This is a genomic window from Streptomyces sp. NPDC028907 (assembly GCF_055564995.1).
Map to the genome: position 1 here is coordinate 1 of NZ_JBVHVE010000004.1, position 55,280 is coordinate 55,280.

Consider the following 55,280-nt stretch of genomic DNA (forward strand, 5'->3'; position numbering starts at 1 on the left):
GCCAACGCCACCAAACGCCATTTCCCCTGGTCAGCGACGTAGCTTGACAGTCTCCGCAGACAATGCAAGTGAGGGCGGCACCCCCGCACAGGGTGCCGCCCTCTTTTCGTGCACCGGAGTCGCCGCCCATCGGTCTTGAGGGTCGGGGACAGGCGACGACTCCGGAGTTCATCGGCCGCCGGCCTACCGCGGCACCCCCAGCGGAGCGCTCAGCGGTGGTCGCTCCCCACCGACTGCGAAGCCGCCCGCCCCGCCTCCAGCCGCGCCACCGGGATCCGGAACGGCGAGCAGGAGACGTAATCGAGGCCGACCTCGTGGAAGAAGTGGACGGACTCGGGGTCACCGCCGTGCTCGCCGCAGACGCCGAGCTTCAGGTCGGGCCGGGTCTCGCGGCCCGCCTTCGCGGCGGCGGCGACCAGCGAGCCCACACCGTCCTTGTCGATGGTCTCGAAGGGGGAGACGCCGAAGATGCCCTTCTCCAGGTACGCGGTGAAGAACGAGGCCTCCACGTCGTCCCGGCTGAAGCCCCACACCGTCTGGGTGAGGTCGTTCGTGCCGAAGGAGAAGAACTCCGCCGCCTCGGCGATCTGACCGGCGGTCAGCGCGGCGCGCGGCAGCTCGATCATCGTGCCGATCGACAGCTTCAGGCGGACGCCCGTAGCGGCTTCGACCTCCGCGACGACCTGGTCGGCCTCCTCGCGGACGATCTCCAGCTCCTGGACGGTGCCGACGAGCGGGATCATGATCTCGGCGCGCGGGTCGCCCTTGGCGTTCTTGCGCTCGGCGGCGGCCTCCGCGATCGCGCGGACCTGCATCGTGAACAGGCCGGGGATGACGAGGCCCAGGCGTACGCCGCGCAGGCCCAGCATCGGGTTCTGCTCGTGCAGCCGGTGCACGGCCTGCAGCAGGCGCAGCTCGTTCTCGTGCGGCTCCTGACGGGACTCGGCGAGGGCCACGCGGACCGAGAGTTCCGTGATGTCGGGGAGGAACTCGTGCAGCGGCGGGTCGAGGAGACGGATCGTCACCGGCAGGCCGTCCATCGCCGAGAACAGCTCGACGAAGTCCTGCTTCTGGAGCGGGAGCAGTTCCTTCAGGGACTCCTCGCGCTCGGCCTCGGTGTCGGCCAGGATGAGGCGCTCGACCAGCTCACGGCGGTCACCGAGGAACATGTGCTCCGTGCGGCAAAGGCCGATGCCCTGGGCGCCGAAGCGGCGGGCGCGCAGCGCGTCCTCGGCGTTGTCGGCGTTGGCGCGGACGCGCAGTCGGCGCTTCCTGTCCGCGAAGGCCATGATGCGGTGCACCGCCTCCACCAGCTCGTCGGCGTCCTGCGCACCCGCGTGCATCCGGCCCTCGAAGTACTCCACGACGGGAGACGGGACCACCGGGACCTCGCCCAGGTAGACCTTGCCGGACGACCCGTCGATGGAGATGACGTCGCCCTCCTCCACCACGTGTCCGCCCGGCACCGTCATCCGGCGCCGCTTGGTGTCGACCTCCAGCTCCTCCGCGCCGCAGACACAGGTCTTGCCCATGCCGCGCGCGACGACGGCCGCGTGGGACGTCTTGCCGCCGCGGGAAGTGAGGATGCCTTCCGCCGCGATCATGCCGTCCAGGTCGTCGGGGTTGGTCTCCCGGCGGACCAGGATGACCTTCTCACCCGAACGCGACCACTTCACCGCGGTGTACGAGTCGAAGACCGCCTTGCCGACCGCCGCACCCGGCGACGCCGCGATGCCCCGGCCGACCTGCTCGACCTTCGCCTCCTCGTCGAACTTGGGGAACATCAGCTGCGCGAGCTGGGCGCCGTTGACGCGCTGGAGCGCCTCCGCCTCGTCGATCAGGCCCTGGTCGACGAGCTGCGTGGCGATACGGAAGGCCGCGCCCGCCGTGCGCTTGCCGACACGGGTCTGGAGCATCCACAGCTGACCGCGCTCGATGGTGAACTCGATGTCGCAGAGGTCCTTGTAGTGGTTCTCCAGCGTCTCCATGATCTGCATCAGCTGGTCGTACGACTTCTTGTCGATCGTCTCCAGCTCCGCGAGCGGGACGGTGTTGCGGATGCCCGCCACGACGTCCTCGCCCTGGGCGTTCTGGAGGTAGTCGCCGTAGACGCCCTGGTGGCCGGAGGCGGGGTCACGGGTGAAGGCGACGCCGGTGCCGGAGTCCGGGCCGAGGTTGCCGAAGACCATGGAGCAGACGTTGACGGCCGTGCCGAGGTCGCCGGGGATGCGCTCCTGGCGGCGGTAGAGCTTGGCGCGGTCGGTGTTCCAGGAGTTGAAGACCGCCTCGATGGCGAGGTCCATCTGCTCGCGCGGGTCCTGCGGGAAGTCCCGGCCGGCCTCCTTCTTCACGATCTTCTTGAAGGCGGTGACCAGCTTCTTCAGGTCGGCGGCCTCCAGGTCGGTGTCGACCGTGACCTTCTTGGCCTCCTTGGCCTTGTCGAGGGCCTCCTCGAAGAGGTCGCCGTCGACGCCGAGGACGGTCTTGCCGAACATCTGGATGAGGCGCCGGTAGGAGTCCCAGGCGAACCGCTCGTCGCCCGCCTGGTCGGCGAGGCCCTTCACGGACTTGTCGGAGAGCCCGATGTTGAGGACCGTGTCCATCATGCCCGGCATGGAGAACTTCGCGCCGGAACGGACCGAGACCAGCAGGGGGTTGTCGGCCTGGCCGAGCTTCTTGCCCATCTTGGCCTCAAGGGCGTCGAGGTGCGCACTCACCTCGTCACGCAGTGCCGCCGGCTCCTCGCCGCTGTCGAGGTAGACCTTGCAGGCTTCCGTCGTGATCGTGAACCCGGGGGGAACGGGAAGGCCCAGGTTGGTCATCTCGGCGAGGTTGGCACCCTTGCCACCCAGGAGGTCCTTGAGGTCCTTGTTTCCCTCGGTGAAGTCGTAAACGAACTTCGCTACGTGAGGATCTTTGTTTTCCGACACGGTCTCGACTCCCTCGAGGACGCGGTGGCTGCCCTGACGGCGAGGAACATACCCAGATCGAAGGCGTCTGGGTACGTCTACTCACGCGTCATACGCCTGTAACCACCCGTCCGCCAGTGGATCGAAAGTCAAGGCTTGGCAAGCGGTGACGGGCGGATGTTTTCACTTCTTGAACGCAGGAGAGCCCACAAGTGCAGTTTCCTGCTCATCTGAGCGCCTATCCCGCACGTCTGATTTCGATCGATGAACGATCAAGGGGTGGCACCCAGTGCCACCCCTTGGAGAAGTGCAGTCGCTCAAGATCCGCTCATCTGAGCGCAACCCTTATCAAGGGTGGCGAGAATCACGCTGCCACAGAGGACCGGATTTCACCATGCGGACGTGCTCCCGGGACGGAAACGCGCCCGTCACGACACCGTTGCGCACGACGTCGCACACGGACCCGCACTCCCCCTCACACACCCAGTGCGACCAGCCGTTCTTCCACTCGCTCCGGCGCGTACAGATGCTCCACGACCAGCGCCCCGGCCCCCACGAGACCGGCCCGCTCCCCCAGCCGTGACGTGACGACGTCCAGATGAGCGGTGGAACGCGGCAGCGCCCGCTGGTACAGCAACTCCCGCACACCTGTGAGGAAGGGCGTCCCGGCCAGGTCCCCGGCGATCATCAGCACCCCCGGGTTGAGCAGGGTCACGACGGTCGCCAGTACGTCCCCGACCTGTCGCCCGGCCTCCCGGGCCAGTGCGGCCGCTCCCGGGTCACCGGCCCCCAGCAGGTCCCGCACATCCGATCCGGAGGCCGCCGGCACCCCGCCCTCGGCCAGTCGCCGGGCCACGGCACCACCACTGGCGACGGCGGCGAGACAGCCGTACGAACCGCACCGGCACAGCGCGTCAGCGCCCACCCGGATGTGCCCGATGTCGCCCGCGCCGCCGTCGATGCCCCGGTAGATCGAGCCGTCGACCACCACCCCCGCACCGATACCGGTCGAGACCTTGACGAGAACGAACGCCGAGCAGTCGGGGTAGGCGGTGCGCTGTTCGCCGTACGCCATGAGGTTGGCGTCGTTGTCGACGAGGACCGGCACCGCCGCGGCCCCCGTGTGCTCGCCGAAGGCCCGGGCGAGCCGCTCCCTTATGTCGTAGCCGTCCCAGCCGGGCATGATCGGCGGCTGGACGACCCGGCCGGTCTCGCGGTCCACCGGCCCCGGCACCGCCAGCCCGATGCCGCCCACCTCGCCGGCCCGGCGCCCGGTCTTCTCCAGCAGTTCGGCGAACCAGTGCCCCAGCTCGCCCAACACCACGTCCGGCCCGTCCTCGACGACCAGCGCGCCGCTGTGCTCGGCGAGGATCTCGCCGGTCAGCGACAGCACGGCGGCACGCGCGTGCCGGGTGTCGAGGTCGGCGGCCAGGACGACGGCATGCTCGTCGTCGAACTCCAGCGTGATGGAGGGGCGGCCACCCAACGGCGAGTCCACCGGCCCTCCGGCACCCTCACGCAGCCAGCCCGCCCGGAACAGCCGGTCGAGGCGCTGGCCGACGGTGGCCCGGGACAGCCCGGTGACCTGTTGGAGCGCTCCGCGCGTGACGGCCCGGCCGCTGCGCACCAGTTGGAGCAGATCTCCGGCGCCGGTCTGACCCCGTCCAGCCACGCCCCGTGCAGTCATGCGCACCCCCTTGTGTTTCTCAAGCGTGCATTACATATTGAGTTTTGCGTGTTAAATAGACGTAACTCTACGGTCGCACTGGCCGAACCGGTCAGCCGCACGTCTCTCGGGGAGTGCCGAGTGGATCGCACCGCCCAACTCGTCACACCGCCTTCTGCACCCGCGTCGCCGCACGTCAGAGCCGCGGAGGTGCTGGCGGCCAACTGGACCGGCACGTCCACGGTCCCCTCCCGCAGCCTGTACCCGCACCAGTGGTCCTGGGACTCGGCGTTCGTCGCGATCGGCCTCAGGCACATCTCGCCGTTACGGGCGCAGACGGAGCTGGAGACGCTGCTCGCCGCCCAGTGGGACGACGGCCGTGTCCCGCACATCGTCTTCAACCCCTCGGTCCCCCTCGACGCCTACTTCCCGAGCCCCGACTTCTGGCGCTCCTCGACGGCGGGCCGCGCCGCGGGCGCCCCGCGCACCGTACAGACCTCCGGCATCGTGCAGCCACCGGTGCACGCGCTGGCCGCCTGGCTGGTGCACCGTGCCGACCCCGGACTGTCCCGGGCGCGCGGCTTCCTGACCCGGATGTATCCCCGCCTGGCCGCCTGGCACCGCTACCTCCTGCACCGCCGGGACCTGGGCGGCGCCGGCCTCGCGTCGGTCGTGCACCCCTGGGAACAGGGCATGGACAACAGCCCCTGCTGGGACGCCCCGCTGGCCCGCGTCGCCCCCGCCCCGGCCCGCTCCTTCCGCCGCGCCGACCTCGACCACGGGGCACCCGAGGACCGGCCGACGGACCTGGACTACGGCCGATACGTCCGACTGGCGACGGACTACCGGGACGGCGGCTACGCGGACGGCGCAGGAGACTTCGCCGTCGAGGACCCCTCCTTCAACGCCCTGCTCATCGCCTCCGAGCACGCGCTCGCCCGGATCGCCGAGGAGCTGGGCGCGACCGGCACGGCCCGGCAGGCCCGCGCGAGGCGGCTGACGGCGACGCTGATCGAACGCCTCTGGGACCCGGCGAGGAACATGTTCCTCTGCCGCGACGTCCGAGGCGGGGGACTCGTCCCCGAGCGAGCCGTCTCGGGCCTGATCCCCCTCCTCCTCCCCCACCTGCCCAGGAACATCGCCTCAACCCTCATCCGTACGACGGAGTCCGCCCACTTCGGCCTCGGCACCTCAACCCGTCTGGTGCCGAGCTACGACCTCCTCGGCGAGGCCTTCGACCCGCACCGCTACTGGCGCGGCCCGGCCTGGTTCAACACGAACTGGCTGCTGGAGCGGGGCCTGCGCACACACGGGGAGCGCCGCCGGGCCGACGCGCTGCGCCAGGCGGTCCTGGACATCGCGCACAGCTCCGACTTCGCCGAGTACGTGGACCCGTACACCGGCGAGGCCTGCGGGGCGACCGGCTTCAGCTGGACTGCGGCACTTTCGCTGGATCTGTTGCACCGCGACACCGAACCCACCGCGGTCAAGGAACTCAAGGGAGGGAACCGGGGATGACGGACCGGCATCATCTGCTCGTGTTCGGGGGGACGTTCGCCGCCGTGGGCGACGGCGGCGACATCAGCGGCGTACGGACCGCCGGCTCCCCGGAGGGGTTATTCGTACGCGACGCCCGCCACCTCAGCCGCTGGCAGCTCACCGTGGACGGCGCGGTGCCCGAGACCCTGACGCCGGTCGCCGACGGGGACCCGGCCCGATGCGTCCTGGTCCCCCGCGGCGGCCGCAACGAACCCCCCGCGTACACCCTCTTCCGCGAACAGGCCGTCGGCGACAACGCGTTCATCGAGTCCCTGCGCGTCACCAGCAACCGCCCCGTCCCCACGACGATCCGCCTCGCGATCACCGCCGACGCCGACTTCACCGACCAGTTCGAGCTGCGCTCGGACCACCGCACCTACGCCAAGTCCGGCGCCACCCGCTCTCGCCAAGTCCTGGACCACGGGGTGGAGTTCACGTACCAGCGAGCCGACTGGCGCTCCCTGACCACCGTCACGGCCGACCCACCCCCCGACACGGTGGAGGAAACCGGCACAGGCGCCCGCCGCCTCCTCTGGACCCTCGACCTGCCCCCACACGGCACCGAGGAACTGACCCTCCGGGTGATGGCCCGCCCCCACGGCGACAAACGAGCACTGCGAGTCCCCCGCTCCCCTTCCTCCCTCACCACCCAACTCCTCTCCCTGGAGGGCGAGTTCGTCGAGGGTGTGGCCTTCCCGACCGGCTGGCCCGAACTGGCCGCCGCCTGCGCCCGAGGCCTCGCCGACCTGGCCGCGCTCCAGGTCCCGGCGACGGGCCCCGACGGCGAGGAACTCCGCGTCCCCGCGGCCGGCGCCCCCTGGTTCCTGACCCTCCTCGGCCGCGACGCCCTCCTCACCTCCCTCTTCGCCCTCCCCTACCGCCCCCGCCTGGCCGCCGCGACCCTCCCCGCCCTCGCCGCGACCCAGGCGACGGAGACCGGCCTCGACACCGTCTCCCAGCCCGGCAAGATCGTGCACGAGGTACGGCACGGCGAGCTGGCGCACTTCGCCCAGGTCCCGTACGGCCGCTACTACGGCTCGGTGGACGCGACCCCGCTCTTCCTGATCCTGCTGGGCGCACACGCGGAGCAGACAGCCGACACGACCCTCGCCCGCCGCCTCGAACCCCACGCCCGCGCGGCGATCGGCTGGATGCTGGACCACGGCGGCCTGACCTCCCGCGGCTACCTGGTCTACCGGGCCGACCAGGGCGGCCTGGCCAACCAGAACTGGAAGGACTCCCCCGGCGCCATCTGCTCCGCCGACGGCACCCGCCCCGGCGGCCCCGTCATGGCGGCGGGCGCCCAGGGCTACGCGTACGACGCCCTGCGCCGCACGGCGTGGCTGGCCCGCGCGGTCTGGCAGGACGAGACCTACGCGGCCCTCCTGGAACAGGCGGCCGCCGACCTGCGTGACCGCTTCCAGCAGGACTTCTGGATGCCGGGACACTCGTTCCCCGCCCTCGCCCTCGACGGCGCCGGCCGCCAGGTCAACGCCCTCGCCTCGGACGCCGGCCACCTGCTCTGGTCCGGCCTGCTCGACAAGGAGTACGGCGAGGCGGTCGGCCGCCGCCTGCTCGAACCGGACTTCTTCTCCGGCTGGGGCGTCCGCACGTTGGCCTCCGGCCAGCCCGCCTACCACCCCCTCTCCTACCACCGAGGGTCCGTCTGGCCGCACGACAACGCCCTGATCACCCTGGGCCTGGCCCGCTACGGCCTGCACGACGAGGCCCGCACGGTCGCCCACGCCCTGGTGGACGCGGCCACCACAACCGGCCACCGCCTGCCCGAGGTCCTCGCAGGCTACGGCCGCGACACCCACCCCGAACCGGTCCCGTACCCCCACGCCTGCGTCCGCGAATCCCGCTCGGCAGCGGCCCCGTTGGCCCTGCTCACGGCGGTGGGCGGCGCGTAGGCAAGGCGTGGCGAGGAGCGGGCCGCGGACGTGTTGGCCCGGCGTTTGCCGGGTGTTTGCCGAGCGCTGGGGCGCAGTGGCTGAACACGGCCCGACGACGGCCCGTACGAGGGTGTGGCGGGCCCCCAGCCTCCCCAGCGAGGCCCGCCACACACTCCACCACCAGGGGACTCGCACGGAAGGACCTCCGGGTGCCCGTCTTCACACGCCTGCGCCGACCACCGGCCAACCCCGCCCCCACCTCCCCCAACGGCACCCCGACACCCCCCGAAACGAACAAGCCCCAGGCACCACCGCCGAGTGCGGCCGCCGGTGGGCTGAGTGAGGGGGCTACGGGGCCCGGCGACGGGACCGGAGGCCCGGATAACGGAACCGCTGACCCGGGCGACGGAACCGGAGGCCCGGATAACGGGACCGCTGACCCGGGCGACGGAACCGGAGGCCCGGGCGACGGGACCGGAGGCCCAGGCGACGGAACCGGAGGCCCAGGCGACGGAACCGGAGGCCCAGGCGACGGAACCGGAGGCCCAGGCGACGGAACCGGAGGCCCAGGCGACGGGACCGGAGGCCCAGGCGACGGAACCGGTCGGCTGAGTGAGAGGGCTGCGGGGCCGGGCGACGAGGCCGGTGGCCCGGGTGATGGAGTCGCGGAGCCGACCGACGGAGCAGCCTCCCTGCTGACCGAGGAGCCCCCGCCGCTGACCGCCGAGGCCGCGCCGTCCACTGCCGAGTCAGCGCAGCCCACCAGCGAGGCCGCAACGGCGGCCGCCACCCACGGACCCGCGGCCGCCGACGGCGAGGGCGCCGCACCGGGGCCACCCGCACCCGACGACGAAAGCCGCACGGGTGGTGCGGGTGGGAACGACTCGGCCGAAGGCGAAGCCGAGGCCGACGGGCCGCCCTGGCCCGCCCGCTACCTCCGCTGGACCCTCACGGCCCTCTCCGCCGCCCTCATCCACATCTGCCTGCAACTGCCGAACACCCTCGGCAACCTCAAGGCGACGGAGTTCCTGCGCCTCCCCGCAGAGGCCGTCATCGGAGCCGCCCTACTCCTCAGCCTCCCCCGCCGCCCCCGCCTCATCACCGCAGCGATCTCCGGCGCCGGCCTCGGCGCCCTCACCGCCCTGAACATCCTCGACATCGGCTACAACGAATACCTGGGCCGCCACTTCAACATCGTCCTGGACTGGGAACTCCTGGACGACGCCCAGTCCTACCTGAAGGACTCCCTCGGCGGCACGACCACCACCCTCCTCACCATCGGCGTGATCCTCCTCGCCGTACTCCTCATCACCCTCGTCGCCCTGGCCACCATCCGCATCGCCAACACCCTCGCCCGCCACAAGACCACCGCCTCCAAGGGCGCCCTGATCGCCGGCACCATCTGGATCACCTGCACGGCCTTCGGCCTCCAGATCGCCGGCGTACCACTCGCCGCGGACCACACCGCCGGCGTCATCAAGGTCCACGCCCGCCGCGCGATGGACACCCTCCGCGACGAGGCGGCGTTCGCGAAGGACGCCAGGTCGGACACCTTCGGCAACACGCCCCCCGCCCAACTGGTTCCGGACCTGCGCGGCAAGGACGTCCTGTTCACCTTCATAGAGAGCTACGGCCGCAGCGCCCTCGAAGACCCCCTGATCGCCCCCGGCGTCACCAGCACCCTCGACACCAGCACCAAGGCCCTCACGGACGCCGGCTTCCACGCCAAGAGCGGTTGGCTCACCTCGGCGACGTACGGCGGCAGCAGCTGGCTGGGCCACTCCTCCACCCTCTCCGGGCTATGGATCGACAACCAGCAGCGTTACCGCACCGTCATGGCCAGCGACCACCTCAGCCTCACCAAGGCCTTCCAGAAGACCGGCGCCTGGGACACGGTCGGCGTGATGCCCGGCGTACAGAAGGGCTGGCCGGAACAGGAGTACTACGGCCTCGACAGGGTCTACAACGCCTTCCAACTCGGCTACAAGGGGCCGAAGTTCAGCTGGTCCACGATGCCCGACCAGTACGCCCTTGAGGCTTTCCAGCGCCAGGTCCACAGCAAGAAACGCGACCAGCCCCTCATGGCGGAGATCATCCTGACCTCCAGCCACCAACCATGGGCCCCGATCCCCGAGATGGTCGACTGGAACGACCTCGGCGACGGTTCCCTCTTCAAGCCGATCCAGCGGTCCGGCACCGAACCGGCGGACATCATCTCCGACTCCACGCGCTCCAAGCAGGAGTACGGCAAGTCGATCTCGTACTCGGTCACGAGCCTCACCCAGTGGCTGGAGCGCTACGGCACCGACGACACCGTCCTCGTCTTCCTCGGCGACCACCAGCCGATCTCCCGCGTCAGCGGCACCAACGCCAGCCGAGACGTCCCGATCTCCATCGTCGCCAAGGACCCGAAGGTCCTGGACAAGATCACCGACTGGAACTGGACGGACGGCCTCCAGCCCGCCCCCAAGGCCCCCGTCTGGAAAATGAGCTCCTTCCGAGACCGCTTCCTGACGGCCTACGGCTCCACCCCCCACCCCTCCAACTAACCCCGACTCCTCGCCCCCGCCGCCCCTACCCATCTCATCCCCAGGGACTCCGCCCCTTCGACCCCACTGGGGCTGGCGCCCCAGACCCCGCCATCGGCCCTGAAGGGGCCTCGTCCTCCAACGCCGGACAGGCTGGAAGGGGGGCCTGGGCAGGGGCCGTATGCGCGGCTGGTCACTGAAGGGCGTACCCCCACGAACCCGCGGTCGCCCACGGCGGCAAGGGGACCTGTCGGGAGGGGGAGCCGCCCGCAGAGTCCGGTGTCAAGAAACAGGGTCTCTCGCGCAAGGCCCATCACCGGACCCGAGGACGGACACCCCCCGGCACGGCCCCGACCCACCAACCCACCGAACCGCGCTACGCGCACCCCCACCCAACACCAGCAGGCCGCCGCAGGCATCCCCGCTCAACCACCGGAGGTATCCAACTCGGCATCCTCCCCCACCCCCGCGCAGTCATACGGATCCCGCAACCACCCCTCCGGCAGGACCACCCGGTTGTTCCCGGACGTACGCCCACGCGGCCCATCGGCCCCCACCGGCCACGGCTGATCCAGGTCCAACTCGTCCAACCCGGCCCGGAGTTCCGCCAGCGACGACGTGATCGCAAGTCGCTTCCGCATCTCCGAACCGACCGCGAAGCCCTTCAGATACCAGGCCACATGCTTGCGGAAGTCGATGACGCCGCGCGCCTCGTCCCCGATCCACTCCCCGAGCAGCGTGGCATGCCGCACCATGACGTCGGCCACCTCACGCAACGCCGGCCGCGCGATGTCACCGTCCCGCCCCTCGAACGCCGCCACCAGATCCGAGAACAACCACGGCCGCCCCAGGCACCCCCGCCCGACGACCACCCCGTCGCACCCGGTCTCCCGCACCATCCGCACCGCGTCCCCGGCCGACCAGATGTCCCCGTTCCCGAGCACGGGAATCTCCGGCACATGCTCCTTCAGCCGCGCGATGGCATCCCAGTCCGCCGTACCCCCGTAGTGCTGAGCCGCGGTACGCCCGTGCAACGCGATCGCCGTCACCCCCTCCTCGACCGCGATCCGCCCGGCGTCCAGGAAAGTGATGTGATCTTCGTCGATGCCCTTGCGCATCTTCATCGTCACCGGCAGCTCGCCCGCCCCGCTCACCGCCTCCCGCAGAATCGCCCGCAGCAGATTCCGCTTGTACGGCAGCGCGGACCCCCCGCCCTTGCGCGTCACCTTCGGCACGGGGCACCCGAAGTTCAGGTCGATGTGATCGGCCAGCCCCTCCTCGGCGATCATGCGGACGGCCTTGCCGACGGTGGCGGGGTCGACCCCGTACAGCTGGATCGAACGAGGCTTCTCGCTCTCGTCGAAGTGGATCAGCTGCATGGTCTTCTCGTTGCGCTCGACCAGCGCCCGAGTCGTGATCATCTCGCTGACGAACAGCCCCTTGCCCCCACTGAACTCCCGGCACAGCGTACGGAAGGGCGCGTTGGTGATCCCGGCCATCGGGGCCAGGACGACGGGCGGCTGCACAGTGTGCGGCCCGATCCGCAGGGGCGAGACGGCGGGCGACGCGACGGACGAGACAGCGGGCGGGACGACGGGCGGGACGGTCATGGACATCCCCCCATTCTCGCGTACCGGACGGACAGCGGCGAAATTCATTAGTTAGGCGTACTATTCAAGAATGCCGGAGCTCAGCCCCCGCCGCCGCCTGCTGGTCCTCGCGATCTGCTGCATGAGCCTGCTCATCGTGAGCCTCGACACCACGGCCCTCAACGTCGCCCTCCCCGCGATGCAGCGCGACCTCGACGCCAGCACGTCGGGCCTCCAGTGGACGATCGACGCGTACACCCTCGTCCTGGCCTCCCTCCTGATGCTGGCCGGCTCCACGGCGGACCGCATCGGACGCAAACGCGTCTTCATGGCGGGCCTCGTCCTGTTCACCATCGGCTCGGCACTGTGCTCCCTCGCCCCGAACCTCGACTCCCTGATCGCGTTCCGGATGCTCCAGGCGGTCGGCGGCTCGATGCTCAACCCGGTGGCGATGTCGATCATCACCAACACCTTCGTGGACCCTCGTGAGCGCGCACGGGCGATAGGCGTGTGGGGCGCGGTCGTCGGCATCTCGATGGGCGCCGGCCCGCTGGTCGGCGGCCTGCTCGTGGACTCGGTGGGCTGGCGGGCGATCTTCTGGGTCAACCTGCCGGTGGGCCTGGCCGCCCTCCTCCTCACCCTCCTCCACGTCCCCGAGTCCCGCGCCCCCAGGGCCCGCCGCCTCGACCCGGTCGGCCAGCTCCTGGTGATCGCGCTGTTCGGCTCACTGACGTACGCGATCATCGAGGCCCCGAACGCCGGCCTCACAGCGGTCCTGCCTCTCGCGATCATCGCCTTCGCGGCCCTGCTCGGCCTCCTCTGGTACGAGCCGCGCCGCACCGAACCCCTCATCGACCTGCGGTTCTTCCGTTCGGCCCCGTTCAGCGGCGCCACGGTGATCGCGATCGGCGCGTTCGCGGCGCTGGGCGGCTTCCTCTTCCTGTCGACGCTGTACCTGCAGAACGTACGAGGGCTGGACGCCCTGCACGCAGGCCTGTGGATGCTCCCGATGGCGACCCCCATGTTCCTGTGCGCGCCGCTCGCCGGACGACTGGTCGGCACCCGGGGGCCCCGGCTGCCGTTGCTGATCGCCGGCACCGCGATGACGCTGAGCGCGGCGCTGTTCGCCCTGTTCGAGGCCGAGACGTCCAACGTCACGCTGGTCCTCGGGTACGCGGTGTTCGGGATCGGCTTCGGGTTCGTCAACGCGCCGATCACCAACACGGCGGTCTCCGGGATGCCCCGGGCACAGGCCGGCGTCGCGGCGGCCGTCGCCTCCACCAGCCGTCAGCTGGGGCAGACGCTGGGGGTGGCGGTGGTCGGGGCGGTGCTGGCCGCCGGGGTGGGGGCGTCGTCGTACAAGGACAGGTTCGTGTCGGCCGCCGGGCCGGGGTGGTGGATCCTCACCGGGTGCGGGCTTGTGGTGCTCGTGGCGGGGGTGCTGACCAGTGGGCCTTGGGCTCGGCGTACCGCTGAACGTACGGCTGAGAGGCTGGAGTCGGCTGAGATTCGCGGCTCGTCACGGGTCATCGCGTAGTTCGGCGACTGCGGCCCGTGGGGGCTGGCCGCGCAGTTCCCCGCACCCCTCAGGGCACTGCCCTCCCCAACGTCATGTCGTGCAGCTTCCTCAGCCTCTCCCCCGACTCCTCGTCCGCCGGCACATACGTCACCATCCGAGGCCCCACCTCCGGGCTCAGCCACAGATCCGTGTGGTCGACCACCACCCGCCCCACATGCCGATTGAGGAACTCCTTCCGCTTGCTCCGGTGCGCCACCACCTCATGCCGGTCCCAGGCCTCGCGGAACTCCGGGGACTCCGTGCGCAGCCTCTTCAGCAGCATCTTCCAGGCGGGCTCGGCGAGGTGACCGGCCATGGCGGCGCGGAAGCGGGCCGCCATGAGGCGCTGGGTCTCCTCCAGGTGCACGATCGACGAGCGCCACTCGTCGTGGGTGTACGAGAGCACCAGGCAGTTGCGGTCCTCGGGCGGCACCGCCTCCAGGTCGCAGAGCAGCAGCCCGTACGTCCGGTTGTAGGCGAGGATGTCGTACCGGCTGTTCTGCAGACAGGCCGGGTACGGCTCCAGCTGCTCCAGGACGGCCCGCATCGCGGGGGTCACCGACGGGCAGATGGTCGCCGGCGTCGGATCCACCGCCCCGGCCAGCTGGAAGAGATGGGACCGCTCGCTGGGGTCGAGCATCAGCGTGCGGGCGAGGGCGTCGAGGACCTGGACGGAGACCTGGATGTCCCGGGCCTGCTCCAGCCACGTGTACCAGGTGACGCCGACCGCAGAGAGCTGGGCGACCTCCTCGCGTCGCAGGCCCGGTGTCCGGCGCCGGCTGCCGCGGGGCAGGCCGACCTGCTCGGGAGTGATGTGCTCCCGGCGGTGGCGCAGGAAGGCGGCGAGTTCGTGGCGCCGGATCTCCGAAACAGCCGTACCGCCGGAGGCCCACGCCCCCGTCTGCTGAGCCATGGTCGTCATATCTCCACCCTGCCTCCGCCCGGACCCTGTTTCCAGGTGGTTCCGCTACCAGGATAAGGACACTCTGGTACCAGTCTCCGGACCGCCGCAGCCTGGTGAGCGTGACCGAAACCATCACTTCACGCACGGCCGGCCGAGCCACCGAGGCACCAGCCTCGCTCGGCGGCCTCGGCCTCTTCACGGTGCTGCTGGGCGCGGCACTCCCGCTCATCGACTTCTTCATCGTCAACGTCGCCCTGCCCACCATCGGCCACGACCTCGCGGCGAGCGAGGCCGTGCTCGAACTCGTCGTGGCGGGCTACGGGTTGGCGTACGCCGTGCTGCTCGTCCTCGGCGGGCGGCTCGGTGACCTGTTCGGCCGACGGCGGCTCTTCCTGGGCGGCATGGCGGCCTTCGGGCTGACCTCGCTGGCGTGCGGGCTGGCGCCCAGCGCGTGGACGCTGGTCGCGGCGCGGGTCGCGCAGGGCGCGGCGTCGGCGGCGATGCTGCCGCAGGTGCTCGCGACCATCCAGGCGGCCACCGGCGGTCAGCGCCGGGCGCGGGCCATGGGCCTCTACGGCGCCACGGCCGGGCTCTCCATGGTCGCCGGGCAGATCCTCGGCGGTGTACTCGTCGCGGCCGACATCGCGGGCACCGGCTGGCGCTCGGTGTTCCTGGTGAACGTGCCCGTCGTCCTCGTCGGTCTCTTCCTGGCCGCCCGCGCGGTCCCGGAGACCCGCTCCCAGCGCCCCGAACCGGTGGACGGCCCCGGCACGGTCCTGCTCGCCCTGACCCTCCTCACCCTCCTCGCCCCGCTCACCGAGGGCCGGGCGGCGGGCTGGCCGCTGTGGACGTGGCTGTCGCTGGCGGCGTTCCCGTTCGTGGCGGCGGCGTTCTACGCGGTGGAGCGCAGGGCGGATCGTCAGGGCCGTACGCCGCTCGTGCCGCCGAGTCTGTTCGAGCTCGTCTCGCTCCGGCGCGGTCTGGTGATGATCGTGCCGTTCTCGATCGGCTTCAGCGGCTTCATGTTCGTGATCGCGGTGGCACTGCAGCAGGGCGCGGGCCTCGGTCCGGTCGCGGCGGGGCTGGCCCTTGTCCCGATGGCGGTGGTGTTCTTCTTCGTGTCGCTGGCCGGGCCGCGGCTGGTGGCCCGCCACGGCACCCGGGTCGTGACCGCGGGTGCGGCGATCCAGGGCCTGGGCGTGGCGCTGATGGCGCTGGCCGCCTGGCGTTCCTGGCCGGCCTTCGGCTTCGTCGAGCTGCTGCCCGGGGCGGCGATCGCCGGTGCGGGCCAGGCGCTCCAACTCCCCGTCGTCTTCCGGATCGTGCTCTCCGAGGTGCCGACCGCGCGGGCGGGTGTGGGCAGCGGGGTGATGATCACGACCCAGCAGTCGTCGCTGGCCCTGGGTGTGGCGACGCTGGGCACGCTCTTCCTCTCCCTCGTCCCCGGGCTGGGCATGCGGGACGCCCTGGTCACCACGCTGCTCGTCCAGTTGGCCGGAGTGGCGCTGACCGGGCTGCTCGGCCTGCGGCTGCCGCGCACCATCGGTTGATCGTCCGGTGAGGGTGTGGCCACAGGTTGGTCAACTCGCCGGGCCGGAGTCCCTGTTGATGTTGGTTGTGCTGCACACTCCTTGCTGCGCGGCGCCAGCCGGTGCCGCGTACGGGAAGACTCGATGTCCTCGGACGCTGGAGGCGTCATGCTGGAGATCAACACGAGCAAGGTGAGCCGCTGGGACCACCATGGACGCGAGCACGTCGTACGAGTACGGCGCAAAGGCGCGCAACGCTCGATCAGATGCGACACCTGCGGCTGGCGCCAGAGCGCGCAGTTCCTGCCCTGGCTGAAGGCGGAGGAGCATCTCGCGGAGGCGCATCAGGCGACGGTGGACCCGACGGAGGCGCAGTCCGACCGATGACGACGCGCGTCCGCCGGTACCGCCCCGAGGACCGGGAGGCCGTCGAGGACATCTGCGTCCGCACGGCCCACGAGGGCGGCGACAGCCGACCCCACTACCAGGACCCCGGCATCTTCCCTACGACCTTCGCGATCCCGTACGTCGTCCTCGAACCGGACCTCGCCTTCGTCCTGGACGACGGGTCGGGCCGGGCGGTCGGCTACATCCTCGGCACCGCGGACACACCGCGCTTCGTCGAGGCCTTCCGCACCGATTGGCTTCCGCCGGCGGCCGAGCGCTACCCGGAGCCGGTCGGGCCGCCTGCCACCCCGGACGAGGCGATGATCCGGCTCCTGCACCACCCGGAGCGCATGCTCGTCCCGGAGGTCGCCGCCTACCCGGCCCATCTGCACATCGACCTGCTCCCGGCGTGGCAGGGCCAGGGCCACGGCCGCACGCTGATGCGCACCCTGCTGCGGGCCCTCCGGGACCAGGGCGCCCCGGCCGTGCACCTCTCGATGGTCACGGCCAACACCCCGGCCAGGGCCTTCTACGACCGCCTCGGCTTCCACGAGATAGCCGTCCCGGAGCCGGGCCCGGTCACCTACCTGGGGCGTACGACGCGGGAACTCGACAGCCTCTGACGGCCATTCGAAGCCCGTAACCCCTCAGCACACCTCAGTGCCCCTCAGTCGCGGGCCCGCAGCCCCCGCACCAGCAGATCCACGACGGCCTCCAACTCCCCCTCCACGCCGGGCTGTTCCCACTCCCGCGCGTGACCGGGATCGTGGAAGCGGCCCGTGGCCTGGAACAAGGCGCGGGCGGTGGTCGCGGGGTCGGCGGCCGTGAAGGTGCCCGCGTCGACGCCCGCCTGGACGATCCGGGTCAGCTGGCCGGTCAGGTCGGCGATGTGCTGGCCGACCGCCTCGCCGTTCTCGGTGGCTAGGACCGAGAAGGTGGCGAACAGTTCGGGTTCGTCGCCCGCCTTGCGGCGCTTGGCGGCGAACAGGCCGGTGAACCAGGCGCGCAGGCGTGCCTCCGGGTCGAGGTCGTCGGCGGTGACGACGTCGGCGAGGGACTCGAACGTCCGGTCCAGCCACCTCTTCGTGACAGCGTCCCGCAGCGCCGCCTTCGTACGGAAGTGCCGGTAGACGCTGCCGTGACTGACGCCGAGCGCGCGGGCCACGTCGACCACGGTGGCCTTGGCCGGTCCGTGGCGGCGCAGCACCTCCTCGGTGGCTTCGAGGATGCGCTCGGCGGTCAGGGTCTCGCTGGTCGGAGGCATGTCTAGACGGTACCCGGACCCGGCGGCGCGATCAGCGCTCGCTGTCGAGCATGGCCATCTGGGCGGGGGCGTACCGTCCACCGGCCGCGGCGTCCGCGGGTACGGCGGCCTCGATGGCGGCGAGGTCGGCCTCGTCCAGGGGCACGTCGAGGGCGCCGAGGGCCTCGTCGAGCCGTCCACGGGTACGGGCGCCGACCAGCGGCACGATGTCCTCGCCCCGGGAGAGCACCCAGGCGATGGCGATCTGGGCGACGGTGACGCCCTTCTCCTCGGCGATCTTGCGCAGGGACTCGACCAGGGTGAGGTTGTGCCGGAGATTGTCGCCCTGGAAGCGGGGTGAGTGGGCGCGGAAGTCGGTGGCCGCGTACTGCCGGCCGTTGGTGACATGGCCCGAGATCAGGCCGCGGGAGAGCACGCCGTACGCGGTGACGGCGATGCCCAGCTCGCGCAAGGTGGGCAGGACTTCCCGCTCCGGGCCGCGGGAGATGAGTGAGTACTCGATCTGGAGGTCGGCGATCGGAGCGGTGGCGGCGGCCCGGCGGATGGTGCCCGCGCCGACCTCGCTGAGCCCGATGTGGCGGACGTAGCCCTTCTCGACCAGTTCCGCCATCGCGCCGACGGTCTCCTCGATCGGCACGTCCGGGTCGAGCCGGGCGGGGCGGTAGACGTCGATGTGGTCGACGCCCAGGCGCTGGAGGGAGTACGCGGCGGAGGTCTTCACGGCGGCCGGGCTCCCGTCGAAGCCGTACCACTCGCCGTCCGGGCCGCGCTGGGCGCCGAACTTCACGCTGAGCAGCGCGTTCTCGCGCAGGGCGGCCGGAGCGGTGCGCAGGGCCTCGTTGATGAGCAGTTCGTTGTGGCCCATGCCGTAGAAGTCGCCGGTGTCGAGCAGGGTCACGCCGGCCTCCAGGGCGGCGTGGATGGTGGCGACGGACTCGGCGCGGTCCGCCTCACCGTACATGTCGGACATGCCCATGCAGCCGAGGCCGAGCGCGGAGACCTGGGGGCCGGCGGTTCCGAGGGTGCGGGTTCGTAGCGTCATGCCTCCACCCTCACATGACAGCTGACAGATTTCAATATCTGTCATTCCAACTTCGTCACTCGCCCCGTCACCCACTCCGCTTACTGGTCCAGACCTGCTGACGAGAGGTCTGGACCAGAGCACTGTCACGGCCGCTGGCGTCCGAGGCCCTCGATCGCCACGGTGGCCGCCTTGGCGATCAGGGCGTCGTGACGCTCGGCGTCCTGCTTGCCGCGGGTGGACAGGACCGCCATGACGATGGGATTGCCACCGTCGTCCGGCCACAGCACGGCGATGTTGTTGCGTCCCCCGTAGCCGGCGGTGCCGCTCTTGTCGGCCACCTCCCAGCCGTCGGGGACGCCCGCCTTGATGAGCGTGCCGCCGGTCACGTTCGTCGTCATCCAGCGCCGCAGAAGCTCGCGTTCGTCCCGCTCAAGGGCGTCGCCGAGCAGGAAGGCCCGCAGGCTTCCGGCCATCGCGCGCGGGGTGCTCGTGTCCCGGATGTCGCCCGGCTTGCCCTCGCTCATGTCCGTCTCGTACCGGTCCATCTCGGTGACGTCGTCGCCGAGGTCCTCCAGCACCCTCTCCAGGCCGTCGGGGCCGCCGAGTTCGTGGAGGAGGAGGTTGACCGCGGTGTTGTCGCTGTACCAGAGGGTCGCGGCGCACAGCCCGCGCAGGGTCATGCCGGTCTCGACGAAGTTCTCGGATACGGGCGAGTTCTCCACCAGGTCGTCGCGCGAGAACTTGACCACCTTGTCGATGCCGTCCGTCCCGAACTCTCGGAGGACGGCACCCGCCGCCAGCGCCTTGAACGTGGAGGCGTACGCGAACCGGTCGTCCGCCCGGTAGCCGACCGAGCGCCCGGTGCCGGTGTCCAGGGCGTGGACGCCGAGCCGTGCGTCGAACTCCCGCTCCAGCGCCCGGAACTCACCGGCCGTGGGCTTCGTGGCGGCCGTGGCCGACGCGGAGCGCGCCGCACCGGCAGGCGCGCCGGTACCGGCCCCGGAGACCGCCTCCTGGCCCCCGCACGCCGGAAGCGCGGCGAGAGCGAGCAGTGCGGCCACCGTCCAGGCGGCGCCCCGGCGTGTGCGCGGCGAATACGACATGGGTTGGACCTCCGAACCGTAGGGGACATACGGAACCCGCCGGCCCGAGGGGCAGGCCCGGGGCGGCGACCGTTCTCCCGCACTCTCGTGCCATCGGGGTGCCGAGGTCCAAGACGCGAACGCGCGCTTCCATGCTGTTTTGGCATAGTGGGGCGGGTGGATCTTGTCGCGGCATGCCGGGCGTTCGTCAGTGTGAGCGAGCACGGCAGTTTCACGGTGGGCGCGGCGGCGGCCCGGACGGCTCAGTCGGTGGTGAGCCGCCGTATCGCCGCGCTGGAGCAACACCTGGGCGACCGGCTGCTGGACCGGTCCTCGCGGACGGTGACGCTGACGCCCTTCGGCCGGGACCTGCTGCCGACGGCGAGGCAACTCGTGGCGCTCGCCGACCGGTTGGAGCACGAGGCGCAGGCCGCTCGGCACCGGCCGCTGCGGCTCGCCGTCCCCGCCGTCTGCCCGACCGCGGCCCTGGCCCGCCTCATCGCGGAAGCGCAGGAACAGGGAGTCCTCCTCGACCCGTTCCCCGCCGGACCGGCCGAGCGGGCCGACCTCGTGACGTCCCGGCAGGTGCGTGCGGCACTGCTCGCGGTGGCGCCCACCGAGGCGACCTGGACGGTCCCGCTGGGCCTGGCGGTCGCGCACGACCCGGGCGGCGGGCCGATCTACCTGGACACCCTGCGCCCCGGCCGGGCCGACCGCGACCGACGGCCCCGACGCGTGTGGCTCCAGCCGGAGGACGACGTACCGCACATCCGAGACCGTCTCGCCCGCTTGCGCGACGCGGTGGGCCTACGCCCGTCCCAGCTGACGGTCGCGCCGACCGTGGCCGCCGCGGCCGCGGACGTACTCGGCCACGGCGACGCCCTGCTCTGCTCGGCCCCCCAGGCTCACGAACTCCACCTCCACTGGCGCCCCCTCGGCGAACTGGGCCCCGCCTTCGCCCGCGGCTTCTCCCTGACCATCACGGATGAGGCGGACACCGACGCGGCCCGCATAGGCCACGCATGCGCACACAGCATCGCCCGCTGCCTCGACGCACCGGCCCTCTCGGAGCCGGCCGCATGACCACCGCCGAGCGACCACTCGCCGATCTGCGCCGAGACCAGCGGACGGGCCACGGGACCGGCCGACGCCCCATCGGCACACCGGACCCCGCCTTCGCCCACGCGCTCTCCCCGGCCGCCCTCGACGCGCCCAACCCCCCAGAGGCATCCCCATGACCCCCCACACCGAGCGACTCCTCGCCGACCTGCGCCGGGACCTGCGCGAGGGAGGGCTGTACGGGTCCTTCCTCGTCCGGGATCTGCAGACGGGTGACGAGATCGGGATCGACCCCGACGTCGAGCTGCCCGTCGCGTCCCTCGTGAAGATCCCGCTCGCCCTGGTGACGCTGGAGCGGATCCGGCGCGGCGAACTCGACGGCGCCCGGGTGATAGAGGTGCCGCCCGGCCGGATCACCACCCCCGGCCCGACCGGCGTGAGCCGCTTCCGTCACGCGGCCCACATCGCCGTCGAGGACCTGCTCTACCTCAGCACCTGCATCAGCGACAACAGCGCCGCCGACGCCCTCTTCGCCCTCACGCCGCCCGGCCAAGTCGGTTCGGTCCTCCACGAGTTGGGGCTGCGCGGCATCGCCGTACGGCACACCATGCGCGAGCTGATGGAGACGCCGGTGGAGCGTTTCGACCCGGCGGACGTGCACCTCGCGCACGCCCTCGCGATCGACGCGGGCACCCCGGGCCGCGGCCACCGGGTTCCCCAACTCGACATCTCACGCGCCAACACCGGCACGGCACGGGCGTTCGTCGACCTCCTCCAGGCCCTCTGGCGCCCCGGCGCCACCGGACCCTCGGCGGTCCACCCCGAAGTCGCGGCACAGGTACGCGGCTTCATGGCCAACAACCTCGTACGCAACCGCCTCGCCCCGGACTTCGACTCGGACGCCTCCACCTGGTCGTCCAAGACCGGCATGCTGCTCAACCTCCGCCACGAGGTCGGCGTCGTCGAACACGCCGACGGCCAGACCTACGCGATAGCCGTCCTGACCGAGTCCCGGGTCGCCGCCGGCCGCCAGCCGGGCGCCGACGCCCTCATGGGCCAGGTGGCCCGGCGCCTGCGCGACGAACTCCGTTCGAGGTGGATCCAGGACCAGAACGGCCCCTAGGCCGTGTCCGGATCGATCGCCGCCTCAGCCGCTGCCTTGATCCGGGCGCCGAAGTCGTCGGCGTCCTTGCGGGCGGCGGCGAGCGCCAGGCCGACCAGGAGCTTGCCGAGGCCGTGGCCCTCCAGAACGTTGAAGACATGGACCCGAGTGCCGCCGTCGGCCAGCGGCTCCAGGTCATAGCCGCCTTCGCGGGCCGTCACGCTGTTCTTCGACACCTCCGCCCACCGGATCCTCACCGGGGATTCAAGGTCGGTGATGCGGAACTCCCTGGCACTCTTGATCCCTGCGTCCTTGACCGTGCTGCGGAAGGCGGTACCCACGGTGGTCGGGGCGTCGGGAACCCGCTCGATCCTGAGCACGCGGGGGCTGAACTGCGGATCGTTGCGTCCGTCGGCGAGGTAGTCGAACACCGTCTCGACAGGTCGATCGACCTCGATCGTCGTTTCGAACTGGCCTGGCATGAGCACTCCTCAAGCGTTCGAGCCGCAGCGTGCACGCGAAGGGCCGTGCCGCCTGTCCTGACAGGGCGGCACAGCGACCCTATGGGAGCAGTCGGCATCTCGCGAGGCGAGTGGCTGACCAGGACCGGGCGTGGGGCCGCACGGATGCGATCACGGCTCGCAGGGGTGACGCTGTTCCTCGTGGCATTGCCGCGCCGCCTGCCCAGTGGCAGGGCGCATGGGCGCTCTCGCCGGGCCGTTCACGAGCCGTCGCGACTCTCCCAGCCACGTGCCCCTGCCCGAACCCCACACGGCATCACCCACGACTTCATGATGCTCAACCCACTCAGCGACACCCACGCCACCCGTGCGGCCGTCGCCCAGGCCGTCGCGGTGCTGCGCGAGGCGCTGAGCAGTGGTGCCGCATCTCCTTGATCTGTGTCCGCCCACTTCGGGAGGCTCGGCATGACATCCGATTCCATCTGGCGGTCCGCAGCGCGGCAGTTGCCGGTCAGGCTCTGCGTCGGCACGTTCTTCCTCAACTCCGCGCTGTCGAAACGCGGCGCGGACCAGGCCACCGCTGAGGGACTGCATCAGTTCGCCACCACCACCTATCCCTTCTTGGGCAAGCTCGACGCCCAGCGGTTCGTCCGGTTGCTCTCCGCCGGGGAGGCCGCCGTCGCCGCCGCGTTGCTCCTGCCGGTGGTCCCTGCCGCTGTTGCCGGAGCCGCCCTGACCGCGTTCTCCGTCGGCACGCTCGGGCTGTACCTGCGCGCGCCGGGCATGCGCGAGGAGGGCAGCCTGCGCCCCACTGAGCAGGGAGTCGTGGTGGCCAAGGACGTCTGGATGCTGGGCATCGGCGTCTCCCTCATCATCGAGGGCGTCAGCGATCACCGGTGAGGACGAGACGGACACGGCCTGCGCACCCGGTCCTAGCGGGCCGTCACCGCCAGCTTCGCCCCCAGCGCCACGAACGACCCGGCGAAGCCCCGCCGCAGCCAGGTCATCACCCGGGGCCGGGAGGTGACATGGCTGCGGACGGATGCCGCGAGGATGCCGTACGCCGCGAAGACCACGAACGTCACCAGCATGAACACGCCGCCGAGCGCGAGCATGCGCGGCAGGGCGTTCGCCTCGCCGGGGTTCACGAACTGGGGCAGGAACGCGAAGAAGAAGATCGTCAGCTTCGGGTTGAGAACGTTGATCAGAACGCCCCGCACGACCACACGCCCGGCCGAGACCGGCGCGGCCCCCTCGTCCTCGTCCACGCCGAGCGCCTCCTTGTCCTTGAGCGTGGCCCAGGCCATGTACAGGAGGTAGGCGACACCGGCGTACTTGAGGATCTGGAAGGCCGTGGCGCTCGCGTGCAGCACGGCGGCGACTCCGGTGACGGTGGCCAGCATGTGCGGAACGATCCCGAGCGTGCAGCCGAGGGCCGCGACGACACTCGCCCGCCGGCCGCGGGAGAGTCCGGCGGCGAGGGTGTAGACGACGCCGGTACCGGGAGTGGCGACGACAACGAGGGTGGTCAGGAGGAAGGCGATACTCATGCGCCCCAGCCTGGGCGCGCGGCGGTCCCTGATACAGGGCCAAAGCGGCGCCTGTATCCGGGGCCAATGACGTGCGAGCGCTCCGGTCAGACGGACGCGGACAGCGCGTCCCGCTCGGACTCGGCCAGCAGCACGCAGAACTCGTTGCCTTCCGGATCGGCGAGAACGACCCAGCCCCAGCCGTCGGGTTTACGGCGATCATCGACCACCGAGGCGCCGAGCCCCAGCAACCGCTGGACCTCCTCGTCCCGCGTGGTGTCGGGGCTCAGGCACAGATGGAGCCTGTTCTTGGCCGACTTGGGCTCCGGAACCTGGTTGAAGTACAGGACCGGCCCACCGGGCAGCGTGACCGCGGTCTCCTCGTCGCCGGGCGCGTCCTCGGCGTCGACCGGGTGCCCGGTCACCTGCGCCCAGAACCGCGCCAGTTGGTAGGCGTTCGCACAGTCGATCGCTACGTTCTTCACCGTTGAGGCCATGCACGCGATCTTTCCCGGACGATGCCCCGCCCGCCACGCAAAAAGCTGACGGGAGACGCGACGTCCCCCGTCAGCTTCAGCTCACGAACAGGCCTTGGCTAGGCGCCGATCAGCCGGCTGGCCAGGTACCCCTCGATCTGGTCCAGCGAAATCCGCTCCTGCTTCATCGAGTCCCGCTCACGCACCGTCACCGCGTTGTCGTCCAGCGTGTCGAAGTCGACCGTGACGCAGAACGGCGTACCGATCTCGTCCTGGCGGCGGTAGCGGCGGCCGATCGCACCCGCGTCGTCGAACTCGATGTTCCAGTTCTGGCGGAGCGCCTGCGCGAGGCCCTTGGCCTTCGGGGAGAGCTCGGGGTTACGGGACAGCGGGAGCACCGCGACCTTCACCGGCGCCAGGCGGTGGTCGAGGCGCAGAACGGTCCGCTTCTCCATCTTGCCCTTGGCGTTCGGCGCCTCGTCCTCGACGTAGGCGTCGAGCAGGAAGGCGAGCATCGCGCGGCCGACACCGGCCGCGGGCTCGATGACGTACGGCGTCCAGCGCTCGCCGGCCTCCTGGTCGAAGTAGGAGAGGTCCTGGCCGGAGGCCTTGGAGTGCGCGCCGAGGTCGTAGTCGGTGCGGTTGGCGACACCCTCCAGCTCGCCCCACTCGTTGCCGCCGAACTGGAAGCGGTACTCGATGTCAGCGGTGCGCTTGGAGTAGTGGGAGAGCTTCTCCTTCGGGTGCTCGTACCACCGCATGTTCTCCTCGCGCAGGCCCAGGCCGGTGTACCAGTTCCAGCGCTGCTCCATCCAGTACTCCTGCCACTTCTCGTCCTCGCCCGGCTTGACGAAGAACTCCATCTCCATCTGCTCGAACTCGCGGGTGCGGAAGATGAAGTTGCCGGGCGTGATCTCGTTGCGGAAGGACTTGCCCATCTGCGCGATGCCGAACGGCGGCTTGCGGCGCGAAGTGGTCTGCACCTGTGCGAAGTTGGTGAAGATGCCCTGGGCGGTCTCGGGGCGGAGGTAAGCGATGGAGCCGCTGTCCTGCGTCGGGCCCAGGTGCGTGGAGAGGAGCCCCGAGAACTGCTTCGGCTCGGTGAACTGGCCCTTGTTGCCGCAGTTGGGGCAGTTGACGTCGGCGAGGCCGTTCTCCGGGAGGTGGCCCTTCTTCGCCTCGTACGCCTCCTCCAGGTGGTCGGCGCGGAAGCGCTTGTGGCAGGAGGTGCACTCGGTGAGCGGGTCCGTGAAGGTGGCGACGTGACCGGAGGCGACCCAGACCTCGGGGGCCAGGATGACGGACGAGTCGATACCGACCACGTCCTCGCGCGACGTCACCATGTAGCGCCACCACTGGCGCTTCAGGTTCTCCTTGAGCTCGACACCCAGCGGCCCGTAGTCCCAGGCGGCGCGCTGGCCGCCGTAGATCTCACTGCAGGGGAATACGAAGCCACGGCGCTTGCTCAGGCTGACGATGGTGTCGATCTTGTCGGCGGCCACGGTGCTCTCTTCATTACGACGACGGGCGACGAAGCGAGGCGCTTCACAGCGAATGCTTCAGGGTACCGGCGGGGGATCCCCCTCAACCAAATCGGTTGCCCTCTGTGGGCCGCTCATCACGCTTGTTGACAATCGTTTCCAATTTTGCTGAAAATGACTGTCATGAACGTACGACGACATCACATATCCGGCCTCGCCCTGGCGGCCGTCACCGCTCTCGGCGCCGGCACCCTCTCCGCCTGCTCCTCCGACAGCGCGGCCGCGGGCAACACGGACAAGTTCGACGTCGTCGCGTCGTTCTACCCCATGGCCTTCCTCGCCGAGCAGATCGGCGGCGACCACGTGAAGGTCTCCAGTCTGACCGAACCCGGCCAGGAGCCGCACGACCTGGAGATCAGCGCCCAGCAGCGGGCGCAGCTTGAGGACTCCGACGCGGCGCTCTACCTCAAGGGTCTCCAGCCGTCGGTCGACGAGGCCATCGGCCAGTCCGGCGTCAAGACCAAGATCGACGCCGCCACGCTGACCAAGCTGGAGGACCACGGCGAGGTCGAGGACAGCCACGGGCACGAGGGCGAGGAGGCGCACTCCGAGGAGGAGGAGCACGCCCGCGACCCGCACATCTGGCTCGACCCGGTGAAGTACGCCGAGGTCGCCAAGGGGGTCGGCGCGGCCTTCGAGAAGGCCGACCCTGACCACGCGGCCGACTACAAGAAGAACACCGAGGCCCTGGTCAAGAAGCTCGACGGGCTCGACACCGAGTTCGCGGACGGCCTGAAGAACACCAAGAGCAAGGTCTTCTTCACCAACCACGCCGCCTTCACCTACCTCGCCGAGCGCTACGGCCTGACCCAGGAGGCCATCTCCGGCCTCGACCCGGAGAGCGAGCCCAGCCCGGCCCGGATCAAGGAGCTCCAGCAGGAGGCCAAGGCCGACGGCGTCACCACCGTCTTCTACGAGACACTGGTGTCCGACAAGACCGCGAAGACCCTCGCCGACGACGCGGGCCTCAAGACGGACGTCCTCGACCCGCTCGAGGGCATCACCGGCAAGTCCAAGGGCGACGACTACTTCGAGGTCATGCAGGCCAACCTCACGGCCCTGAAGACGGCCCTGGGAGCCAAGTGACCAACGTACGGAGGACGGCATGACCGAGCCCGTGATATCGCTGCGCGGCGTCCGCGCCGAGCTGGGCTCGCGCCCCGTCCTGCGCGGCATCGACCTCACCGTGGACCGCGGTGAGGTCGTCGCGCTGCTCGGCGCCAACGGCTCGGGCAAGTCGACCGCCGTGCGCAGCGTCATCGGCCAGGTGCCGGTCAGCGCCGGCGAGATCGAGCTGTTCGGCACGGTCCGGCGCCGGTTCCGCGACTGGGCGCGCGTGGGCTACGTCCCGCAGCGCACGACGGCCGCGGGCGGGGTGCCCGCCACCGTCGGTGAGGTCGTCTCCTCGGGCCGCCTGTCCCGCACCCGCTTCGGCGTCTTCCGCAAGGCCGACCACGCGGCCGTACGGCACGCCCTGGAGCTGGTCGGCATGGCGGACCGCGTGAAGGACTCGGTGAGCGCCCTGTCCGGCGGCCAGCACCAGCGCGTACTGATCGCCCGCGCGCTCGCCTCCCAGCCCGAGCTGCTGATCATGGACGAGCCGATGGCGGGCGTGGACCTGGCCAGCCAGGAGGTGCTCGCGCAGACGCTGCGGGAGCAGGTCGCGGCCGGCGCGACGGTCCTGCTGGTGCTCCACGAGCTCGGCCCGCTGGAGCCCTTGATCGACCGGGCGGTCGTCCTGCGCGACGGCTGCGTGCTGCACGACGGCCCGCCCCCGAAGGCCGTGGGCCAGCACGCGCTGCCCGGCCACGACCACGTACACCCGCACGCGGCTCACGACGCCGAACCGATCCGGACGGGGCTGCTGAGCTGATGGACTTCCTGAACTACGACTTCATGCAGCGGGCGCTGCTCGCCGCGGTGCTGGTCGGCATCACGGCCCCCGCCGTGGGCATCTACCTGGTCCAGCGCCGCCAGGCCCTGATGGGCGACGGCATCGGCCACGTCGCGATGACCGGCGTGGGCCTCGGCTTCCTCCTCTCCTGGTCCCCGGTGTGGATGGCGACCCTGGTGTCGGTCCTCGGCGCGATCGCCATGGAACTGATCCGCTGGTACGGCAAGATGCGCGGCGACCTCGCGCTCGCGATGCTCTTCTACGGCGGCATGGCCGGCGGCGTGATGCTGATCAACCTCGCGCCGAACGGCTCGAACGCCAACCTGACGTCGTACCTCTTCGGCTCCCTCTCCACGGTCAGCGAGTCGGACGTCACGGCGATCGTCCTGCTGGCGGCTTTCGTGGTCCTGGTCACTCTCGGCCTGCGCCGCCAGTTGTTCGCGGTGAGCCAGGACGAGGAGTTCGCGAGGGTCACGGGCCTCCCGGTCCGCGCCCTGAACCTGCTGACGGCGATCACGGCGGCGGTGACGGTCACGGTCGCGATGCGCGTGGTCGGCCTGCTCCTGGTGAGCGCGCTGATGGTGGTGCCGGTGGCGGCGGCCCAGCAGCTGACGCGCAGTTTCGCGGCGACGTTCGCCATCGCGGTGGCGATCGGCATCACGGTGACGATCGGCGGCACGGTGACCTCGTACTACCAGGACGTCCCGCCCGGCGCGACGATCGTCCTGCTGACCATCGGCGCGTTCATCGCGCTGACCGCGCTGGCGGCCCCGCTGGCCCGGCGCAGGGCCCGGGCCCTGGCCGCCGCACAGCCCTCCGGCGACCCGGCGGAGTGTGCGATTCCGGCCAGCCGGGAGGCCGCGGGCAAGGTCGGCGTCTGACCGCTGACAGTCCGGGCTGGCACAATGGCCCGGCAAGTGCAGACGTGAGGAGGCAACCGGTGACAGTCGCTGGACCGCCCGTGAAGGGCCGCGCGACCCGGCAGCGGGCCGCCGTGGCGGCGGCCCTTGACGAGGTCGACGAGTTCCGCAGTGCGCAGGATCTCCACGACATGCTCAAGCACAAGGGCGACTCGGTCGGGCTCACCACGGTCTACCGCACCCTGCAGTCCCTCGCCGACGCCGGTGAGGTCGACGTCCTGCGCACCGCCGACGGCGAGTCCGTCTACCGGCGGTGCTCGACCGGCGAGCACCACCACCATCTCGTCTGCCGCGTCTGTGGCAAGGCGGTCGAGGTGGAGGGGCCGGCGGTGGAGAAGTGGGCGGACGCGATCGCGGCGGAGCACGGCTTCGTGAACGTGGCCCACACGGTGGAAATCTTCGGCACGTGTGCGGAGTGCTCCGCCGGTTGAGCCGGATCCTGTGCGGGTGAGTGGGGGTTCCGGGGGGGGCATCCCTGTAATTCAGCCCGGATGTCACACGCGGCGCAGGTGGTGGTCGAGCGTCGCGCGCAGCCGGTCGATGTCGGCCGGTTGGGCCGCCCCGCGCTTGACGAGCACCATCGCGCACCGTCCTCCCCGGTCGGGGCTGCGCAGGACGAAGACGCGATCGGACTCGGCGTAGCTGCCGAAGTTCCCCCAGCTCTGGTTCACATCGGCGTGAGCGCCGGTGGCCCGTATTCCCTCGGCGTCCACCGTCACGCGGACCAGGCCCTGGTGCTGCTGCGCCTTCAGCGTCGTACGGGCGGTCAAGTGCGGCGCGAAGTACAGGAGCACCGCGCACCCCAGGAACATCAGCGCGGGCACGAGGAAGTCCCCAGGGTGGCTCGCGTCCAGGACCAGCAGGGCCAGGCCCAGAAGTCCGAAGACGGCGAGAAAGGCCGGTCGGTAGACAAGAGCGGCCACCCCTCGCGTGCGCACGAGGGTCCTGATGCCGTCCACCAGGTCGGCGTGCTGGTGCTCGTACTCCAGCACGACCTGGTCCTCCCGCGGCTCAACGGTCTGCTCCTCGATCACGACCCCTCCTCGGTCCTTCGGTGACGAGCCGTGATCGTAGCCGCAGGATCCGACAGCGGGCCCGGGGCCCTACTCCTGCCTACCCTCCATGGCCAGCAGTTCCTCGTTCGGAATGGCCCCACCGAACCGCCGGTCACGCGAGGCGAACTCGACGCACGCACGCCACAGGTCACGGCGGTCGAAGTCCGGCCAGAGCACGTCCTGGAAGACCATCTCGGCGTACGCGCTCTGCCACAGCAGATAGTTGGACGTGCGCTGCTCGCCGCTCGGCCGCAGGAACAGGTCCACGTCCGGCATGTCGGGGTAGTAGAGGTACTTCGCGAAGGTCTTCTCGTTGACCTTGGACGGGTCCAGCCGCCCGGCCCGCACATCCTCCGCGAGCGCCTGCGCCGCGTCCGCGATCTCGGCCCGGCCGCCGTAGTTCATGCAGAAGTACAGCGTCAGCTTGTCGTTGCCCTTGGTCTGCTCCTGGGAGATCTCCAGCTCCTTGGCGACCGACTTCCACAGCTTCGGCATCCGCCCGACCCACCGCACCCGAACCCCCAGCTCGTCCAGCTGATCCCGGGTCTTGCGGATGAAGTCACGGTTGAAGTTCATCAGGAAGCGCACCTCGTCCGGCGACCGCTTCCAGTTCTCGGTGGAGAAGGCGTACAGCGAGATCGCGCCCACACCCATCTCGATCGCGCCCTGGAGCACGTCCAGCACCCGCTCGGCACCGACCTTGTGCCCCTCGGTACGCGGCAGCCCCCGCTCCTTGGCCCAGCGCCCGTTCCCGTCCATGACGATCGCCACATGCTTCGGGATCAGCTCACCGGGAAGCTTCGGCGCGCGGGCACCGGACGGGTGCGGCTCCGGCGCCCTGTACTCGCGCCGCCGACGCCCCAGGAACCCACTCACGGCCATGTGCTTCTCGTCTCCTCTTACCGCTTACTTTTCCACGTACCGAAGCGAGCGCAGCCCGCGCTCCAGATGCCAGTGCAGATAGGCGGACACCAGCCCGCTGCCCTCCCGGACATGCCGCGCCTCGCACGCGTCGGCCGTCTCCCAGTCTCCCGTGAGCAGCGCGCCGAGCAGTTCGAGGGTCTGCGGCGACGGTACGACGCTACCGGGCACCCGGCAGTCCACGCAGACCGAGCCCCCGGAGGCCACCGAGAAGAAGCGGTTCGGTCCGGGCATCCCGCACTTCGCACAGTCGCTGAAGGTCGGGGCGTAACCGTTGACGGCGAGGGAGCGCAGCAGGAACGCGTCGAGCACGAGATGCGGCGCGTGCTCACCGCGGGAGAGGGTGCGCAGGGCGCCGACCAGCAGCAGATACTGCTGCACCGCCGGCTCGCCCTCATGATCGGTGAACCGCTCGGCCGTCTCCAGCATGGCCGTCCCGGCGGTGTAGCGGGCGTAGTCGCTGACGATCCCGCCGCCGTACGGAGCGATGGTCTCGCTCTGCGTGCACAACGGAAGCCCGCGCCCGATCAGCTCGCTCCCCCGCGCGAAGAACTGCACGTCGACGTGGGAGAAGGGTTCGAGCCGCGCCCCGAACTTCGACTTGGTCCGCCGCACCCCACGGGCCACGGCCCGCACGCGCCCGTGCCCGCGCGTGAGCAGCGTGATGATCCGGTCCGCTTCGCCCAGCTTCTGGGTGCGCAGGACGATGCCGTCGTCGCGGAACAGACTCATGGGTTCATTCTCGCGTACGCCCGGAGTCAGCGGGTGCGGTCGGGGTGGCTGATGGTGTTCCAGGGGGCCAGGTTCCACGGGCTGGAACGATTCTCCCGGTCCAGCAGCGCCCGCAGGTGCGCGTCGGCGGTCGCCTGCGGCGCCGGGAAACCGGCGTCGGCCGTCCCCCGCAGCCCGTCCCGCCACACCTGCCGGCCGAGCAGGTAGTGAGCGGCGTACTCCTCCCAGGAGGCGTACGTCCCCACTACCGCCGGCACGATGTTCTTCAGTGCGGTCCAGGCGTCGGCCTCGTCGATCAGCCCGCACGCGAAGCCACGGCGGGCGATGTCGACGTACAGCGCGGCGTCCCAGGCGAGCGGCGAGACGCCGGTGACCCGGTACGCCCGCGCCCGGTACCCGCTGCGCGACAGCTCGTCGAGCCGGCCGACCAGCTGCGCACGCGAGGTGATCTCCCACTGCTCGGCCAGCCAGCGCCGGGCCCCGTCGTCGTCGATCCGCGTGAACGGGTACAACGTGGTCCGTGAGGCACTCCGGTCCCTGCTCACCGGCGCGCTCAGCGACACCATCCACAGCTGGTGCGTGGTGAGCGGCACGGGGTAGCGGCGGGTGGCCTTCGGCCCTCGTCTCCTCCATCTCCAGAAACCCATGCCGCCGCACCATACGGGACCGCCCCGGCCAGGGGGTCCTGGGTCAAGGAACCTCACCCCGACTTCGCGCGTTCGCGTACGCGGTCGCCGCGCGCAGCCGCTCGGCGGGGCTGGCCGTACGCACGACCCCGGGCTCGGCGTCCCACTCCTTGCCGCCGCCGTACGGTCTGAGTTGGACGTACGGTCCCTCGTGTCCCATGACGATGCCGATTCTTCCGTTGCGTGTGTCGACCACGTACGACCCGATGGGTGGCTTCATCGCAGTACCGCCGCGAGGCGCTGCGCGGTCTCGACCGAACACCGGCCCAATTCGACGAGCGGGCAAGGGGCTTCACGCGCAAGACTCGCCGGGTCGATCCGGAGTGTCGGGAGCGTAATTCCTGCCTTCTGCAGCACCGCCCGCAATTCCTTCACTGCTTCCTCCGCTTCTTCGACGCAGTGCGCCGAGTGTCGTGCCGTCACGTCACTCCCCCTCTATTTGGGTTTCACTCATTTCATCTCCATCCTGACCTGCGACGCCTACACTCGGCAGGAGTCTGTGCCCTACAAGTGCGGGGAAGTGCAAGGGGGTTGGCCATGGCCAATGCTTCACGTCAGGCGGCGTGGGAGTTCTTCGGCGCGGAACTGAAGCGGCGGAGGGAGGATGCGGGGCTCATTCAGGTGGAACTGGGGGCTCGGGTATTTGTCTCCGGCGGATACATCGGCCAGTTCGAACAGGCGATCCGGAAACCCCAATTGGACGTGGCGCAGAGGATTGACGAGGCGCTACAAACCGACGGTATTTTCGAGCGGATGTGGCGCCGGCTCATCAATGACCAGCGGTACGCGGATTACTTCGCAGAGGTGGTGGAGCTGGAGCGGCTTGCCACGAAGATCTGCGAGTTCGCGCCCACAGTGGTGCCTGGCCTGTTGCAGACATCGGCGTACGCCGAGGCGGTCACGCTCGCGGCCAACCCGTTCGTCACCGACGAGTACGTCGAGGAGACGGTTGCGGCCCGCCTGGAGCGCCAGCACATCCTCAAGGACGCTACAAGGCCCGAGTATTGGGTGATCATGCACGAGAACGTGCTGCGCACCCCGGTGGGCGGCCCGCCGGCCATGGCCGAGCAGTTGGAGCGAATCGCCAGGCTCGGGCGCGAGCGCGACGTCTGGGTGACGGTGCTCCCGTACGCGGCTGGGGCGCACGCGTCGATGGGCGGATCCCTGAAGCTCATGGACTTCGAGGACGCGCCGCCGGTCGCCTATACAGAGACGGAGTATTCGGGGACGCTCATCGACGATCCGGCCATGGTGAAGCGCACGCAGCGCACATACGATCTGCTCAGGGGCACCGCACTGTCGCCGTCGGCGTCCCTGGCCCTGATCGAATCGGCGGCTGAGGACTTCAGACGATGCGCGAGTACGACCTGAGCAACGCCCGCTGGCGCAAGAGCAGCTACAGCAACGGACAAGGCGGCGACTGCATCGAGGTAGCCGACGGAGTCCCCGCCACCGTGCCCGTCCGAGACTCCAAACTCGCCTCGGACAGCCCCGTACTCCTCATCCCCGCCCCCGCCTGGGACAGGTTCGTCACGTCTCTGCGGTGACCCGGGGAGCCCTGTGTGAGGCCGTCTGCTGACGCTCCGCCTCCGCCCACAGCTCGGCGAACAGGGTGACGTGGTCGTCGACATGGTCCGGCTCGGCGGTCAGCAACGTGCTGTCCGGGTTGTTCTCCTGGTCCGGCTTGATCTCGTGGCAGAGTTCGCCGTCGAAGACGATGAAGTCGCTCACCCTGGGGTTGGACTCCATCAGCGACCGCACCGCGATACGCGCGTCGATACCCCGCCTGCGCTGGTTGTCGCACAGCGCTCTGAGTTCCGGCGTGGCCTCGTCCTCGGTGCGCACGATGAACAGGCGCCGGATCTCCACGCCCCGCCGCTTGATCGCCTTCTCCTGTGCGGCGAGGTACCGGTCGGCGGGCCCGCTGCTCCAGAACTCCCGGTCCACCGACGTACTCGTGGCATCGAGGGTCATCTTGACGCAGTCGGTGATGTCGATCAGCCACTCGTGGTTCTCGCCGGGGCAGTCCGCGCTGCCGCTGCCGAGGCCCTCCATCATCTTGGCCAGGCGGCCCAGCTCCTTCTCGGCGAAGGCCTGCACGATGTCGCCGCCCTGCTCCCGGACCTTGGTGTAGCCGAGGACCAGCCGGGTCACCTCGTCGGAGCGCAGCACCGAACCGTCGACCTGGCTGAACAGCGTCGTCGCGGCGAGGATCTCGTTGAAGCGCGTGTCGACCTTCTCGAACCGCTCGCCGAAGTCGATCAGGAACTGCACGATCAGTGCCGCGCTGCCGATGACGATGGACGCGACCCACTGCCAGATGTTGCCGTCGTCCTGGTCAAGGATGCTGGTCAGCAAGAAGGCGCCGCCCGCCGCGCCGGCGGTGATCACGATCCGCCAGAACATCTTGGGCATGCGCGGCTCCTGACCCGGTGCCCCTTGCCCGTTGCCACCTGCTCCTAACGATGACGCTCCGCTCATTTCTCATCCCCCGTCGGGTAACTGGTTCGGGCCCCGTCCCTCAACTCGTGCTGAGCGCCTGCTGCGGCATCGCCACGGCCTGGAGGGCCAGTCGGTCTCTGATACGCCGGCTCAGGTTCTCCCACTGGCGGGAGAACCCGGGTTTGTCCTCCAACACGTCCCACAGGTGGGACAGCGCCGGGTCCACGTGTGCGCGCGGCATCCACAGATGCAGCAGATGGACCACGACCGGATGGAACGCCTCGACCACCGAGGGTCCGTCTATGGCTCCGATCCGGCTGTTGTCCAGCATGTGCTGAACGGTCGTCAAAAGCCAGTCGTGCAGGGCGAGATCCTCGCACAGGCCCGCTGCCGAGGCGGCCGCCACGTCCTCCGGCAGGCGTAGCTCCATGGTCCGCAGTCCGCCCTCGGCCACTGTGAAGTTCGCGAGCGACGCCCGCTCCCCCGCCGGCACCCGGCGTGCCACCCAACGCAGGCGCGTCGGGCTCGACTTGAACGGCACCCTGCGGTCGAGCAGCGCATGGCGCCGGAGCTGGGCCAGCAGGCCCTCGGAGATCATGCCGAGGTCGAGTTCGCCTCGCCCTGCTCCTCTCAACACGCCCTCGGCAGTGGCCTGTTGGGGCAGCTTGCCGAAGGGTTCCACCAGGCCGGGACGGACGAGGTACTGGCCCCAGGGGCGTCGGATGTCCGGGCCCGCCGCGGGAAGGCTGAAGTACGCCGTCGACTGGAGCAGCCGGCCCTCGGTCAGGACGGCGCGCGCCGCCACCGTACCGACGCCCCTGACCTTCGTGCCGTTGGAGGCGGGCAGTCGGCAGTCCACCCCGGTGAGGATCTCGGGGGAAAGGACGTACATGCTGGGCCGTTCGGAGACCCGGACGTGTTCGTCGGCGCGCAGCCTGAGCAGCTGGGCGGCGGCCCGGGCGTCCAGGGCCTGGACGGACGGCAGCAGACAGGTGCGCACCTCACCGCAGGCGAGGACCGAACGCGCCGGTTGGCCGGGGGCCGCCGTCATCTCAGGTCTCCTCGGCCTCGGAGGAGTCGCCGGGCTCCTCGTAGAAGACGTACGTGGCGCGCTGGGCGACCGCAGCCGGGACCGGCATCCCCTCGGCCGCCGACCGCTCGGCGACCTGTCGGAGCGCCCCGGCGTCGACGTCCGTCTGGTCGAGGATGAGCCGTACGGCGTCCTCGACGGCGAGGAAGCGGTTCGGCATCAGGGTGCAGGTGCGGTAGGCGCTGAAGGCCGCCTTGGTGTCGGTGAGCCTGGTCAGCGGGGGCAGCCGGTCCCAGTCGTGCGGGAAGTCCTCGCCCTCCCAGTCCGTCGGGACCAGCACGGGCTCGCCCAGGTGCCGTAACAGGCCGAGCCGGGCCAGTTGCCATACGGCCGCCAGGAAAGGGCAGGACCACAGCCGGCGTCCGTCCTTCTCGGACCACAGCTCGACGTCCATGAAGACCGAGTGGTTGCGGGCCGCGGTCTCCTGGGGCGGTTCCCAGCCCTTGACCGCGCCGAGGGCGCTGCGGGACGTCGAGGGGGTGCGCTGGCCGTTGGGGAGCCAGCCGGTCTGGCTGACGGGTGGGCGGGAGCCGTAGCTGCCGGGGGGCGGTGACTCGACGAGGCGGTGCATGACCGATTCCGCCAGTTCTATGCGGTCGGCGACCGCGCAGCTCGACTCGCGGGCCAGGTAGTCGATGACCAGGCCGGCCTTCTCAGCCTCCTTGAGGATCATCGGGATCAGCTCGGCCGGGGTGGAGAAGCGGGTGAAGTAGTCGTCGATCAAGAAGCAGGTGCTGATGCGTGGGCGCTTGCTGCGGCGGGCGGCCGAGGCGCGTACCGCGTCCGCCCAGACCCGTACCTCGGCGAAGTGCTCGCCCAGCCGCTTGGGGCCCGCCTCGAAGTCCTCCATGTAGAGGTGGCCGAGCTCCAGGGAGAGGTGGGCGAGCGGCACGGACTTGGTGACGGGCTCGGCGGTGGTCTCCCGGAAGGCGGTGTCGGTCATACCTCCTCCCAGTACTTGTCGTCGGTCAGCCGTACGGCGAGCCGGCTCAGCGCCTGCCAGGTCGCCTCGTTGGCGATCTGGCTGTCGAGCACGTCCTCGTCGGTGATGAGCTGCTCCCGCCACTGGAGGACCGGTTCGAGGGGGACTGAGCCGAGGACCTGGCTGTAGCCGATGCCGTGGGTGGAGGCGAGCTGCTTGAGGTCGCCGTCGGCCTTGCGCATCCACGCCGACTGGGTGGGCGAGACCTGGGACCAGAGGGGGGATTCGGGGTCGGGTACGGCGGCCCGCACGAAGCGGATGGAGTTGCGCAGCGCCTCTTCGTCGTGGCCTCGGTCGGCGCCGCCGGCGACGATGCCGCGCTTGCCGAAGACCAGGCTGGCGGCGGCCGCCACATGCTGGCGGGTCCAGCGGTGGAAGACCAGCCAGCGGGCCGTGACGTCGCGCATCTCGGGCTGTGCGGTGGCTTCCAGGGCCATGTCGACGGCGTAGGAGCGGCCGGCGCTGAGGTCGACGACGACCAGGTCGAACTCGTAGTACAGCGTCATCAGCAGGTCGACGCAGCGGCGCAGGTTGTCGTCGCTGGTGGCGAACTCGCCGCCGCTGACGTCGCCGGGCATCAGCACCAGCCGGCCGCAGCCGGGCGGCGGGAAGCGCAGCACCTGGTGCTCGGTGTCGGCCCAGACGTCGATCCGGGCCGGTTCGCTGACCTCGCCGGTCAGATAGGCGTGCAGGCCGCGGTCCTCGGTGGCCTGGCGGGCGTCGGCCACGTCGAAGACGGCCGCCGCGGTGGGCGAGCCGAAGTCGAAGTCGAGGTAGCAGACGTCGTCCCCGGCCAGCGCCCGGTGGTAGGCGAGGTTGGCACTGGTCACGGAGCGGCCCGTGCCTCCCTTGTCGGAGGCGGCGAAGATCAGCACGGTTCACACTCCCCGGTCCGCGGCCTCGCGGGCGCGGGCGAGCGAGTCGAGCTGTCCCAGCACGTCGAGCGTCAACGCGTAGGCCGTACCCGGCTGTTCGTCCACGAGGCTGCGGGCGCGGCGCAACTTGACCTCGATGTTCCTGATCTCCATCCCGTGCCGGCCGGAGTCCGTCGGCGCGGGTTCCATCTGTTCGTTGCCCAGCAGGTGGGCGGACTCGCTGAGCAACGCCCTTGCCAGTTCGGTGAGTTCGAGGCTGCGGATCGGGGGCTGCCGGTACATCTCGTGCGCCTGGACCATCACCTCGGTCACCCGTTCGGTGATGCTCCACGACACCGGCACGCGCCGCTTGAGGATCTCCGCCTCGGGATAGGCGGCGTGGACGTTGTCCCACAGGCCGACGCCCTCGCCGTCCCGGATGCGGCGCCGCCACATGTGGTCGAAGATGTCCTCGGCGAGTCTGAGCAGCCGGTCGTGCGAGGAGAGGTTGCGCGACAGCGTGCACAGCTGGACGGTCCGCTTCAGCAGCTGCGCCGAGAAGTCGGTCATGGACCACGTCAACGGCGGGCCGAGCCGCTCGCTGCCCTGCAACGGCAGGGCGACGCCCACGTTGTGCAGCTCGTGGACCATGGGGTCGTCGCGCGTCATCCGGCTGGTGATGCGGCCGCGCTCGGCGAGGCGTTCCATGATGCCGACGGTCCGGGACAGGTCGTCGTCGGTGGCGCGGCGCCGCATCAGGTCGTGCACGAGGATGGCGGCGACGGAGAGGGAGAAGTACGCGGACTCCAGCTTCTGTCCCGTCGTACGCCAGGGAATGTCCTCCAGGGGCCAGCGGTCGTCCTCGAAGCGGGCGATGCCGGACCAGTACTGCTGGGTCAGCTCCCACCGCAGCCGGAGCGCCTCGGCGAGCTTCTGCTGCTCGGTGTTGAGCAGGCCGAGGGTGAGGGTGCGGTCGGAGAACAGGTCCTGGATACCGTCGAGGGCGACCACGGTGAAGTACAGGTACGGCACGGCGCCCGCGACGCCCTCGGGCTGCGGCCCGATGGGTTCGCTGGTCTCGATCTCGGGGGCGCCCTTGACCATGCTCCACGCCCAGCCGCACTCGAAGAGCTGGCTCTCGTCCTTGAGTCCTTCCTGGACGTCGATCCCGAGGAAGACACTTTCGTTGAGCGCCGCGCGCAGCCAGCGGAAACGGTTCTGGAACTTGCTCAGCACCTGCCGCTGCGACAGCCGTCCCTGGCCGAGGAGTTCACAGAGCGTACGGCCCTGGGGGGCGTCGGTGTCGAAGACATTGACGGTGAAGGAGCGCAGCAGGCTCACCATGGCGGCGGTGAGCCGGTTGCTGGTGGCCTGGCGCAGGTCGGAGATGGTCTCCTTGATGTCGCTGCGCCGGGTCCTGGTCTCGTAGACCTTGAGGAAGCCGAGCGTGGCCAGGCACAGGGTGATCGACATGGAGAACGAGTCGGTCACGCCGAGCTGGCGTTGTTCCTCGGTGACTTCCTTGGTCTTGTCGGCGGATCCGAAGTAGTAACCCCCGGCGAACGTCGGCCTCTTGTCGTCACCGGTGTGCGTCCGCATGAAGTCGGCGGCGGCCGTGACGAGGTTGGCCGGGACCTCCAGCCGTCCGCCGGCTCTCTTGAGGACCTGCTGGACGTCCTCCTGTGTGGTGTCCGGGTCGTCCAGCCGGAAGGCGGGGATCTCGGTGGCCGGGTACAGCAGGCAGAGCAGCCGCTCGGCGTCGGCCACACTGCTCTGTCCGCCCCAGTCGCCCCACGCCCACTCTCCCCCGTCGAAAGAGTGGCGGGCCACCGCCTGCCAGATGTCCAGCAGATGCTGGCGTGGCTTGATCTGCATCCCATGCCCCTCACACAGGCCGCACTGCCATCATTTGAGGAATATCGCTGTGCTGTTGTGAAGTTTCACCGCCCGGCCGAACGCGTCAGCCGAGCGGAATGAGCGCATCCGAATTCCGCCAACCGCAGGCGACGATCATTCCCGAATATCCGTCGCGCAACTCTGCCGCGGATTCCAGTCGTTGCACCTTAAAGTCACCCGCGAATGCCTCAAGACTCGCGCGCACCTCGGATTCTCCCACGTCACACGCCGGGAAGAAATGGTCACCCGTGTGATACCCCTTCGAATGTTCCATGAAGGCGGCAGCGAAGGGGGCGCCGGGGGCCAGCGCGCGCATGAAGCGCTCGACGCCGAGTGAGAACTCCTGGTGGGAGGTGGTCATCGACTCGGCGACGAAGAACATGGTCCCCATGGACCACTGGCGCTTGTACCCCGCCAGCTGGAAGAGGTCACCCTGCTCGACCGAGACGACCTTGTGGAATCTCTCACGCGGGTCCACACCAAGGGAGTTGTACGCCTCGGACTCGCACAGGACGTCCCAGAACTGGTCCCAGTTCGGGTCGTAGGAGTCGACCTGGCGGGTGAGGTAGGCGACGTTCGCGGGTGAGCGCTCGAAGAGGGTGATCTCGTCGCACCACGGCAGCATCGCGAGTGCGGGATAGAGATTGGCACCGGCGCCTACGTCGATACCGGAAACCGGGCCGACGCCCTGCTTCCGGAAATGATCGCCGAAATGATCCCGGATCATGTTCAGGATCTCCGCGTCCTCTGCCTGTAAGTCGCGGTAGTTGTGATCAACGTAGGCGATCGGGTCGAACGCCGCCCAGCGCACATCTTTGTTCTTCAACTGGACGTCCCCCGACGATCTCTGGGTCATTCACTCACGGTACCAAAAGAAGGCGCACTGGGAGCGCGTCGAGGCATAACACCCTCGCGCTCTTGTTCCGCGGAATCGCCCTGCTCAACCATGGGCTGATCTCGAACCGAGCGCCTGAAACGGCAGGCAACGGGTGCTCACCCGCACGAGTGACTCCAATCCATCACATAGGGGGCAGTTGATGGCTATGCCGGAGGAACGTTTCCCTGCGCTGAGTCGCCGCTCCGACCAGGCGTTCTTCGCCGACAGCAGTGATCGGCCGTTGACCATGAGGGGCGTCACCGAGGCGGATCTGCCCGAGCTCCTGCGCGTGGACAGGGAGGTCTTTCCGGAGGACCCGTACCCCTACTTCGTACTGCGCCAGCACCTGGACGTCCACGGCGACCGCGTCCTCGTCCTGGACGACGGGGAGTGCCTGCACGGGTACGTCCTCTTCGTCACCACCTCGGACGGCTATGTGACATGGGTGCTGAGCCTGGCCGTCAGCGCGGACCAGCGGGGGCGGGGGCTGGGCAAGCGGCTGATGCTGGAGGTGCTGCGGCAGCTGCGCAGGGAGCGGGTGCACGAGGTGCGGCTGACGGTGGAGCCGACGAACGCGGCGGCGATCATGCTGTACCGGTCGCTGGGGTTCGCCGCCGAGGGCGGGGTGCGCAGGGACTATCTGGGGCCCGGGGAGGACCGGCTCATCATGAGACTGGGGTTGGGGTCAGGGATGGGACAGGGCCGGGGGTAGGTGAGGACCGGGGCAGGAGAGAGTCGGGGGTAATCCCCCGCCCTCATACGGGAGTTACCGGGATGTGACGTTCCGTCAATCTCGGCCAGGCTGCTGTGCATGAAGCAGATCACGAAGAGTGCCGCCCTGATCGCCGCCGCCTCCGGAGTCGTCTTCGGGCTCGTCACCCCGCTCACCGCGTCCGCGACCGGCGCGCCCGCGCCCCTGAAGTGGGGCGAGTGCGAGGGCGAGGGGCTCGATCCGCGCCAGCGGTGCGCGACCGTGTCCGTACCGATGGACTACTCCGATCCGGGTGGCGAGCGGATCGACATCGCCGTCTCCCGCATCCCCAGCGAGAAGCCGTCCGCCCGTCGGGGCGCGCTGCTGATCATCCCCGGTGGGCCCGGCGGGGACAGCCTCGCGGAACCCTCGGACAAGGGGCAGCGGTTGCCGAAGGATGTGCGGGAGGCCTACGACCTGATCGGGTTCGCCCCGCGCGGCAACGCGCCCTCCACGCCGGTCAGTTGTGACGTCGAGCAGCGTGACCTCGCACGCACGGCCCTGCGCCCCTGGCCCGCCCCGGACGGCTCCGTCACCGAGAACATGGCCACCGCCCGGCGCATCTCGGACGCCTGCGCCCGCAACGGCGGTGAGCTGATGAAGCACATCAGCACCAAGAACAACGCCCGCGACGTCGACAGCATCCGAGCCGCGCTCGGCGAGCGCAAGCTGTCCGCCTGGGGGGACTCGTACGGCACCTACATCGGCGCCACCTTCGCCACGCTGTTCCCGCACCGCACCGACCGGATCGTGCTGGACAGCAACGACAACCCCGACCCCGTGCGGGCGGAGCGCGCCTGGCTGGAGTCGTTCGAGGCGGGCGTCGAGGACAACTTCCCCGAGTTCGCCAAGTGGGCCTCCAGGCCCGGCAACCCCGACCGCGTCGCCGGCACCCCGGCCGGGGTCCGCTCGCGCTTCCTCGCCCTCGCCGCCCGCCTGGACCGCGAGCCCCTCCCCTGGCCCGGCGGCAACCCGGCGCAGCTGGACGGCAACGGGCTGCGCCAGACGATGCTGGACAGCCTGTACGACCCCGAGGACTACCCGGTGCTGGCGAAGCAGATGCTGGCCGCCGAGGCCGGCGAGCTGCCACCGGCACCGGCGAACCCGCCGGAGGCGCTGCTGCAGAACTACGTGGCGGTCGGCGCCGCGACCATCTGCAACGACGCCGCCTGGCCGAGGTCGGCCGCGGTGTACGAGAAGGGTGTCGCAGAGAGCCGGGCGAAGTACCCGCTGACCGCCGGCATGCCGAGGAACGCCATGGTCTGCGCCGCCTGGCAGTGGCAGCCGAGCGAGGCGCCGCCCCGGGTGACCGACCACGGACCCTCCAACGTCCTGATGGTGCAGAACGAGCGGGACGTGGCCACTCCGCTGAGCGGCGCCCTGAAGATGCGCGAGGCCCTCGGCCGACGGGCCGTCATGGTCACCGTGAACTCCACCGGCCATGGCGCCTACCTGGAGAACGGCAACGCGTGCGGCGACGCGACCGTCTCCCGCTTCCTGGCGACGGGCCAGCGACCTGCCGAGGACCACTACTGCAAGTAGCGGCACCGGGCCGGGCACGCCCGACGAGACCCCGGCACGGACCGGCGACGGCAGGCGGCCATGGCGAGGTGCCGCCTGCCGTCGCCGGCCTCACGCGGTGGCGCACCGCGACCGGTCAGCGTTCGGCCAGTGAGGCCGGGGCCTCCTGGACTGCCCAGCCGTTGCCGTCGGGGTCCTGGAAGAAGAGGAAGCAGTTCCAGCCGGCCTCGCCCCGGCCCTCCGCCCATCCGGACGCGCTCACATGCATCACGGGGGTCACCTCGACGCCGCGTCCGGTCAGCTCGGCCCTGGCGCCCTCGATGTCGGTGACACAGAGCTGGAGCCCCCTCATCGAGCCGGGGGCCATCCGTGGCTGTCCGGGCGATGGGGGCATGCCGGACTCCAGCACGACGGAGCAGCGGGAGCCGGGCGGAGTGAGCTGGACGAAGCGGCCGACGCCCTCGAAGAAGGGCGCGTCGATCTCCGCGCGGAAACCGCACTGGTCGACGTAGAAGGCCTTGGCGCGGTCCAGGTCCGTGACCGGCACGACGATCACTTCCAGGGTCCAGTCCATGAGCGCACCTCCCAGGGACATGGTCCTCCCGGGCGGGGGGCTACGCCCGTCGGCCGTAGCGGCGGGCCACCGCGTGGAAGGCCTCCTTCGGCTCCCAGTGCCAGCCGGAGGCCGGGTCGTCGGGGCGGTCCTTGATCGGCTTGGTGATGGCGTAGCTCGCCAGGTCCAGGTCGTGGCGCGGGCTGTCGGGGCGGTGCGGGGCGTCCGGGGTGACGAACTCGAAGGCCATCGCCGCGTACAGCCCCATCGACTCGAAGACGTCCAGCAGATCGCCCAGGTAGGCGGCCTGGGTGCGCTCGCTGCGGACGACGTGGCCCTTGATCTCGTTCGGCTCCTTCGTGTAGTCGACGATGTTCCAGCCCATGCCGCCCGCCTCCGGCGCTCCGACGTACGCGCACGTGCCGAACTCGGTGATGGCCAGGGGTTTGCCCCAGCGCAGGTAGCGGCGCAACTCCCGTACGTAGTCCGCGTGTTGGGGGAAGTAGGAGTAGTAGTCGATGCCGATGACGTCGAAGAGGTGCCAGTCGACCGGTTCGAACTCCTCGTCCTGGGCGGCTGCGTAGCTGAGGCGGCCGTGGAAGACGGAGCGGCCGACCTTCGCCGCCTTCGCGGTGAAACGGGCCAGACGGCGCTGCATCCTCGCCATGTCGACCGTGCCCTTCTGGAGGTTCTCGACACGCTCCAGAACCGTCTCACCGGGGATGATCCCCGGCACGAACAGCCAGAACTCGCAGCCCACACTGAAGTCGACGCTCGCGCCCTGCCGCCGCAGCCGTTCCGCGAACCGCCCGCACTCGGCGATGCTCTCCAGGATCTCCCGCTCGGGCACGTCCCCGAGGGTCGGCTGGAGCCAGACGTGCAGCCCGCGCTCGGCGGCCTCGGATGCGGTGGCGACGAGGCGGTCGACGCCGTCGCCGGTGACGTCGAGGGTGTCGGCGTGCAGGTCGTCGCGGATGGCCCGGACGTCCTCGCGCATCCGGGCGGCGCTCCACGCGGTGCCGGGCGTCTCGCCCGCGCCGACGGTGTAGACGACGCCCCTGCGCTTCAGCCCCTTGCCCCCGCGCTCCGGCTCGCGCGCCGTCGCCGCGGACTGCCCCGCTGCCTGCCCCGCGGGCAGCACCGCCCCCGCCAGTCCGGCGGCCGCCGCCCCCGCCAGAAACCCCGCCCTGCTGATCCCCGTGGTGTTCTCCATACGGTCCATACGGCCACTGTCGCGAGCGCGGACCCGGACCGCCGTCGGCCGATGGTCTACGGCGCCGCAACCAAGGAATGACATACGGCGTCGATCACTGAAGAGATCGTCACCACCCGTCAGCCGAAATCCGAACGAAGGAGACCGAGATCTTAGGCCGCCGCACCCTGCTGACCGCAGGTACCGCCACCGCCGCCGCGCTCCTCGCCGGCGCCCCGGCCCACGCCACCACCGACCGCCTCCGCGAGCTGGAGGTCCGGCACGGCGCCCGTCTGGGCGTGTTCGCCCACAACCTCGCCACCAGGCGGACCGTCCAGCACCGTGCCGACGAGCGCTTCCCGGTCTGCTCCCTGTTCAAGACCCTCGCCGCCGCTGCCGTACTGCGCGACCTCGACCAGGACGGCGAGGTGCTCGGCAAGCGGATCCACTACACGGCGGACGACGTGGTGGAGAACTCCGACATCACCGAGGACCACATCGCCACCGGGATGACCGTCGCCGAACTCGCCGACGCGGCCATCCGCTTCAGCGACAACACGGCCGGCAACCTCCTTCTGCGCGAACTCGGCGGCCCCCGCGCGATCACCCGTTTCGCCCGCTCCCTCGGCGACCCGGTGACCCGCCTCGACCGCTGGGAGCCGGACCTCAACTCGGCCGAGCCGTGGCGTCGCACGGACACCACGACCCCGCGTGCGATCGGGCGGACGTACGCGCGTCTGGTCCTCGGCGACGCCCTGAACCGGCCCGACCGCGACCGCCTCACCCAGTGGCTGCTGAACAACACCACCAGCGTCAACCGCTTCCGCGCCGCCCTGCCCGAGTCCTGGGCGCTCGCCGACAAGACGGGCGGTGGTTCCTACGGCACCAACAACGACGCCGGGATCGCCTGGACCGACGACGGCACCCCGCTCGTCCTGGTCGTCCAGACGACGAAGCCGGAGCAGGACGCCGCACCGGACCACGCCCTGATCGTCGAGACGGCCGAACTCCTGGCGGAAACCCTCACCTGAGGCACCACCGCACATACCGGCCTTCCTTCGCCCCCCGGTCCTCGTCCTCGAACGCCGGACGGGCTGAAGTACTCAGCCCCTCCGGCGTTCGAGGAGCGGGGTCTGGGGCGGCGCCCCAGAAGGATGGGACGGGTAGGGGCGGCGGGGGAGAGGAACGAGTCACCGTGTCTACGGCTCGCCGACCGGCATCGCTCCGTTGACCGCGGCCGCCAGGCTGAACGGGGCCTCCCGCTTCCGCAAGGGCCTGGTCACCTGCTTCGCCACGCACGCCGGGATCCCGGCCGTCGCGTCCGCAGTGGCGTCGGCCGCCTGCCGCCGGTAGGCACTCGGCGACATCCCGACCAGCTCGGTGAACCGCGTACTGAAGGTGCCCAGCGACGAGCAGCCGACCTCGAAGCACACCTCGGTGACGCTGAGGTCGCCGCGGCGCAGCAGCGCCGTCGCGCGCTCGATGCGCCGCGTCATCAGATAGCCGTACGGGGACTCGCCGTAGGCGGCCTTGAACTCGCGGCTGAGGTGCCCGGCCGACATGTGCACGCCCCGCGCGAGGGCCTCGACGTCCAGCGGCTGCGCGTACTCCCGGTCCATCCGGTCACGGACGCGGCGCAGCGCGACGAGGGTGCGCAGACGCTGTTCCTCCGACGTCGAGGTCGAGGACGGGTGGCTGGATCGCACACCCGTATCTTCCCGGGCCGTCTCCCACCTCGTCCACTCCCGCGTCCGGCTCTCGCGGGCGCGGGAGGAGAGGAGGGCCATCACCGGTGTCGTGGTGAGACACATCGCGGTCAGCCGCCGACGTAGGCCGCGAGGTGCTCACCGGTGAGGGTGGAGCGCTCGGCGACGAGGTCGGCGGGGGTGCCCTCGAAGACGACCCTGCCGCCGTCGTGGCCGGCGCCGGGGCCGAGGTCGATGATCCAGTCGGCGTGCGCCATGACGGCCTGGTGGTGCTCGATGACGATGACCGACTTGCCGGAGTCGACGAGCCGGTCGAGGAGACCGAGCAACTGCTCGACGTCGGCGAGGTGGAGGCCGGTCGTCGGCTCGTCGAGTACGAAGACCTGTCGGCCGCCGCCCTTGTCGGCCATGTGCGTGGCCAGTTTCAGCCGCTGGCGCTCACCGCCGGACAGGGTGGTCAACGGCTGGCCGAGGGTGAGGTAGCCGAGGCCGACGTCCGCCATCCGCTCCAGGATCTTGTGGGCGGCCGGGGTGCGGGCCTCGCCGGCGCGGAAGAACTCCTCGGCCTCGGTCACCGGCATCGCGAGCACCTCGCTGATGTCCCGGCCGCCGAGACGGTACTCCAGCACCGACGCCTCGAACCGCTTGCCCTCGCAGTCCTCGCAGGTGGTGGCGACACTCTGCATGATCGCCAGGTCGGTGTAGATGACACCGGCGCCGTTGCAGGTGGGGCAGGCGCCCTCGGAGTTGGCGCTGAACAGGGCCGGCTTCACGCCGTTGGCCTTGGCGAAGGCCTTGCGGATCGGGTCGGCCAGCCCGGTGTACGTGGCCGGGTTGCTGCGCCGGGAGCCGCGGATCGGGGTCTGGTCGACCGAGACCACGCCCTCCTCGGCGGGGATCGAGCCGTGCACGAGGGAGCTCTTCCCGGAGCCGGCGACACCGGTGACGACGGTGAGCACGCCGAGCGGGACGTCGACGTCGACGTGTCGGAGGTTGTTCGCCGTCGCGCCGCGGATCGGGAGCGTGCCGGTGGCCTTGCGGACGGTCTCCTTCACCGCGGCCCGGTCACCGAGATGACGCCCGGTGACGGTGTCGCTCTTCCGCAGTCCCTCCAGAGTGCCCTCGAAGCAGACGGTGCCGCCCGCCGTTCCGGCGCCGGGACCGAGGTCCACGACATGGTCGGCGATGGCGATCGTCTCCGGCTTGTGCTCGACGACCAGCACGGTGTTGCCCTTGTCGCGCAGGCGCAGCAGCAGGTTGTTCATGCGCTGGATGTCGTGCGGGTGCAGTCCGATGGTCGGCTCGTCGAAGACGTACGTCACGTCGGTGAGCGAGGACCCGAGGTGGCGGATCATCTTGGTGCGCTGCGCCTCGCCGCCGGAGAGCGTGCCGGAGGCCCGGTCCAGCGAGAGATAGCCGAGGCCGATCTCCACGAACGAGTCGAGGGTGTGCTGAAGCTTGGCGAGCAGCGGCGCCACGGAGGGCTCCTTCAGCTTCCGGACCCACTCGGCCAGATCGCGGATCTCCATCGCACAGGCGTCGGCGATGTTGATCCTGCCTATCCTGGAGGAGCGGGCGAGCTCGCTGAGCCGGGTGCCGTCGCAGTCGGGACACCGGGCGAAGGTGACCGCACGGTCCACGAAGGCCCGGATGTGCGGCTGCATCGACTCGCGGTCCTTGGACAGGAAGGTCTTCTGGAGCTTCGGGATCAGGCCCTCGTAGGTGAGGTTGACACCGTTGATCTTGACCTTGGTGGGCTCGCGGTAGAGGAAGTCGTGCCGCTCCTTCTTCGTGTACTTCCGGATCGGCTTCTCCTTGTCGAAGAACCCGGACTCGGCGATGACCCGGACCACCCAGCCGTCCCCGGTGTAGGTGGGAATGGTGAACGGGTCCTCGGACAGCGACTTGGAGTCGTCGAAGAGCTGCGTGAGGTCGATGTCGGAGACCGTGCCGCGGCCCTCGCAGTGGGTGCACATGCCGCCGGTGCGGCTGAAGGAGACCTTCTCGGTCCTGGTCTTCTCGGCACCCCGGTCGACGGTGAAGCCGCCGCTCGCCGAGACCGAGGCGACGTTGAAGGAGTACGCGGCGGGCGGGCCGATGTGCGGTTTGCCGAGGCGGCTGAAGAGGATGCGCAGCATCGCGTTGGCGTCGGTGGCGGTGCCGACGGTGGAACGCGGGTCGGACCCCATGCGCTGCTGGTCGACCGTGATCGCTGTCGTCAGGCCGTCGAGTACGTCGACCTCGGGGCGGGCGAGGTTCGGCATGAACCCCTGCAGGAAGGCGCTGTACGTCTCGTTGATCAGCCGCTGCGACTCGGCGGCGATCGTGTCGAAGACGAGCGAGCTCTTGCCCGAGCCGGAGACTCCGGTGAACACCGTCAGACGGCGCTTCGGGATCTCGATGCTGACGTCCTTGAGGTTGTTCTCGCGAGCGCCGTGCACCCGGATCAGGTCGTGGCTGTCGGCGATGTGCGGCGCGGTCATCGTCTCTCCATCTACAGGTGAGTGAGTGCTCAGCTTCGGGCCTGGATGCGGATCAGGTTGCCCGCGGGGTCGCGGAACGCGCAGTCGCGGATGCCGTACGGCTGGTCCGTGGGCTCCTGGACGACCTCGGCGCCGCTCGCCTGCACCTTCTCGAACGTGTCGTCGACGTCCGCGGTGGCCAGGAGGATCCAGCCGTAGGTTCCCTTGGCCATCATCTCGGCGATGGTGCGGCGTTCGTCGTCGGTGATGCCGGGGTCCGCGGCGGGGGGTGCGAGGAGGATGGACATGGCGGGTTGGCCGGCGGGGCCGACCGTGATCCAGCGCATTTTGCCCTGGCCGACGTCGGTGCGGACCTCGAAGCCGAGGGCGTCGCGGTAGAAGGCGAGAGACGCCTCCGGGTCGTCGTGCGGGAGGAAGCTGGCGTGAATCGAGATGTCCATGTCCGTCACGCTAGCCGTGGGCCGGGGGCGCCGCTTCTCGATTCCTGACGAACACCACCGCCCCGTTTTGCCTCGCCCCCGCCGCCCCTACCCGTCCCATCCTTCTGGGGCTCCGCCCCAGACCCCGCTCCTCAAACGCCGGAGGGGCTGGATATCAGCCCGTCCGGCGTTTGAGGACGAGGCCCGCAGGGCCGACAGCGGGGGCCTGGGGGCGCAGCCCCCAGGGATGGGACGGGTAGGGGCGGCGGGGGCGAAGGAACGTCAGTCGGGGGTCGCCGTGCGGGTTGCGATGCCGTGGAAATGTACGGTCATCGCCCGCTGCGCCCCCTGCACGTCCCGCGCACGCAACGCGGTCACGATGTCACGGTGCCAACGGGCGGTCAGCGCGGGAGACGGATCCTCGGGGCGCCCCCGGGCGCCGTTGACCCGCCGGAACACCGTCCAGAACGCGGCCAGCAGCTGCGGCACGAGATCGTTCCCGAGCGAGGCGTACAGCAGCTCATGGAACTCACGGTCCAGGTCGGGAAAGGGCCGCCCCGCACGCCCCGCGACCTCCATCCGCGACACCACCGCCTCCAGCCGATCCAGCTCGACCTCTGTCACGGTCGCCGCCACCCGCCGGATCAGCCCCTCCTCCAGCACCTCCCGCACCTGAAGGATCTCGGCCAGCGCCCCCGAGTCGTCGCGGTCGTGCCGGACCAGCGTGCGAAAGGTCAGCCCGTCGATCAGCGGCGTGAGGGAGGCCTGGCCGACATACGTCCCGTAACCGTGCCTGATCTCCACGATGTCGAGGGCCTGGAGGGCCTTGAGCGCCTCGCGGACGGAGTTGCGGCTGACGCCGAGGTCGTCCATGAGCTCGGCCTCGGTGGGCAGCAGCGCGCCCGCCTGGAGCCGGCGGTCGATGATCAGCTGCATGACCTGGCGCTGGATCCGGCTGTTCCTGGACTCCGGCTCCTCGGACGTACGACTGTTCCTGGGCTGCCCGGGCATGCGGCGCATCGTACGCGCACCTGGACGTCCCACGTCCCATGTCCGCGGTTCGCCGACCTGACAGGGGGTCAACTCGCGCCATTTCACAGCACCATTGGTCCGACCTGTGGCAGATGCGCCATTCGTGTGAGATCCCTTGACCGCCCCCATCACCCCACCTATGGTCGCGCTGACCGGGAGGACGTAGGACGTCGTATCTCCTCACCGGGGCACGACGCATCCAACGCATCCCTCGTATCCCTCGCTGGAGGACCCGTGCGCGACGTGACCCACGACGTGCCGGCGCTGCACCGCCGGTCGTTCCTGAAGTACACCGGCGCGCTGGGCGCGGCCGCCGCCGTCTCCGCGTCGTTGTCGGCCTGTTCGTCGGGGCCTCAGTCCACGAACGAGACCGGCGAGGGCGGTGGCCGGGACAGGACGCTGACCGCGGTGATCGGCTACGGCAACGACGGCAGCTGGGACCCCACCCAGACGGCGTCCGCGTTCTGCATGGCCGCCAACAACCACATCTACGAGGGGCTGCTGGACACCGACCCGATCTCCCGGGAGCCGTACGCCGCCCTCGCCACCCAGGTGCCGGCCGACCCGAACGCCACCACCTGGAAGTTCACCCTGCGCGCGGGGGCGAAGTTCCACGACGGGAAGCCCGTCACCGCCGATGACGTGGTCTTCGTCTTCGACCGGATCCTCGACCCGGACACCCAGACCCTCGCCAAGGGGTTCTTCGCCAGCTGGCTGAAGGAAGTACGCAAGGTCGACGCGCAGAACGTCGAGCTGGTGCTCAAGTTCCCCTTCCCGGACGGGCTTTCACGGCTCACCCTCGCCAAGATCATGCCGAAGCACGTGTTCTCCCAGCCGGGTGCCTGGGAGGACGCCATCAAAGGCAGGGCGATCGGCTCGGGGCCGTACCGGCAGACCGCGCACCATCCGAAGTCCAACACGACTTTCGAGGCGTTCGCCGACTACAACGGCCCGCGCAAGCCCGCCTTCAGGAAGATGAACTGGCTGACGATCGTGGACGCGGCGCCGCGCGTGGCCCGGATCTCCGGGGCGAGTGCGGGTGCGGAGATCGCCGACAACATCCCGTACGCCAACATCCAGCAGCTGGAGAGCGGCGGGCTCACCGTCGCCGGCGGTGCCGGGATGAACAACCTGTTCCTGATGTTCAACACCAACCACAAGCCGTTCGACGACGTCCGTGTCCGTCAGGCCCTGCACTACGCCATCGACACCGGCAAGATGATCGAGGTGGCTCTCAAGGGGCATGGGAAGGCGTCGAGCTCCTTCCTCAACGAGGGCAACCCCAGCTACCGGCGCGCGAAGACGGTCTACGACTACGACCCCGACAAGGCGAAGGCGCTGCTGAAGGCGGCCGGGGTCAGCGGTCTCGAGATCGAGATCCTGGCCGTGAACGTGAGCTGGATCGTGGACTGTCTGCCGACCGTCAAGGCGTCCTGGGACGCCGTCGGGGTCAGGACGACCCTGTCCCCGCAGGAGACGACCGCCGTCTTCACCAAGATGGACCAGAAGCAGGACTACCAGGTCGTCGCCGCCGCCTCGAACCCCAACCAGTTCGGCCTCGACGCCGACCTGATCATGCACTACAACTACGGCCCCGAGAACCTGTGGATGCAGTACACGCGCTGGGCCGACGACTCCGTCGCCAAGGCACTGTTCAAGGACATGGACCGGGCGACACGGGAGCCGGACGCCGAGAAGAAGAAGACGATGGTCCAGGACTACATCGACATCGTCGCCGAGCAGGCGGTGCTCTACCCGGTCGTCCACAACGAGCTGATGACGGCCTGGAACCCCAAGCAGCTCAGCGGGATAAGGGCACAGCCGTATCCCGGTATCAACCTCCTCCAGGCCAAGTGGGCCTAGGAGCCGGTCCGTGATCGCCGTCGTCAGGATCCTGGCCCGCCGTGTCGCCCTGCTCGTGCCGCTGATGCTCGGCATCGTGCTGTTCGTGTTCCTGGTCATGCGCTTCTCGGACGTCGACCCGGCGTCCGCGTTCTTCCAGGGCGCCAACCCCACCCCCCAGCAGCTGCACGACTTCCGCGAGGAGAACGGTCTGCTGGATCCCCTCCCCGTCCGCTACGTCGCCTTCATCGGCGACCTGCTCCACGGCGACATGGGCATCAGCGCCCTGACCCGGGCACCGGTCGTCGACCAGGTCATGACCGCGCTGCCGCTGACGCTCCAGCTCACCTTCCTGGGCCTCGGCATCGCGGTCGTACTGTCGCTGCTGGGCGGCGTGACGGCGGCCATCTACCGCGACCGTCTGCCCGACCAGGTCATCCGCGTCGTCTCCCTGACCGGGGTCGCCGCCCCCGGCTTCTGGCTGGCGCTGCTGATGATCCAGTACCTGGCCGTCGACCTCGGCTGGTTCCCGACCGGCGGCTACATCAACCCGGCGGACTCCTTCACCGGCTGGCTGAAGACCATGACCCTGCCCGCCCTCGCGCTGTCCCTGCCGGTGGCGGCACAGCTGACCAGGATCGTGCGGACGGCGGTGGTGGAGGAGCTCGACAAGGACTACGTCCGCACGGCGATCGGCAGCGGGCTGCCGCCGCGCGTGGTCGTCGGCCGCAACGTCCTGCGGAACGCCCTCATCAACCCGCTCACCGTCCTCGGGCTGCGCGTCGGCTATCTGCTGGGCGGCGCCGTGGTCATCGAGACGATCTTCTCCCTGCCCGGGATGGGGAAGCTGATGATCGACGCGGTGAAGAACGGTGACCCCGCGGTCGTCCAGGGCGTCGTGCTCACCACGGCGACCGGCTTCGTCGTCGTCAACCTCGTCATCGACATTCTGTATCTGCTGGTCAACCCGCGCCTGCGGGAGGCGACATGACGTTCAACCGGAGGCGTCTGGCCGACGCCCTGTCCCGGCCCGGCATCCGGCTGCGCGGCCGGCGCCGGCTGCCGCTGCTGTCGAAGGTGGCCGTCTGCTTCCTGACGGTCGTGGTCCTGCTGGCGCTGTTCGCCCCGCTCCTCGCTCCGCACGACCCGCTGGACCAGCAGCCGCCCGTCGGCGGCACCGGGCATCCGTCCGCCGACCACTGGATGGGCCAGGACAGCCTCGGCCGGGACATCCTCAGCCGGCTGATGTACGGCGCCCGCTGGTCGCTGGCGATCGGGCTCGGCGCGACCGGGCTCGCACTGGTCGTGGGCGCGCTGATCGGGGCCGTCGCGGCGACCTCCCGCAAGGCGGTCGACGAGACGCTGATGCGCTGCCTGGACGTGGTGATGGCGTTCCCGGGCATCGCGCTGGCCGCGGTGCTCGTGGCCGTGTTCGGCGGTGGGATCACCGTCCTGATCTGCGCCATCGCCTTCCTCTTCACACCGCCCGTGGCGAGGGTCGTCCGGGCGAACGTCCTCGACCAGTACGGCGAGGACTACGTCACGGCGGAACGGGTCATCGGCGCCCGCACGCCCCACATCGTCATCAAACACGTGGCGATCAACTGCGCCGCGCCCGTGCTGGTGTTCTGCACGGTCCAGGTGGCGGAGGCGATCGTCTTCGAGGCGTCGCTGTCCTTCATCGGCGCGGGCGTACGGCCGCCGGACCCGTCGTGGGGCAGTGTCATCGCCGACGGCAAGAACATGGTGCTGACCGGCGGCTGGTGGGCGACCGTCTTCCCCGGCCTGCTGATGCTGGTGACGGTGCTCTCGCTGAACATCCTCTCCGAGGGGGTGTCGGACGCGTGGGCGGCGCCCTCGGCGCGCGAGGTCGACGTACGGGACTCAGCGGACCGGCTGGAGGCGCCGGAGCCGGGCAGCGGTGAGGTGCTGCGGCTGCCGGGGCTGCCGGAGGCGGCGGCGCGGCTGCGGTCCCGGGCCCGGCCCCTGCCGCGGGGGCGGCTGCCGGTGCTCGCGGTCGAGAACCTGGCGATCGGGTTCGAGGGCCGCCATGGCGGCGTGGACATCGTCGACGGGATCAGCTTCGAGGTGCGGCCCGGTGAGGTACTGGGGCTGGTCGGCGAGTCGGGCTGCGGGAAGTCGCTGACCGCGCTCGCGGTGATGGGTCTGGAACCGAAGGGTGCCCGGGTGCGCGGCCATGTCCGCTTCGACCAGCGGCAGTTGGTGGGCGAGCCGATGCGCGTGCGCCGCAAGCTGCTGGGCCACGAGATGGCGATGATCTACCAGGACGCCCTGTCGTCCCTGAACCCGGCGATGACGATCCGCTCCCAGCTGGGGCAGGTCGTACGCCGAGGAGGCCGCCGTACCCCGCACGAGCTCCTGACGATGGTCGGCCTGGACCCCGACCGCACCCTGCGCAGCTACCCGCACGAACTCTCCGGCGGCCAGCGCCAGCGCGTCCTCATCGCCATGGCCCTGTCCCGCGACCCCAAGCTGATCGTGGCCGACGAGCCGACGACCGCGCTGGACGTCACCGTGCAGGCGCAGATCATAGAGCTGCTGCTGAGGCTGCGGGAGGAGCTGGGCTTCGCCCTGATCCTCGTCTCGCACGACCTCGCGCTGGTCGCGGACGTCACCGACCGGGTGATCGTGATGTACGGCGGGCAGATCGTGGAGACGGGCGTGACCGCGGACCTGGTGGAGTCCCCGGCGCACCACTACACGCGCGGCCTGCTGGGCAGCGTGCTGTCCCTGGAGTCGGCCCAGGAACGGATGACGCAGATCAAGGGCGTCGTCCCCTCCCCCGCGGACTTCCCGGCGGGCTGCCGCTTCGCCGACCGCTGCCCGCTGGCGAGCGAGGTGTGCCGCACGACGGCCCCCGTTCTTACCGGCCCGCCGACCCACACGGCGGCCTGCCACCACCCGGCGATCGCCCTGGCGCCGACGGATCGCTCCGAAAGCGGGGTCGTCCAGTGAACGCGCTCGTGGAGCTGTCCGACGCGCACGTCGTGCACAAGGCCCGCAGCGGCGGGCTGTTCACCCGGGACAAGGTGTACGCCCTGACCGGCGCCGATCTCACCATCGCGGCCGGCGAGACGGTGGGCGTGGTCGGCGAGTCGGGGTGCGGCAAGTCGACGCTGGCGAAGGTGCTGGTGGGGGTGGAGCGGCCGACGGCCGGAACGGTGTCCCTGCGGGGCCGGGACCTGTGGGCGATGAGCCCGGCCGAACGCAGGACGGCGGTCGGCGCCGGAACCGGGATGATCTTCCAGGACCCGGCGACCGCGCTGAACCGCCGCCTGACGATCCGGCAGATCATGCGGGACCCGCTGGACGTGCACGACCGCGGGACGCGAGCCCAGCGCGAGGAGCGGGTACGGGAGTTGATGGCCC

General features: G+C 70.2%; 53 protein-coding genes (1 of these 53 running past the window's edge). 24 read left to right on the forward strand and 29 right to left on the reverse strand.

The window, feature by feature from the left end:
• Window positions 1-209 precede the first annotated feature (209 nt).
• The gene (gene ppdK, locus ACZ4UU_RS12720; protein ID WP_468039230.1) at window positions 210-2,930 is read right to left on the reverse strand and encodes a pyruvate, phosphate dikinase; all 2,721 of its coding nucleotides are present in this window, start codon (window positions 2,928-2,930) and stop codon (window positions 210-212) included.
• Window positions 2,931-3,384: 454 nt separating this feature from the next.
• The gene (locus ACZ4UU_RS12725; protein WP_468039232.1) at window positions 3,385-4,596 is read right to left on the reverse strand and encodes an ROK family protein; all 1,212 of its coding nucleotides are present in this window, start codon (window positions 4,594-4,596) and stop codon (window positions 3,385-3,387) included.
• Between the two features lie 120 nt (window positions 4,597-4,716).
• On the opposite strand from ACZ4UU_RS12725, the gene ACZ4UU_RS12730 reads away from it, so the two are divergent.
• The 3 genes from ACZ4UU_RS12730 to ACZ4UU_RS12740 all read left to right on the forward strand — a co-directional run bounded on the left by ACZ4UU_RS12730 (window position 4,717) and on the right by ACZ4UU_RS12740 (window position 10,558).
• Window positions 4,717-6,093 carry an MGH1-like glycoside hydrolase domain-containing protein gene (locus ACZ4UU_RS12730; protein WP_468039234.1) on the forward strand — a complete coding sequence of 459 codons (1,377 nt, stop codon included), beginning with the start codon at window positions 4,717-4,719 and terminating at the stop codon, window positions 6,091-6,093.
• Window positions 6,090-8,027: an amylo-alpha-1,6-glucosidase gene (locus tag ACZ4UU_RS12735; protein WP_468039236.1), complete on the forward strand. Its 1,938-nt coding sequence runs from the start codon at window positions 6,090-6,092 to the stop codon at window positions 8,025-8,027. The genes ACZ4UU_RS12730 and ACZ4UU_RS12735 overlap by 4 nt, the downstream gene beginning before the upstream one ends.
• 674 nt (window positions 8,028-8,701) lie before the next feature.
• Window positions 8,702-10,558 carry an LTA synthase family protein gene (locus ACZ4UU_RS12740; RefSeq protein ID WP_468040170.1) on the forward strand — a complete coding sequence of 619 codons (1,857 nt, stop codon included), beginning with the start codon at window positions 8,702-8,704 and terminating at the stop codon, window positions 10,556-10,558.
• A gap of 404 nt (window positions 10,559-10,962) precedes the next feature.
• On the opposite strand, the gene dusB is transcribed toward ACZ4UU_RS12740, so the two are convergent.
• Window positions 10,963-12,147, reverse strand: coding sequence for a tRNA dihydrouridine synthase DusB (gene dusB, locus ACZ4UU_RS12745; protein WP_468040172.1), 1,185 nt, complete (start codon window positions 12,145-12,147; stop codon window positions 10,963-10,965).
• A gap of 70 nt (window positions 12,148-12,217) precedes the next feature.
• Here dusB and ACZ4UU_RS12750 point away from each other — a divergent pair, with 70 nt between their 5' ends.
• Window positions 12,218-13,663: an MFS transporter gene (locus tag ACZ4UU_RS12750; RefSeq protein ID WP_468039238.1), complete on the forward strand. Its 1,446-nt coding sequence runs from the start codon at window positions 12,218-12,220 to the stop codon at window positions 13,661-13,663.
• A 49-nt stretch (window positions 13,664-13,712) separates the two neighbouring features.
• On the opposite strand, the gene ACZ4UU_RS12755 is transcribed toward ACZ4UU_RS12750, so the two are convergent.
• A complete protein-coding gene (locus ACZ4UU_RS12755) occupies window positions 13,713-14,606 on the reverse strand; it encodes a helix-turn-helix transcriptional regulator (protein WP_468039240.1) in 894 nt (297 codons plus the stop codon).
• Window positions 14,607-14,707: 101 nt separating this feature from the next.
• Here ACZ4UU_RS12755 and ACZ4UU_RS12760 point away from each other — a divergent pair, with 101 nt between their 5' ends.
• From ACZ4UU_RS12760 to ACZ4UU_RS12770, 3 genes are all read left to right on the forward strand, one after another.
• Window positions 14,708-16,138 carry an MFS transporter gene (locus ACZ4UU_RS12760; protein ID WP_468039242.1) on the forward strand — a complete coding sequence of 477 codons (1,431 nt, stop codon included), beginning with the start codon at window positions 14,708-14,710 and terminating at the stop codon, window positions 16,136-16,138.
• A 147-nt stretch (window positions 16,139-16,285) separates the two neighbouring features.
• Window positions 16,286-16,504 (forward strand): hypothetical protein, encoded by a 219-nt coding sequence (locus ACZ4UU_RS12765; protein ID WP_468040174.1) that lies wholly within the window; start codon window positions 16,286-16,288, stop codon window positions 16,502-16,504.
• The gene (locus tag ACZ4UU_RS12770) at window positions 16,501-17,127 is read left to right on the forward strand and encodes a GNAT family N-acetyltransferase (protein ID WP_468039244.1); all 627 of its coding nucleotides are present in this window, start codon (window positions 16,501-16,503) and stop codon (window positions 17,125-17,127) included. The genes ACZ4UU_RS12765 and ACZ4UU_RS12770 overlap by 4 nt, the downstream gene beginning before the upstream one ends.
• A gap of 44 nt (window positions 17,128-17,171) precedes the next feature.
• Here the strand turns inward: ACZ4UU_RS12770 and ACZ4UU_RS12775 are convergent, their stop codons facing one another.
• From ACZ4UU_RS12775 to bla (ACZ4UU_RS12785), 3 genes are all read right to left on the reverse strand, one after another.
• Window positions 17,172-17,768 (reverse strand): TetR/AcrR family transcriptional regulator, encoded by a 597-nt coding sequence (locus ACZ4UU_RS12775; RefSeq protein WP_468039246.1) that lies wholly within the window; start codon window positions 17,766-17,768, stop codon window positions 17,172-17,174.
• A gap of 31 nt (window positions 17,769-17,799) precedes the next feature.
• On the reverse strand, window positions 17,800-18,810 hold the full coding sequence (locus ACZ4UU_RS12780; RefSeq protein WP_468039248.1) for an aldo/keto reductase: 1,011 nt from the start codon (window positions 18,808-18,810) through the stop codon (window positions 17,800-17,802).
• 125 nt (window positions 18,811-18,935) lie between these two features.
• On the reverse strand, window positions 18,936-19,895 hold the full coding sequence (bla, locus tag ACZ4UU_RS12785; protein ID WP_468039250.1) for a class A beta-lactamase: 960 nt from the start codon (window positions 19,893-19,895) through the stop codon (window positions 18,936-18,938).
• Between the two features lie 156 nt (window positions 19,896-20,051).
• Here bla (ACZ4UU_RS12785) and ACZ4UU_RS12790 point away from each other — a divergent pair, with 156 nt between their 5' ends.
• The 3 genes from ACZ4UU_RS12790 to ACZ4UU_RS12800 are packed head-to-tail and all read left to right on the forward strand — an operon-like array spanning window position 20,052 to window position 22,056.
• Entirely contained in the window at window positions 20,052-20,957 is a 906-nt protein-coding gene (locus tag ACZ4UU_RS12790) for a LysR family transcriptional regulator (protein WP_468039252.1), read from the forward strand.
• Window positions 20,954-21,112 carry a hypothetical protein gene (locus ACZ4UU_RS12795; protein WP_468039254.1) on the forward strand — a complete coding sequence of 53 codons (159 nt, stop codon included), beginning with the start codon at window positions 20,954-20,956 and terminating at the stop codon, window positions 21,110-21,112. The genes ACZ4UU_RS12790 and ACZ4UU_RS12795 overlap by 4 nt, the downstream gene beginning before the upstream one ends.
• Complete coding sequence (locus ACZ4UU_RS12800; RefSeq protein ID WP_468039256.1) at window positions 21,109-22,056, forward strand: serine hydrolase; 948 nt, start codon at window positions 21,109-21,111, stop codon at window positions 22,054-22,056. Before ACZ4UU_RS12795 ends, ACZ4UU_RS12800 begins: the two co-directional genes overlap by 4 nt.
• Here the strand turns inward: ACZ4UU_RS12800 and ACZ4UU_RS12805 are convergent.
• Window positions 22,053-22,517, reverse strand: coding sequence for an SRPBCC family protein (locus tag ACZ4UU_RS12805; protein ID WP_468039258.1), 465 nt, complete (start codon window positions 22,515-22,517; stop codon window positions 22,053-22,055). The genes ACZ4UU_RS12800 and ACZ4UU_RS12805 overlap by 4 nt on opposite strands.
• 444 nt (window positions 22,518-22,961) lie before the next feature.
• Here ACZ4UU_RS12805 and ACZ4UU_RS12810 point away from each other — a divergent pair, with 444 nt between their 5' ends.
• Window positions 22,962-23,396 (forward strand): hypothetical protein, encoded by a 435-nt coding sequence (locus ACZ4UU_RS12810; protein WP_468039259.1) that lies wholly within the window; start codon window positions 22,962-22,964, stop codon window positions 23,394-23,396.
• A gap of 32 nt (window positions 23,397-23,428) precedes the next feature.
• Here the strand turns inward: ACZ4UU_RS12810 and ACZ4UU_RS12815 are convergent, their stop codons facing one another.
• From ACZ4UU_RS12815 to ACZ4UU_RS12825, 3 genes are all read right to left on the reverse strand, one after another.
• Complete coding sequence (locus ACZ4UU_RS12815) at window positions 23,429-24,046, reverse strand: LysE family translocator (RefSeq protein ID WP_468039261.1); 618 nt, start codon at window positions 24,044-24,046, stop codon at window positions 23,429-23,431.
• A gap of 86 nt (window positions 24,047-24,132) precedes the next feature.
• Window positions 24,133-24,522: a VOC family protein gene (locus ACZ4UU_RS12820; RefSeq protein ID WP_468039263.1), complete on the reverse strand. Its 390-nt coding sequence runs from the start codon at window positions 24,520-24,522 to the stop codon at window positions 24,133-24,135.
• 98 nt (window positions 24,523-24,620) lie between these two features.
• On the reverse strand, window positions 24,621-26,003 hold the full coding sequence (locus tag ACZ4UU_RS12825; RefSeq protein ID WP_468039265.1) for a glycine--tRNA ligase: 1,383 nt from the start codon (window positions 26,001-26,003) through the stop codon (window positions 24,621-24,623).
• A 162-nt stretch (window positions 26,004-26,165) separates the two neighbouring features.
• On the opposite strand from ACZ4UU_RS12825, the gene ACZ4UU_RS12830 reads away from it, so the two are divergent.
• Genes ACZ4UU_RS12830 through ACZ4UU_RS12845 form a run of 4 tightly spaced genes read left to right on the forward strand, consistent with a single transcriptional unit; the run spans window position 26,166 to window position 29,287 of the window.
• Window positions 26,166-27,128, forward strand: coding sequence for a metal ABC transporter substrate-binding protein (locus tag ACZ4UU_RS12830; protein ID WP_468039267.1), 963 nt, complete (start codon window positions 26,166-26,168; stop codon window positions 27,126-27,128).
• A 19-nt stretch (window positions 27,129-27,147) separates the two neighbouring features.
• On the forward strand, window positions 27,148-27,915 hold the full coding sequence (locus ACZ4UU_RS12835) for a metal ABC transporter ATP-binding protein (RefSeq protein WP_468039269.1): 768 nt from the start codon (window positions 27,148-27,150) through the stop codon (window positions 27,913-27,915).
• Window positions 27,915-28,817 (forward strand): metal ABC transporter permease, encoded by a 903-nt coding sequence (locus ACZ4UU_RS12840; protein WP_468039271.1) that lies wholly within the window; start codon window positions 27,915-27,917, stop codon window positions 28,815-28,817. The genes ACZ4UU_RS12835 and ACZ4UU_RS12840 overlap by 1 nt, the downstream gene beginning before the upstream one ends.
• A gap of 59 nt (window positions 28,818-28,876) precedes the next feature.
• Window positions 28,877-29,287 carry a Fur family transcriptional regulator gene (locus ACZ4UU_RS12845; protein WP_468039273.1) on the forward strand — a complete coding sequence of 137 codons (411 nt, stop codon included), beginning with the start codon at window positions 28,877-28,879 and terminating at the stop codon, window positions 29,285-29,287.
• A 63-nt stretch (window positions 29,288-29,350) separates the two neighbouring features.
• On the opposite strand, the gene ACZ4UU_RS12850 is transcribed toward ACZ4UU_RS12845, so the two are convergent.
• The 5 genes from ACZ4UU_RS12850 to ACZ4UU_RS12870 form a co-directional block, all read right to left on the reverse strand.
• Window positions 29,351-29,890 (reverse strand): hypothetical protein, encoded by a 540-nt coding sequence (locus tag ACZ4UU_RS12850; protein ID WP_468039275.1) that lies wholly within the window; start codon window positions 29,888-29,890, stop codon window positions 29,351-29,353.
• A gap of 69 nt (window positions 29,891-29,959) precedes the next feature.
• Window positions 29,960-30,793: an isoprenyl transferase gene (locus ACZ4UU_RS12855; RefSeq protein ID WP_468039277.1), complete on the reverse strand. Its 834-nt coding sequence runs from the start codon at window positions 30,791-30,793 to the stop codon at window positions 29,960-29,962.
• 24 nt (window positions 30,794-30,817) lie between these two features.
• A complete protein-coding gene (gene recO / locus ACZ4UU_RS12860; RefSeq protein ID WP_468039279.1) occupies window positions 30,818-31,564 on the reverse strand; it encodes a DNA repair protein RecO in 747 nt (248 codons plus the stop codon).
• A 26-nt stretch (window positions 31,565-31,590) separates the two neighbouring features.
• Window positions 31,591-32,211 (reverse strand): DUF1266 domain-containing protein, encoded by a 621-nt coding sequence (locus tag ACZ4UU_RS12865; RefSeq protein ID WP_468039281.1) that lies wholly within the window; start codon window positions 32,209-32,211, stop codon window positions 31,591-31,593.
• A gap of 43 nt (window positions 32,212-32,254) precedes the next feature.
• Window positions 32,255-32,470, reverse strand: a complete 216-nt coding sequence (locus ACZ4UU_RS12870) for a hypothetical protein (RefSeq protein WP_048586377.1) — start codon at window positions 32,468-32,470, stop codon at window positions 32,255-32,257.
• A 317-nt stretch (window positions 32,471-32,787) separates the two neighbouring features.
• Between ACZ4UU_RS12870 and ACZ4UU_RS12875 the strand changes: the two genes are divergently transcribed.
• Both ACZ4UU_RS12875 and ACZ4UU_RS12880 read left to right on the forward strand, forming a co-directional pair.
• Complete coding sequence (locus ACZ4UU_RS12875) at window positions 32,788-33,621, forward strand: helix-turn-helix domain-containing protein (protein WP_468039283.1); 834 nt, start codon at window positions 32,788-32,790, stop codon at window positions 33,619-33,621.
• Window positions 33,603-33,797, forward strand: coding sequence for a DUF397 domain-containing protein (locus tag ACZ4UU_RS12880; protein ID WP_468039285.1), 195 nt, complete (start codon window positions 33,603-33,605; stop codon window positions 33,795-33,797). The genes ACZ4UU_RS12875 and ACZ4UU_RS12880 overlap by 19 nt, the downstream gene beginning before the upstream one ends.
• On the opposite strand, the gene ACZ4UU_RS12885 is transcribed toward ACZ4UU_RS12880, so the two are convergent.
• From ACZ4UU_RS12885 to ACZ4UU_RS12910, 6 genes are all read right to left on the reverse strand, one after another.
• Window positions 33,781-34,665 carry a DUF6879 family protein gene (locus tag ACZ4UU_RS12885; RefSeq protein ID WP_468039287.1) on the reverse strand — a complete coding sequence of 295 codons (885 nt, stop codon included), beginning with the start codon at window positions 34,663-34,665 and terminating at the stop codon, window positions 33,781-33,783. The two genes, ACZ4UU_RS12880 and ACZ4UU_RS12885, sit on opposite strands and share 17 nt — an antisense overlap.
• 106 nt (window positions 34,666-34,771) lie before the next feature.
• Window positions 34,772-35,743, reverse strand: coding sequence for an SCO2521 family protein (locus ACZ4UU_RS12890; protein WP_468039289.1), 972 nt, complete (start codon window positions 35,741-35,743; stop codon window positions 34,772-34,774).
• A gap of 1 nt (window position 35,744) precedes the next feature.
• Window positions 35,745-36,725, reverse strand: a complete 981-nt coding sequence (locus ACZ4UU_RS12895; protein WP_468039291.1) for an SCO2522 family protein — start codon at window positions 36,723-36,725, stop codon at window positions 35,745-35,747.
• Window positions 36,722-37,639, reverse strand: coding sequence for an SCO2523 family variant P-loop protein (locus ACZ4UU_RS12900; protein WP_468039293.1), 918 nt, complete (start codon window positions 37,637-37,639; stop codon window positions 36,722-36,724). The genes ACZ4UU_RS12895 and ACZ4UU_RS12900 overlap by 4 nt, the downstream gene beginning before the upstream one ends.
• Window positions 37,640-37,642: 3 nt before the next feature.
• On the reverse strand, window positions 37,643-39,493 hold the full coding sequence (locus tag ACZ4UU_RS12905) for an SCO2524 family protein (RefSeq protein WP_468039295.1): 1,851 nt from the start codon (window positions 39,491-39,493) through the stop codon (window positions 37,643-37,645).
• Window positions 39,494-39,578: 85 nt separating this feature from the next.
• Window positions 39,579-40,370 carry an SCO2525 family SAM-dependent methyltransferase gene (locus tag ACZ4UU_RS12910; protein WP_468039297.1) on the reverse strand — a complete coding sequence of 264 codons (792 nt, stop codon included), beginning with the start codon at window positions 40,368-40,370 and terminating at the stop codon, window positions 39,579-39,581.
• 181 nt (window positions 40,371-40,551) lie between these two features.
• On the opposite strand from ACZ4UU_RS12910, the gene ACZ4UU_RS12915 reads away from it, so the two are divergent.
• Entirely contained in the window at window positions 40,552-41,103 is a 552-nt protein-coding gene (locus ACZ4UU_RS12915) for a GNAT family N-acetyltransferase (protein ID WP_468039299.1), read from the forward strand.
• Window positions 41,104-41,202: 99 nt separating this feature from the next.
• A complete protein-coding gene (locus tag ACZ4UU_RS12920; protein ID WP_468039301.1) occupies window positions 41,203-42,684 on the forward strand; it encodes an alpha/beta hydrolase in 1,482 nt (493 codons plus the stop codon).
• A 115-nt stretch (window positions 42,685-42,799) separates the two neighbouring features.
• On the opposite strand, the gene ACZ4UU_RS12925 is transcribed toward ACZ4UU_RS12920, so the two are convergent.
• The 3 genes from ACZ4UU_RS12925 to ACZ4UU_RS12935 all read right to left on the reverse strand — a co-directional run bounded on the left by ACZ4UU_RS12925 (window position 42,800) and on the right by ACZ4UU_RS12935 (window position 44,719).
• The gene (locus tag ACZ4UU_RS12925; RefSeq protein WP_468039303.1) at window positions 42,800-43,237 is read right to left on the reverse strand and encodes a VOC family protein; all 438 of its coding nucleotides are present in this window, start codon (window positions 43,235-43,237) and stop codon (window positions 42,800-42,802) included.
• Between the two features lie 40 nt (window positions 43,238-43,277).
• Entirely contained in the window at window positions 43,278-44,429 is a 1,152-nt protein-coding gene (locus tag ACZ4UU_RS12930) for an abortive phage infection protein (RefSeq protein WP_468040175.1), read from the reverse strand.
• Window positions 44,430-44,581: 152 nt separating this feature from the next.
• Window positions 44,582-44,719, reverse strand: coding sequence for a hypothetical protein (locus ACZ4UU_RS12935; protein ID WP_468039305.1), 138 nt, complete (start codon window positions 44,717-44,719; stop codon window positions 44,582-44,584).
• Here ACZ4UU_RS12935 and bla (ACZ4UU_RS12940) point away from each other — a divergent pair.
• Window positions 44,708-45,439 (forward strand): class A beta-lactamase, encoded by a 732-nt coding sequence (gene bla, locus ACZ4UU_RS12940; RefSeq protein ID WP_468039307.1) that lies wholly within the window; start codon window positions 44,708-44,710, stop codon window positions 45,437-45,439. The genes ACZ4UU_RS12935 and bla (ACZ4UU_RS12940) overlap by 12 nt on opposite strands.
• Window positions 45,440-45,607: 168 nt before the next feature.
• On the opposite strand, the gene ACZ4UU_RS12945 is transcribed toward bla (ACZ4UU_RS12940), so the two are convergent.
• The 4 genes from ACZ4UU_RS12945 to ACZ4UU_RS12960 form a co-directional block, all read right to left on the reverse strand.
• Entirely contained in the window at window positions 45,608-46,027 is a 420-nt protein-coding gene (locus ACZ4UU_RS12945; protein WP_468040177.1) for a helix-turn-helix transcriptional regulator, read from the reverse strand.
• 197 nt (window positions 46,028-46,224) lie between these two features.
• Window positions 46,225-48,597 (reverse strand): ATP-binding cassette domain-containing protein, encoded by a 2,373-nt coding sequence (locus tag ACZ4UU_RS12950; RefSeq protein ID WP_468039309.1) that lies wholly within the window; start codon window positions 48,595-48,597, stop codon window positions 46,225-46,227.
• 29 nt (window positions 48,598-48,626) lie between these two features.
• Entirely contained in the window at window positions 48,627-49,037 is a 411-nt protein-coding gene (locus tag ACZ4UU_RS12955; protein WP_468039311.1) for a VOC family protein, read from the reverse strand.
• A gap of 261 nt (window positions 49,038-49,298) precedes the next feature.
• Window positions 49,299-50,027 (reverse strand): FadR/GntR family transcriptional regulator, encoded by a 729-nt coding sequence (locus ACZ4UU_RS12960; RefSeq protein ID WP_468039313.1) that lies wholly within the window; start codon window positions 50,025-50,027, stop codon window positions 49,299-49,301.
• Between the two features lie 255 nt (window positions 50,028-50,282).
• Here ACZ4UU_RS12960 and ACZ4UU_RS12965 point away from each other — a divergent pair, with 255 nt between their 5' ends.
• The 4 genes in view from ACZ4UU_RS12965 to ACZ4UU_RS12980 are tightly spaced (at most 10 nt apart) and all read left to right on the forward strand, a layout consistent with a single transcriptional unit that may run on beyond the window.
• Window positions 50,283-51,911: an ABC transporter substrate-binding protein gene (locus ACZ4UU_RS12965; protein WP_468039315.1), complete on the forward strand. Its 1,629-nt coding sequence runs from the start codon at window positions 50,283-50,285 to the stop codon at window positions 51,909-51,911.
• A 10-nt stretch (window positions 51,912-51,921) separates the two neighbouring features.
• Window positions 51,922-52,881 carry an ABC transporter permease gene (locus ACZ4UU_RS12970; protein WP_468039317.1) on the forward strand — a complete coding sequence of 320 codons (960 nt, stop codon included), beginning with the start codon at window positions 51,922-51,924 and terminating at the stop codon, window positions 52,879-52,881.
• The gene (locus ACZ4UU_RS12975) at window positions 52,878-54,866 is read left to right on the forward strand and encodes a dipeptide/oligopeptide/nickel ABC transporter permease/ATP-binding protein (RefSeq protein WP_468039319.1); all 1,989 of its coding nucleotides are present in this window, start codon (window positions 52,878-52,880) and stop codon (window positions 54,864-54,866) included. The genes ACZ4UU_RS12970 and ACZ4UU_RS12975 overlap by 4 nt, the downstream gene beginning before the upstream one ends.
• Window positions 54,863-55,280, forward strand: partial view of an oligopeptide/dipeptide ABC transporter ATP-binding protein gene (locus ACZ4UU_RS12980; protein WP_468039321.1) — the 5' end (the start) only. The gene runs 602 nt beyond the window's last position; the window shows 418 of its 1,020 coding nt (coding positions 1-418); the start codon lies at window positions 54,863-54,865; its stop codon lies off the right edge, out of view. The genes ACZ4UU_RS12975 and ACZ4UU_RS12980 overlap by 4 nt, the downstream gene beginning before the upstream one ends.

What these genes read in the sequence shown, in the direction of transcription:
- ACZ4UU_RS12820 (WP_468039263.1), bottom strand. Translation starts at nt 24,522, where the DNA reads ATGGCCTCAACGGTGAAGAACGTAGCGATCGACTGTGCGAACGCCTAC.
- ACZ4UU_RS12855 (WP_468039277.1), bottom strand. Translation starts at nt 30,793, where the DNA reads ATGGCCGTGAGTGGGTTCCTGGGGCGTCGGCGGCGCGAGTACAGGGCG.
- ACZ4UU_RS12885 (WP_468039287.1), bottom strand. Translation starts at nt 34,665, where the DNA reads ATGCCCAAGATGTTCTGGCGGATCGTGATCACCGCCGGCGCGGCGGGC.
- ACZ4UU_RS12870 (WP_048586377.1), bottom strand. Translation starts at nt 32,470, where the DNA reads ATGAAGCCACCCATCGGGTCGTACGTGGTCGACACACGCAACGGAAGA.
- ACZ4UU_RS12920 (WP_468039301.1), top strand. Translation starts at nt 41,203, where the DNA reads ATGAAGCAGATCACGAAGAGTGCCGCCCTGATCGCCGCCGCCTCCGGA.
- ACZ4UU_RS12945 (WP_468040177.1), bottom strand. Translation starts at nt 46,027, where the DNA reads ATGGACCGGGAGTACGCGCAGCCGCTGGACGTCGAGGCCCTCGCGCGG.
- ACZ4UU_RS12905 (WP_468039295.1), bottom strand. Translation starts at nt 39,493, where the DNA reads ATGCAGATCAAGCCACGCCAGCATCTGCTGGACATCTGGCAGGCGGTG.
- ACZ4UU_RS12770 (WP_468039244.1), top strand. Translation starts at nt 16,501, where the DNA reads ATGACGACGCGCGTCCGCCGGTACCGCCCCGAGGACCGGGAGGCCGTC.
- ACZ4UU_RS12840 (WP_468039271.1), top strand. Translation starts at nt 27,915, where the DNA reads ATGGACTTCCTGAACTACGACTTCATGCAGCGGGCGCTGCTCGCCGCG.
- recO (WP_468039279.1), bottom strand. Translation starts at nt 31,564, where the DNA reads ATGAGTCTGTTCCGCGACGACGGCATCGTCCTGCGCACCCAGAAGCTG.
- ACZ4UU_RS12765 (WP_468040174.1), top strand. Translation starts at nt 16,286, where the DNA reads ATGCTGGAGATCAACACGAGCAAGGTGAGCCGCTGGGACCACCATGGA.
- ACZ4UU_RS12815 (WP_468039261.1), bottom strand. Translation starts at nt 24,046, where the DNA reads ATGAGTATCGCCTTCCTCCTGACCACCCTCGTTGTCGTCGCCACTCCC.
- ACZ4UU_RS12755 (WP_468039240.1), bottom strand. Translation starts at nt 14,606, where the DNA reads ATGACGACCATGGCTCAGCAGACGGGGGCGTGGGCCTCCGGCGGTACG.
- ACZ4UU_RS12895 (WP_468039291.1), bottom strand. Translation starts at nt 36,725, where the DNA reads ATGACCGACACCGCCTTCCGGGAGACCACCGCCGAGCCCGTCACCAAG.
- ACZ4UU_RS12800 (WP_468039256.1), top strand. Translation starts at nt 21,109, where the DNA reads ATGACCCCCCACACCGAGCGACTCCTCGCCGACCTGCGCCGGGACCTG.
- ACZ4UU_RS12735 (WP_468039236.1), top strand. Translation starts at nt 6,090, where the DNA reads ATGACGGACCGGCATCATCTGCTCGTGTTCGGGGGGACGTTCGCCGCC.
- ACZ4UU_RS12795 (WP_468039254.1), top strand. Translation starts at nt 20,954, where the DNA reads ATGACCACCGCCGAGCGACCACTCGCCGATCTGCGCCGAGACCAGCGG.
- ACZ4UU_RS12875 (WP_468039283.1), top strand. Translation starts at nt 32,788, where the DNA reads ATGGCCAATGCTTCACGTCAGGCGGCGTGGGAGTTCTTCGGCGCGGAA.
- ACZ4UU_RS12805 (WP_468039258.1), bottom strand. Translation starts at nt 22,517, where the DNA reads ATGCCAGGCCAGTTCGAAACGACGATCGAGGTCGATCGACCTGTCGAG.
- ACZ4UU_RS12910 (WP_468039297.1), bottom strand. Translation starts at nt 40,370, where the DNA reads ATGACCCAGAGATCGTCGGGGGACGTCCAGTTGAAGAACAAAGATGTG.
- ACZ4UU_RS12960 (WP_468039313.1), bottom strand. Translation starts at nt 50,027, where the DNA reads ATGCCCGGGCAGCCCAGGAACAGTCGTACGTCCGAGGAGCCGGAGTCC.
- ACZ4UU_RS12725 (WP_468039232.1), bottom strand. Translation starts at nt 4,596, where the DNA reads ATGACTGCACGGGGCGTGGCTGGACGGGGTCAGACCGGCGCCGGAGAT.
- ACZ4UU_RS12835 (WP_468039269.1), top strand. Translation starts at nt 27,148, where the DNA reads ATGACCGAGCCCGTGATATCGCTGCGCGGCGTCCGCGCCGAGCTGGGC.
- ACZ4UU_RS12830 (WP_468039267.1), top strand. Translation starts at nt 26,166, where the DNA reads ATGAACGTACGACGACATCACATATCCGGCCTCGCCCTGGCGGCCGTC.
- ACZ4UU_RS12955 (WP_468039311.1), bottom strand. Translation starts at nt 49,037, where the DNA reads ATGGACATCTCGATTCACGCCAGCTTCCTCCCGCACGACGACCCGGAG.
- ACZ4UU_RS12880 (WP_468039285.1), top strand. Translation starts at nt 33,603, where the DNA reads ATGCGCGAGTACGACCTGAGCAACGCCCGCTGGCGCAAGAGCAGCTAC.
- ACZ4UU_RS12930 (WP_468040175.1), bottom strand. Translation starts at nt 44,429, where the DNA reads ATGGAGAACACCACGGGGATCAGCAGGGCGGGGTTTCTGGCGGGGGCG.
- ACZ4UU_RS12890 (WP_468039289.1), bottom strand. Translation starts at nt 35,743, where the DNA reads ATGACGGCGGCCCCCGGCCAACCGGCGCGTTCGGTCCTCGCCTGCGGT.
- ACZ4UU_RS12810 (WP_468039259.1), top strand. Translation starts at nt 22,962, where the DNA reads ATGACATCCGATTCCATCTGGCGGTCCGCAGCGCGGCAGTTGCCGGTC.
- dusB (WP_468040172.1), bottom strand. Translation starts at nt 12,147, where the DNA reads ATGACCGTCCCGCCCGTCGTCCCGCCCGCTGTCTCGTCCGTCGCGTCG.
- ACZ4UU_RS12775 (WP_468039246.1), bottom strand. Translation starts at nt 17,768, where the DNA reads ATGCCTCCGACCAGCGAGACCCTGACCGCCGAGCGCATCCTCGAAGCC.
- ACZ4UU_RS12950 (WP_468039309.1), bottom strand. Translation starts at nt 48,597, where the DNA reads ATGACCGCGCCGCACATCGCCGACAGCCACGACCTGATCCGGGTGCAC.
- ACZ4UU_RS12925 (WP_468039303.1), bottom strand. Translation starts at nt 43,237, where the DNA reads ATGGACTGGACCCTGGAAGTGATCGTCGTGCCGGTCACGGACCTGGAC.
- ACZ4UU_RS12975 (WP_468039319.1), top strand. Translation starts at nt 52,878, where the DNA reads ATGACGTTCAACCGGAGGCGTCTGGCCGACGCCCTGTCCCGGCCCGGC.
- ACZ4UU_RS12915 (WP_468039299.1), top strand. Translation starts at nt 40,552, where the DNA reads ATGGCTATGCCGGAGGAACGTTTCCCTGCGCTGAGTCGCCGCTCCGAC.
- bla (WP_468039250.1), bottom strand. Translation starts at nt 19,895, where the DNA reads ATGTCGTATTCGCCGCGCACACGCCGGGGCGCCGCCTGGACGGTGGCC.
- ACZ4UU_RS12750 (WP_468039238.1), top strand. Translation starts at nt 12,218, where the DNA reads ATGCCGGAGCTCAGCCCCCGCCGCCGCCTGCTGGTCCTCGCGATCTGC.
- ACZ4UU_RS12865 (WP_468039281.1), bottom strand. Translation starts at nt 32,211, where the DNA reads ATGGGTTTCTGGAGATGGAGGAGACGAGGGCCGAAGGCCACCCGCCGC.
- ACZ4UU_RS12780 (WP_468039248.1), bottom strand. Translation starts at nt 18,810, where the DNA reads ATGACGCTACGAACCCGCACCCTCGGAACCGCCGGCCCCCAGGTCTCC.